At 66.1% G+C, this 57,262-nt stretch carries 50 protein-coding genes and 2 pseudogenes (2 of these 52 only partly in view); 22 read left to right on the forward strand and 30 right to left on the reverse strand.

From position 1 onward, the window contains the following. On the forward strand, positions 1-345 hold the final stretch of the coding sequence (locus CXY78_RS11275) for an NAD(P)/FAD-dependent oxidoreductase (protein WP_104089385.1). It extends 1,122 nt beyond the left edge of the window; the window shows 345 of its 1,467 coding nt (coding positions 1,123-1,467); its start codon lies beyond the left edge, outside the window; it ends in the stop codon at positions 343-345. A 9-nt stretch (positions 346-354) separates the two neighbouring features. Next, positions 355-714: pseudogene (locus CXY78_RS11280) on the forward strand (Fe-S oxidoreductase). A gap of 67 nt (positions 715-781) precedes the next feature. Here the strand turns inward: CXY78_RS11280 and CXY78_RS11285 are convergent. Continuing rightward, on the reverse strand, positions 782-2,272 hold the full coding sequence (locus CXY78_RS11285; RefSeq protein WP_092340588.1) for a catalase: 1,491 nt from the start codon (positions 2,270-2,272) through the stop codon (positions 782-784). 46 nt (positions 2,273-2,318) lie between these two features. Continuing rightward, positions 2,319-2,801: a Fur family transcriptional regulator gene (locus tag CXY78_RS11290; RefSeq protein ID WP_104089387.1), complete on the reverse strand. Its 483-nt coding sequence runs from the start codon at positions 2,799-2,801 to the stop codon at positions 2,319-2,321. Between the two features lie 96 nt (positions 2,802-2,897). Here CXY78_RS11290 and CXY78_RS11295 point away from each other — a divergent pair, with 96 nt between their 5' ends. Beyond that, the gene (locus CXY78_RS11295) at positions 2,898-4,955 is read left to right on the forward strand and encodes an MMPL family transporter (RefSeq protein ID WP_104089388.1); all 2,058 of its coding nucleotides are present in this window, start codon (positions 2,898-2,900) and stop codon (positions 4,953-4,955) included. 15 nt (positions 4,956-4,970) lie between these two features. On the opposite strand, the gene CXY78_RS11300 is transcribed toward CXY78_RS11295, so the two are convergent. Next, positions 4,971-6,401, reverse strand: a complete 1,431-nt coding sequence (locus CXY78_RS11300) for an amidase (protein ID WP_104089390.1) — start codon at positions 6,399-6,401, stop codon at positions 4,971-4,973. A gap of 77 nt (positions 6,402-6,478) precedes the next feature. Between CXY78_RS11300 and CXY78_RS11305 the strand changes: the two genes are divergently transcribed. Continuing rightward, complete coding sequence (locus CXY78_RS11305; RefSeq protein ID WP_104089391.1) at positions 6,479-7,297, forward strand: SDR family oxidoreductase; 819 nt, start codon at positions 6,479-6,481, stop codon at positions 7,295-7,297. An 18-nt stretch (positions 7,298-7,315) separates the two neighbouring features. Here the strand turns inward: CXY78_RS11305 and CXY78_RS11310 are convergent, their stop codons facing one another. The 8 genes from CXY78_RS11310 to CXY78_RS11345 all read right to left on the reverse strand — a co-directional run bounded on the left by CXY78_RS11310 (position 7,316) and on the right by CXY78_RS11345 (position 14,382). Next, entirely contained in the window at positions 7,316-7,894 is a 579-nt protein-coding gene (locus tag CXY78_RS11310) for a GNAT family N-acetyltransferase (RefSeq protein ID WP_199181920.1), read from the reverse strand. Then, entirely contained in the window at positions 7,887-8,609 is a 723-nt protein-coding gene (locus CXY78_RS11315; protein WP_104089393.1) for a uracil-DNA glycosylase, read from the reverse strand. Before CXY78_RS11315 ends, CXY78_RS11310 begins: the two co-directional genes overlap by 8 nt. A gap of 71 nt (positions 8,610-8,680) precedes the next feature. After that, complete coding sequence (locus tag CXY78_RS11320) at positions 8,681-9,388, reverse strand: Type 1 glutamine amidotransferase-like domain-containing protein (RefSeq protein ID WP_092340582.1); 708 nt, start codon at positions 9,386-9,388, stop codon at positions 8,681-8,683. Beyond that, complete coding sequence (locus tag CXY78_RS11325; RefSeq protein WP_092340581.1) at positions 9,385-9,948, reverse strand: phosphoribosyltransferase; 564 nt, start codon at positions 9,946-9,948, stop codon at positions 9,385-9,387. The genes CXY78_RS11320 and CXY78_RS11325 overlap by 4 nt, the downstream gene beginning before the upstream one ends. A 93-nt stretch (positions 9,949-10,041) precedes the next feature. Beyond that, positions 10,042-11,181, reverse strand: coding sequence for a bifunctional 2-methylcitrate synthase/citrate synthase (locus CXY78_RS11330; protein ID WP_104089395.1), 1,140 nt, complete (start codon positions 11,179-11,181; stop codon positions 10,042-10,044). Between the two features lie 9 nt (positions 11,182-11,190). Further along, on the reverse strand, positions 11,191-12,120 hold the full coding sequence (gene prpB / locus CXY78_RS11335; protein WP_104089396.1) for a methylisocitrate lyase: 930 nt from the start codon (positions 12,118-12,120) through the stop codon (positions 11,191-11,193). Continuing rightward, entirely contained in the window at positions 12,120-13,655 is a 1,536-nt protein-coding gene (locus CXY78_RS11340) for an MmgE/PrpD family protein (protein WP_104089397.1), read from the reverse strand. The genes prpB and CXY78_RS11340 overlap by 1 nt, the downstream gene beginning before the upstream one ends. A gap of 31 nt (positions 13,656-13,686) precedes the next feature. After that, positions 13,687-14,382: a GntR family transcriptional regulator gene (locus CXY78_RS11345; RefSeq protein WP_092340577.1), complete on the reverse strand. Its 696-nt coding sequence runs from the start codon at positions 14,380-14,382 to the stop codon at positions 13,687-13,689. A 106-nt stretch (positions 14,383-14,488) separates the two neighbouring features. Here CXY78_RS11345 and CXY78_RS11350 point away from each other — a divergent pair, with 106 nt between their 5' ends. From CXY78_RS11350 to CXY78_RS11360, 3 genes are all read left to right on the forward strand, one after another. After that, on the forward strand, positions 14,489-16,408 hold the full coding sequence (locus tag CXY78_RS11350) for an AMP-binding protein (protein ID WP_104089398.1): 1,920 nt from the start codon (positions 14,489-14,491) through the stop codon (positions 16,406-16,408). An 88-nt stretch (positions 16,409-16,496) separates the two neighbouring features. Further along, the gene (locus tag CXY78_RS11355; protein WP_092340576.1) at positions 16,497-16,844 is read left to right on the forward strand and encodes a DUF485 domain-containing protein; all 348 of its coding nucleotides are present in this window, start codon (positions 16,497-16,499) and stop codon (positions 16,842-16,844) included. Then, the gene (locus CXY78_RS11360; protein WP_092340575.1) at positions 16,841-18,457 is read left to right on the forward strand and encodes a cation acetate symporter; all 1,617 of its coding nucleotides are present in this window, start codon (positions 16,841-16,843) and stop codon (positions 18,455-18,457) included. Before CXY78_RS11355 ends, CXY78_RS11360 begins: the two co-directional genes overlap by 4 nt. Positions 18,458-18,670: 213 nt before the next feature. Here the strand turns inward: CXY78_RS11360 and CXY78_RS11365 are convergent, their stop codons facing one another. Then, entirely contained in the window at positions 18,671-19,453 is a 783-nt protein-coding gene (locus CXY78_RS11365) for an SDR family NAD(P)-dependent oxidoreductase (protein ID WP_199182615.1), read from the reverse strand. 29 nt (positions 19,454-19,482) lie between these two features. Here CXY78_RS11365 and CXY78_RS11370 point away from each other — a divergent pair, with 29 nt between their 5' ends. From CXY78_RS11370 to CXY78_RS11395, 6 genes are all read left to right on the forward strand, one after another. Then, complete coding sequence (locus CXY78_RS11370) at positions 19,483-20,580, forward strand: acyltransferase family protein (RefSeq protein ID WP_233206162.1); 1,098 nt, start codon at positions 19,483-19,485, stop codon at positions 20,578-20,580. A gap of 113 nt (positions 20,581-20,693) precedes the next feature. Beyond that, positions 20,694-22,025, forward strand: a complete 1,332-nt coding sequence (locus CXY78_RS11375; protein WP_092340572.1) for a bifunctional o-acetylhomoserine/o-acetylserine sulfhydrylase — start codon at positions 20,694-20,696, stop codon at positions 22,023-22,025. A gap of 75 nt (positions 22,026-22,100) precedes the next feature. After that, the gene (locus CXY78_RS11380; RefSeq protein ID WP_092340571.1) at positions 22,101-23,303 is read left to right on the forward strand and encodes a homoserine O-acetyltransferase; all 1,203 of its coding nucleotides are present in this window, start codon (positions 22,101-22,103) and stop codon (positions 23,301-23,303) included. 72 nt (positions 23,304-23,375) lie between these two features. Next, positions 23,376-24,545 carry a sensor histidine kinase gene (locus CXY78_RS11385; protein WP_092340570.1) on the forward strand — a complete coding sequence of 390 codons (1,170 nt, stop codon included), beginning with the start codon at positions 23,376-23,378 and terminating at the stop codon, positions 24,543-24,545. Beyond that, positions 24,542-25,879 (forward strand): hypothetical protein, encoded by a 1,338-nt coding sequence (locus CXY78_RS11390; RefSeq protein WP_092340569.1) that lies wholly within the window; start codon positions 24,542-24,544, stop codon positions 25,877-25,879. The genes CXY78_RS11385 and CXY78_RS11390 overlap by 4 nt, the downstream gene beginning before the upstream one ends. A 45-nt stretch (positions 25,880-25,924) precedes the next feature. Beyond that, on the forward strand, positions 25,925-26,581 hold the full coding sequence (locus CXY78_RS11395; RefSeq protein WP_092111590.1) for a response regulator transcription factor: 657 nt from the start codon (positions 25,925-25,927) through the stop codon (positions 26,579-26,581). 76 nt (positions 26,582-26,657) lie between these two features. On the opposite strand, the gene CXY78_RS11400 is transcribed toward CXY78_RS11395, so the two are convergent. After that, entirely contained in the window at positions 26,658-27,935 is a 1,278-nt protein-coding gene (locus CXY78_RS11400) for an MFS transporter (RefSeq protein ID WP_092340568.1), read from the reverse strand. Between the two features lie 206 nt (positions 27,936-28,141). Continuing rightward, positions 28,142-28,420: a helix-turn-helix domain-containing protein gene (locus CXY78_RS11405; protein ID WP_092340567.1), complete on the reverse strand. Its 279-nt coding sequence runs from the start codon at positions 28,418-28,420 to the stop codon at positions 28,142-28,144. A 140-nt stretch (positions 28,421-28,560) separates the two neighbouring features. Between CXY78_RS11405 and CXY78_RS11410 the strand changes: the two genes are divergently transcribed. Next, complete coding sequence (locus CXY78_RS11410; RefSeq protein WP_233206163.1) at positions 28,561-29,352, forward strand: sodium-dependent bicarbonate transport family permease; 792 nt, start codon at positions 28,561-28,563, stop codon at positions 29,350-29,352. Here the strand turns inward: CXY78_RS11410 and CXY78_RS21690 are convergent. Then, positions 29,290-29,700: pseudogene (locus tag CXY78_RS21690) on the reverse strand (universal stress protein); the annotation flags it as partial. The gene CXY78_RS11410 and the pseudogene CXY78_RS21690 sit on opposite strands and share 63 nt — an antisense overlap. Positions 29,701-29,906: 206 nt before the next feature. Between CXY78_RS21690 and CXY78_RS11420 the strand changes: the two are divergent. Beyond that, the gene (locus tag CXY78_RS11420; RefSeq protein ID WP_369827302.1) at positions 29,907-30,254 is read left to right on the forward strand and encodes a hypothetical protein; all 348 of its coding nucleotides are present in this window, start codon (positions 29,907-29,909) and stop codon (positions 30,252-30,254) included. A gap of 38 nt (positions 30,255-30,292) precedes the next feature. On the opposite strand, the gene CXY78_RS11425 is transcribed toward CXY78_RS11420, so the two are convergent. The 7 genes from CXY78_RS11425 to CXY78_RS11455 form a co-directional block, all read right to left on the reverse strand. Then, positions 30,293-30,607 (reverse strand): thiamine-binding protein, encoded by a 315-nt coding sequence (locus tag CXY78_RS11425; RefSeq protein WP_092340565.1) that lies wholly within the window; start codon positions 30,605-30,607, stop codon positions 30,293-30,295. 9 nt (positions 30,608-30,616) lie between these two features. After that, complete coding sequence (locus tag CXY78_RS11430) at positions 30,617-33,451, reverse strand: cation-transporting P-type ATPase (RefSeq protein ID WP_233206164.1); 2,835 nt, start codon at positions 33,449-33,451, stop codon at positions 30,617-30,619. 193 nt (positions 33,452-33,644) lie between these two features. After that, complete coding sequence (locus CXY78_RS11435; RefSeq protein ID WP_233206165.1) at positions 33,645-34,877, reverse strand: glycosyltransferase 87 family protein; 1,233 nt, start codon at positions 34,875-34,877, stop codon at positions 33,645-33,647. Positions 34,878-35,111: 234 nt separating this feature from the next. Further along, a complete protein-coding gene (locus CXY78_RS11440) occupies positions 35,112-36,374 on the reverse strand; it encodes an NAD(P)H-hydrate dehydratase (RefSeq protein WP_233206166.1) in 1,263 nt (420 codons plus the stop codon). 94 nt (positions 36,375-36,468) lie between these two features. Continuing rightward, positions 36,469-37,545 carry a hemolysin family protein gene (locus CXY78_RS11445; protein ID WP_104089406.1) on the reverse strand — a complete coding sequence of 359 codons (1,077 nt, stop codon included), beginning with the start codon at positions 37,543-37,545 and terminating at the stop codon, positions 36,469-36,471. Further along, complete coding sequence (locus CXY78_RS11450; protein WP_092340769.1) at positions 37,542-38,879, reverse strand: hemolysin family protein; 1,338 nt, start codon at positions 38,877-38,879, stop codon at positions 37,542-37,544. The genes CXY78_RS11445 and CXY78_RS11450 overlap by 4 nt, the downstream gene beginning before the upstream one ends. 183 nt (positions 38,880-39,062) lie before the next feature. Then, the gene (locus tag CXY78_RS11455; protein WP_104089408.1) at positions 39,063-40,502 is read right to left on the reverse strand and encodes a GuaB1 family IMP dehydrogenase-related protein; all 1,440 of its coding nucleotides are present in this window, start codon (positions 40,500-40,502) and stop codon (positions 39,063-39,065) included. Positions 40,503-40,683: 181 nt separating this feature from the next. On the opposite strand from CXY78_RS11455, the gene CXY78_RS11460 reads away from it, so the two are divergent. Then, on the forward strand, positions 40,684-44,457 hold the full coding sequence (locus CXY78_RS11460) for a multifunctional oxoglutarate decarboxylase/oxoglutarate dehydrogenase thiamine pyrophosphate-binding subunit/dihydrolipoyllysine-residue succinyltransferase subunit (RefSeq protein ID WP_092340768.1): 3,774 nt from the start codon (positions 40,684-40,686) through the stop codon (positions 44,455-44,457). Positions 44,458-44,637: 180 nt separating this feature from the next. After that, a complete protein-coding gene (locus tag CXY78_RS11465; protein ID WP_104089409.1) occupies positions 44,638-45,423 on the forward strand; it encodes a VOC family protein in 786 nt (261 codons plus the stop codon). 19 nt (positions 45,424-45,442) lie between these two features. Here CXY78_RS11465 and CXY78_RS11470 read toward each other — a convergent pair whose 3' ends face one another. Both CXY78_RS11470 and CXY78_RS11475 read right to left on the reverse strand, forming a co-directional pair. Continuing rightward, complete coding sequence (locus CXY78_RS11470; RefSeq protein WP_092340559.1) at positions 45,443-45,685, reverse strand: zf-HC2 domain-containing protein; 243 nt, start codon at positions 45,683-45,685, stop codon at positions 45,443-45,445. Further along, complete coding sequence (locus CXY78_RS11475; RefSeq protein ID WP_104089411.1) at positions 45,682-46,362, reverse strand: sigma-70 family RNA polymerase sigma factor; 681 nt, start codon at positions 46,360-46,362, stop codon at positions 45,682-45,684. The genes CXY78_RS11470 and CXY78_RS11475 overlap by 4 nt, the downstream gene beginning before the upstream one ends. A gap of 105 nt (positions 46,363-46,467) precedes the next feature. On the opposite strand from CXY78_RS11475, the gene aroA reads away from it, so the two are divergent. Genes aroA through bcp form a run of 3 tightly spaced genes read left to right on the forward strand, consistent with a single transcriptional unit; the run spans position 46,468 to position 49,477 of the window. Continuing rightward, the gene (gene aroA / locus CXY78_RS11480; RefSeq protein WP_104089412.1) at positions 46,468-47,829 is read left to right on the forward strand and encodes a 3-phosphoshikimate 1-carboxyvinyltransferase; all 1,362 of its coding nucleotides are present in this window, start codon (positions 46,468-46,470) and stop codon (positions 47,827-47,829) included. Beyond that, on the forward strand, positions 47,830-48,972 hold the full coding sequence (gene rsgA, locus CXY78_RS11485; RefSeq protein ID WP_104089414.1) for a ribosome small subunit-dependent GTPase A: 1,143 nt from the start codon (positions 47,830-47,832) through the stop codon (positions 48,970-48,972). Positions 48,973-48,997: 25 nt separating this feature from the next. Beyond that, on the forward strand, positions 48,998-49,477 hold the full coding sequence (gene bcp / locus CXY78_RS11490) for a thioredoxin-dependent thiol peroxidase (protein ID WP_104089415.1): 480 nt from the start codon (positions 48,998-49,000) through the stop codon (positions 49,475-49,477). 41 nt (positions 49,478-49,518) lie between these two features. Here bcp and CXY78_RS11495 read toward each other — a convergent pair whose 3' ends face one another. Beyond that, a complete protein-coding gene (locus CXY78_RS11495) occupies positions 49,519-49,893 on the reverse strand; it encodes a hypothetical protein (RefSeq protein WP_198412709.1) in 375 nt (124 codons plus the stop codon). Between the two features lie 268 nt (positions 49,894-50,161). On the opposite strand from CXY78_RS11495, the gene CXY78_RS11500 reads away from it, so the two are divergent. Further along, the gene (locus tag CXY78_RS11500; protein ID WP_035837005.1) at positions 50,162-50,410 is read left to right on the forward strand and encodes a WhiB family transcriptional regulator; all 249 of its coding nucleotides are present in this window, start codon (positions 50,162-50,164) and stop codon (positions 50,408-50,410) included. 223 nt (positions 50,411-50,633) lie between these two features. On the opposite strand, the gene CXY78_RS11505 is transcribed toward CXY78_RS11500, so the two are convergent. The 4 genes from CXY78_RS11505 to CXY78_RS11520 form a co-directional block, all read right to left on the reverse strand. Continuing rightward, positions 50,634-52,127, reverse strand: a complete 1,494-nt coding sequence (locus CXY78_RS11505; RefSeq protein WP_092340553.1) for a sensor histidine kinase — start codon at positions 52,125-52,127, stop codon at positions 50,634-50,636. Positions 52,128-52,155: 28 nt separating this feature from the next. Continuing rightward, the gene (locus CXY78_RS11510; protein ID WP_104089417.1) at positions 52,156-53,418 is read right to left on the reverse strand and encodes a regulator; all 1,263 of its coding nucleotides are present in this window, start codon (positions 53,416-53,418) and stop codon (positions 52,156-52,158) included. Then, positions 53,418-54,053 carry a hypothetical protein gene (locus CXY78_RS11515; RefSeq protein WP_092340551.1) on the reverse strand — a complete coding sequence of 212 codons (636 nt, stop codon included), beginning with the start codon at positions 54,051-54,053 and terminating at the stop codon, positions 53,418-53,420. The genes CXY78_RS11510 and CXY78_RS11515 overlap by 1 nt, the downstream gene beginning before the upstream one ends. Before the next feature lie 88 nt (positions 54,054-54,141). Further along, positions 54,142-54,741 (reverse strand): hypothetical protein, encoded by a 600-nt coding sequence (locus tag CXY78_RS11520; protein ID WP_104089419.1) that lies wholly within the window; start codon positions 54,739-54,741, stop codon positions 54,142-54,144. Between the two features lie 132 nt (positions 54,742-54,873). Here CXY78_RS11520 and CXY78_RS11525 point away from each other — a divergent pair, with 132 nt between their 5' ends. Continuing rightward, positions 54,874-55,329: an Rv3235 family protein gene (locus tag CXY78_RS11525; RefSeq protein WP_104089420.1), complete on the forward strand. Its 456-nt coding sequence runs from the start codon at positions 54,874-54,876 to the stop codon at positions 55,327-55,329. A 93-nt stretch (positions 55,330-55,422) separates the two neighbouring features. On the opposite strand, the gene secA is transcribed toward CXY78_RS11525, so the two are convergent. Next, on the reverse strand, positions 55,423-57,262 hold the 3' portion of the coding sequence (gene secA, locus CXY78_RS11530) for a preprotein translocase subunit SecA (protein WP_104089422.1). The gene runs 968 nt beyond the window's last position; only the last 1,840 of its 2,808 coding nucleotides appear in the window; the start codon falls outside the window, past its right edge — the gene reads right to left on this strand; it ends in the stop codon at positions 55,423-55,425.

Genomic DNA, 57,262 nt, shown 5'->3' on the forward strand with positions numbered 1-57,262 from the left:
GTGGGACTGACCGCGGCATCCGCTGTGAAGGCGGGATATCGCATCCGCATCCTGGACTACGACCTGGCCAACCTGGGTGGCTCCGCGGTGCTCGCAGTCGGCTACATCGGCAAGGCCCGGGCCATCGTCGACCTCGACCGGGAGGTGCTGCTCGGCGTCACCTTCGTCGGGCAGGACGTCGCCGAACTGCTGCACTCGGCCACGGTCGCCATCGTTGGCGAGGTTCCGATCAACCGGCTGTGGCACGCGGTCCCGAGCTACCCCACTCTTAGCGAGGTGTGGCTGCGCCTGCTCGAGGCCTACGGTCGTCCCGGGTTCACCGAGAACGACGGGCGGAAGAATTAGGCTGAGCGGATGCGCCGCCTCCTCTTCGATTCACCGTTCAGCCGCGCCGGCTTCCTGTACGCAACCGCATTCGGGCTGGTCTGGGGCTCGATCTGGAGCACCGGGCGGGTCGAAAAACGGGCCGGACTGTTCGTGTTTCGCGGCATGCCGCCGTAGACCTTCGGACGCGGCGGCTCCTGTGTGGGCGGCTGCTACCTCACCAACCAGAACGTCACCGCGGCCGTGCTCGAGCACGAGGCCGTGCACAAACGCCAGTGGCAGCGCTTCGGCGTGGTCTTTCCTCTGCTCTACGCGGTCGCCGGGCGCAATCCGCTCACGAACCGCTTCGAGATCGAAGCCGGCCTGAAAAACGGCGGCTATATCCGCTAGCGCGAGCGGATGCACGAAACCTCCCGGCCTGCGAACAGGCCGGGCGGTTGTGATCAACCGAGACGTGCTACTTCGCGGCGACGTACTCCGCGTCAACGGCAGCGGCTTCGGCGAACACGGCGAGGTTCGCGCGCAGCTTGGCACCGAGGTCGGTGTCGACGCTAGTCCAGTACCAGATAGCGCGCTCGGTGACCTCTGGACGGGTCACACCGCTGATGGCACCGGTGATGGTGTCGAGGAACCGGGCCTTGGCGGCGTCGTCGTAGATCTCGCGGTACAGCGTTCCGGCCTGGCCGAAGTCGCTGTCTTCACTGCGCAGGGTCGCGGCGGCGCGCAGCAGCGTACCGTCCCCCTCCCAGGCACCCTCGCCGGCAGCAGCCGGGTCGGCGACGGGGCCGCCGAGGGAGTTGGGCGCGTAGTTCGGCTGGTCGGCTGAGTTGAAGTGGTGACGCTGCGCGCCGTCCTGCGAGTAGTTGTTCACCGGGCTCGTGGGAGCGTTGATGGGCAGCTGCGCGTAGTTGGTGCCCACGCGGTAGCGCTGAGCGTCGGGGTAGGAGAAGATGCGCGCCATGAGCATCTTGTCGGGGCTCGCCGCGATTCCGGGAACGAGGTTGGCCGGAGAGAACGCCGCCTGCTCGATCTCGGCGAAGAAGTTCGCCGGGTTGCGGTTGAGGGTGTGGGTGCCCACCGGGATCAGCGGGAAGTCGGCGTGCGGCCAGACCTTGGTCACGTCGAACGGGTTGAACCGGTAGGTGTTGCCCTGCTCGTACGGCATGACCTGCACGGACACGTTCCAGGACGGGAAGTTGCCGGCGGCGATGGCGTCGGAGAGGTCGCGACGGTAGTAGTCGGCATCCGCTCCGGCGATGAGCTCAGCCTCAGAGCCTTCCATCTCCACGTTGCCCTGGTTGGATTCGAAGTGGTACTTCACCCAGAAGCGCTCGCCGGCCGCGTTGATCCACTGGTAGGTGTGCGAACCGAAGCCGGGCATCTCACGCCAGGAGCGCGGCAAGCCGCGGTCGCCCATGAGGTAGGTGACCTGGTGTGCCGACTCCGGGGAGAGGGTCCAGAAGTCCCACTGCATGGTCGCGTCGCGGAGGCCCGTGCCCGGCAGACGCTTCTGCGAGTGGATGAAGTCGGGAAACTTGATGCCGTCGCGGATGAAGAACACCGGGGTGTTGTTTCCGACGATGTCGTAGTTACCCTCGCTCGTGTAGAACTTCACCGAAAAACCGCGAACATCGCGCCAGGTGTCTGGACTGCCCTGTTCGCCAGCGACGCTGGAGAAGCGCTGCAGGGTTTCGGTCTTCGTGCCCGGCTGGAACACGGCCGCGCGGGTGTACTGGGAGACGTCGCCGGTGACGACGAACTCGCCGTGCGCTCCGCCGCCCTTGGCGTGCACGATGCGCTCCGGAATGCGCTCGCGGTTGAACTGGGCGAGCTTCTCGACCAGGTAACGGTCGTGCAGGGCGGTAACGCCGTCGGCACCGACGGTGAGGGAGTGCGCGTCGCTGGCGACGGGCGTTCCCGTCTGGTCTGTTGTGGGCTTGATAGTCATGGTGCTCCTTGATTGTGAACAGCAACGCGAGGTTGTCGGGGGAAGTTTAGGGGGCCAAAGTGTCGGCCTGGCACCGTGCGCAGAGGCCCCAGTAGATGACCTCGGCGGCGCGCACGTCGAAACCGAGCGCATCCGCTGGAGTAAGGCAGGGAGAGTGGCCGACGGCGCAGTCCACGTCGTGCACCACGCTGCAGCGGGTGCAGACGATGTGGTGGTGGTTGTCGCCCACTCGGCGTTCGAACAGCGCGGGCGAACCGGCCGGTTCGATCTTGCGCACCAGCCCGGCGGCGGTGAACGAGGCGAGCACCCCGTAGACCGCCTGCAACGACGTGCCCGGCAGGTCGGAATGTACCGCGCCGAAGAGGGCGTCGGCGTTGGAGTGCGGCTTGTCGGTAAGGGCGCGCAGCACCGCCAGCCGCGGCGCGGTCACCTTGAGACCGGCAGAACGGATGCTGTCGGCCAGCGCGGCGGCGTCGGCTGCGGCCAGGCGAAGCCCCGCGTCATCGTGGCTGGCATCGGTCAAAGGCATACTTCGACCCTAGCAGTTGTTTTGATTAATTCAAAACAATCTTGGAGCCTCGTTTACCTAGCTAGGATAGCGATTATCGAGGTTCTGGGAGGAACTGTGCTCGCCATCTCACGCTTCATCACCGGCAAACGCACCGCCTGGGCGGTTCTACTCGGTACCATCATTGCCGTCGGACTGTTGTTCGCCCTGCTTCCGGCTAATGAATCCGCAGATTTTTCGGCCGCCGGGTTGCCGGAAAGCAGCCAGGCCGCGCAGGTCACCAAGCTCCTCGCCGAGTTTCCCTCGGCCGATCAGACCGCGGCGATCGTGGTCTGGAGCCGCGACGGTGCCGCACTAACGCCGGCCGACAAGACCGCGATCACCGCCGCCGCCGAGGAACTCGGTGCCGCGTCGATCGCCCCCCGGGCAGCGACTCCCCAGTTCAGCAAGGACGGCCAGGCCGCCCTGAGCGTGATGCCACTTCAGGCCGCGACGGCAACGGCCGATGTCGAGAAGACGGCCACTGACATTCGTTCGACGGCGTCGGCCGGAATGCCCAGCGGTCTGAACGCCTATGTCACCGGGCCGGTCGGTTTTCAGGCGGACATCACCAATGCCTTCGCCGGAGCTGATTTTCGCCTGCTGCTGGTGACCGTGGTCGTCGTGGCTGTGCTGCTGATCGTGACGTACCGCAGCCCGGTGCTCTGGATCGTGCCGCTCGTCGTGGTCGGCCTGGCCGACGGCCTGGCCGGCAAGGTGGTCGGGGCGCTGGCCGAGCCGCTCGGTTTCGCCCTCGACGCGTCGATCTCGGGCATCCTGTCGGTGCTGGTCTTCGGCGCGGGCACCAACTACGCCCTGTTGCTCGTGGCCCGCTACCGCGAGGAATTGCTGCACACCGAGAACCGCAACCAGGCGATGCGCACCGCCGTGACGAGCGCCGGCCCGGCGATCGCGGCGAGCGGCGGAACGGTCGCGCTGAGCCTGGCCACCCTGGTGTTCGCCGAACTGGCTGGTAACCGGGCGCTCGGCATCGCCTGCGCCATCGGCGTGATCATCGCCATCCTGTTCGCCCTGCTCGTGCTGCCGGCCGCCCTCGTAGTGTGCGGGCGCGGGCTGTTCTGGCCGTTCATTCCGCGGGTGCAAGCAGGGGCCGCCGCCCCGCGCACCGGCTTCTGGACCAGGCTCGGCCGAGGCGTGTCGAAGCATCCGGTGATCATCACGGTCGTGTCCGTGCTCGCGATCGGGTCGCTCGCGTTCGGGCTGAACGGCGCCGCCGTCGGGCTGAGCCAGACCGATCAGTTGCTCGGCGACCCGGAGTCGGTCGTTGCACAGGACATCGTGGATGCGTCTTTTTCGGCTGGGCTGACCAGCCAGACCGTTGTGCTGGCGCCGGATGCGGCATCCGCCGACGCCGTAGCGGTCGCACTGAAAACCCCTGGCGTCTCCTCGGCCGTGGCTGGCGAGAACGCCGGCGGCCTCACCCGCATCGATGTCACGCTTGACAGCGAGCCGGGCAGCGACCAAACCTTCACGGCCATCGCCGCGCTGCGCACCGAGTTAGCGGATGCCCCGGCCGCGGTGTCGCAATCGCTGGTCGGTGGCAGCGATGCCACGGCCCTCGACACGAAAACCACGGCCGAACGCGACCAGGACCTGATTCTGCCACTGATCCTCGGCATCGTCTTTCTGATTCTGGCGCTGCTGCTGCGCTCACTCGTGGCACCGGTGCTGCTCATCGCGACCGTGCTCGGCACCTTCTTCGCCAGCCTCGGCGCCTCGAACCTGATTTTTCAGAACCTGCTCGGTTTCAAGGCCTTCGACACCAACGTCGTACTGTTCGCGTTCCTGTTCTTGGTGGCACTCGGTGTGGACTACAACATCTTTCTGACCACCAGGGCCCGCGAAGAGGCCAAACGCTACGGCACGCGCGAGGGCATGGTGCGGGCGCTCTCGTCGACCGGCGCGGTGATCACGAGCGCCGGAATTCTGATCGCGGCGGTGTTCGCCGTGCTCGGGGTGCTTCCCGTGGTGGCCCTCACCCAGATCGGTGTGATCGTCTGCATCGGGGTGCTGCTGGACACCCTCGTCGTGCGCACCGTGCTCGTGCCGGCGCTGGTGTTTCTGGTCGATGACCGGTTCTGGTGGCCGTCGCGGCCGGTGTCCACCCGACAGTAGCCCCGGCTGCCAGGGTTACGCCGGCTCGGGCGGCACCCGATCCTGCCAGCGGATGCGCCGCTCCAGCTGCGCGCCGAGCGCGAGCAGCGTGGCCTCGCCGCCCGGCCTGCCGATGAGCTGCACGCCCATCGGCAGGCCGTCGTCGGTCTGGTGCACCGGCAGCACGATGGCCGGCAACCCGCTCACGTTGATCATCGAGGTAAACGGCGTGTACTGCACCTGCTGGGCGAAGTTGGCCTCGGCGTCGTCGGCGTCGTACCAGCCGACCGGTCGCGGCGTCAGGGCCATGGCCGGGGTCAGCACGGCATCGAATTTGGACAACTGGTGAATGAACGACCGCTCAAACGCGGTCAGTGCGGCGAGCGCCTCGGCCAGGTCGCGGGCACCGAGCGCGCGGCCGCGGGCCAGCAGCCACTGGGTCAGCGGTTCGAGCAGGGCGATCTCGGCCTCGGTTTCAGCCGGGATACCGGCAGCTCCGGCCTGCCAGATGGTGCGGAACGCCGGCACGTAGCTGGCGTCGGGCTTCAAAGCGGTCTCTTCGAGCCCGTGGTGCAGGGCGGCGAACCCTGCGACGGCCAGGTCGAGGGCGGCTTGCGCTTCGGGGGCGATCGCTATGGAGTAGTCGTTATCCCAGGCCGAGGTGGTCATGACGCCGAGCTGAAACCGGCCTTCGCCGCGCACCGCCGCCGCGAGCAGCGGCGTTTCATCGCCGGGGGCGCGCAGGGCGTAGTGGTGGTCGGGGTGACCGTCTCGGGGAGCGATCATGGCGTCGAGCAGCAGCGCGGCATCCGCTACGGTGCGGGCGAGCGGGCCGCCGACCGGGAGGCCGCCGAGCTTGTCGATGCCGGAGGCGGCGGGCACGCGCCCGCGGCTCGGCTTGAGCCCGACCAGTCCGCAGGCGGCAGCGGGAATGCGAATGGACCCGCCGCCGTCGGAGCCGGGCGCGAACGGCAGCAGCCGGGCTGCGACCGCGACGGCGGCGCCGCCGCTGGATCCGCCGGCACCGAGCGCGAGGTTCCACGGGGTGCGCGCGGGCGGCGCTGCGAGGCTTTCGGTGTAGGAGGCCAGGCCGAATTCGGGGGTGTTGGTCTTGCCGAGGCTGACCCCGCCGGCGTCGTCGAGCGCCTGAACGAGGTCGTCGGACTGGTCGGGTACGTAGCCATCGAACAGGCGCGACCCGAACCCCGCGTGTACCCCGGCGCGCAGGTACAGGTCTTTATCGGCGAATGGGAGACCCCAGAGCGGGGCGGTGCGGGGCATCCGTTCTTCGACGAACCGGGCCCTGGCACGAGCGGCATCCGCGGTGACGGTGACGAAAGCGCCGAGCGCCGGGTTGAATTTGTCGATGCGCCCGAGGTAATGCTCGGTGAGTTCGCTCGGGCTGATTTCGCGGCTCTGCAGGGCCTGCCATTGTTCCAGGGCGGTCAATTCGTGTGGATCAGCCATGTGCCGAGCTTAGTTCGACCGGGACCGGCGGGCAGCCAACACTGGTTATGCACGCGCAGGAAGGCTAGCCTCAAGCCATGGCCAGCGCTTTGTACAACCCCATCGGTACCGCCGCGCTTATCACCGGAGCGTCGAGTGGACTCGGGGTCGGATACGCCCACAAGCTCGCCGAGCGCGGCGCGGATCTCGTTCTCGTCGCCCGCCGTCAGGCCCGCCTCGAAGCCCTCGCGGTCGACCTGGCCGAGAAATACGGCACGGTCTCCACCGTGATTCCGCTCGATCTCACCGAAGCGGATGCCGTCACCGAGCTGGTGCGCGACCTGCGCGAGCGTTCGATCACCATTGGCACGCTCGTGAACAATGCGGGCTTCGCGACCTTCGGCACCGTGCTCGACTCCGACGAGAAGCGGGAACGTGAGCAGGTGGCCCTCAACGTGCACGCCCTGACCGCGCTGACCCACGCTTTTCTGCCCGACCTGGTCGAGACGGCCTCGCTGAATCCGCACACCGCGGCGCTGGTGAATCTGGCCAGCACGGCGGCGTTCCAGCCGGTGCCGCGCATGGCGGTCTACGGAGCGACCAAGGCGTATGTGCTCAGTTACACCGAGGCGGTCAGCTACGAGACCAGGGCCAGCGGCCTCAAGGTGACCGCGATCTGCCCCGGCCCGGCCGACACCGAGTTCTTCGAGGTCGCCCAGACCAGCGGCGGCAAGAAGGGGACGCCGCTCACCGTAGAGGAAGTCATGCGCGCCTCTTTCTCTGCGCTCGACCGCTCGGTGACGCCATCCGTTGTGCTGGTCGGAACGCGCAACGCCGTGCTCGCGCGGGTCGCGAGCATCTACCCCCGCCGCGCGGTGCTCAACGCGGTGGGCCGCCTGAACACCCCCCGCCTCTGACAGGTCGCGAGAGAGGGGCTACTTCAGGCTCTTCTGCAGCAGAATCGTGCCGAGCCAGCGCTCGAACTTGAAGCCGACCTTGCCCATGCGGCCGATCTCCTCGAAGCCGAAGTCGCGGTGCAGCTTGATCGAGGCATCCGCTCCCTGGTCGGCGATGACGGCGATGATCTCTTTCAGGCCGGCCGCCTTGGAGCGTTTGATCAGCTCGCCGAGCAGCTCGCGCCCGAGACCCTTGCCCGTCGATGCGGCGCCGAGGTAGATCGAGTTCTCCACCGTGAAGCGGTAGGCCTTCTTCTGCTTCCACGGGCTGACCAGGGCATACCCGAGAATCTGGCCGGCCGGCGAGACCGCGACGATGAACGGCATGCCCTGCTTGTTCAGGTAGTAGAACTTGTCGCGCCACTCGGCGAGCGTCATCGCATCCTCGTCGAAGGTGACGGTGCTGTTGGCCACGTAGTAGTTGTAGATCTCGCGAATGTGCGGCAGATCGGTCGCCCGCACCTCGCGCATCTCGTATTCGAACGGTGCCTCGGCGGCAACTTCCGGCCGCAGGTGGCGGGGCAGCCGACGACGAGGCTCGTATTCTTCCTCAAGCACCGGGCACTCCCCTTTCTGGTTGGTTCCAGATTACCGGAAGCTCCCAGGCAACCGGAGCCGCCCCCTGCTCGGTGAGCAACCGGTTGGCCGCGCTGAACGGGCGCGAGCCGAAGAATCCTCGCCGGGCTGACAGCGGGCTCGGGTGCGCCGATTCGAGCACGGGTGTGTCGCCGAGCAGGGACGTGAGCGCTGCGGCATCCTTGCCCCACAAAATCGCCACGAGCGGATGTCGCCGCCCCACCAGGGCGCGAATAGCTTGGTCGGTCACGGTTTCCCAGCCGTGCCGCCGATGCGAACCGGCAGCGCCGGCCCGCACGCTGAGCACTCGGTTGAGCAGCAGCACGCCCTGGTTCGACCAGGCGGAGAGGTCGCCGTGCTCGGGGCGCGGCAGGCCCAGGTCGGTGCCGAGTTCGGTGTAGACGTTGCCGAGGCTGCGCGGAACGGGCCGCACGTCGGCATTGACGGCGAAGGCCAGACCGATTGGATGTCCCGGAGTGGGGTACGGATCCTGCCCGACGATGAGCACCCGCACGGCGTCGAACGGCTGCCGGAACGCACGCAGCAGGTGCTCCGGCGCTGGTAACACCTCGTGGCCGGCGGCCCGTTCGCTCGTCAAAAACTCGGAAACCCGAGCCAGGTCATCGGCCACGGGCGCGAGTGCTCGCGCCCACCCCGGGTCGATCTCACCGCTGGCCGCAAGGGCGTCGAGGTTCACGAGCGCACTGCGCAGCGGCGCGTGCGCGGAAGCGGGCGTATCCGCTGAATTACCGCCATCAGGTGGGCAGATCAGGCACCGATGGTGCTCACGAGCACGCCGCCATCGGCCTGGCTGACGTTCCAGACACTGCCGGCTCCGAGCACGCGGAGGGCCCCCTCGCCGACCACGAGCACGGTGTTCTCGTCGATGGCGAGGCCGCCGTCGATGAGGCCGGCCTCGGTCGCGGCGATCAGGCGGGACAGGCTGCCGGACTGGGCGGCGTGCACGTCCACCGTCACGTCGAGCAGTCCGATGCCCTGGGCGAGGGTGATCTCGTCGAGGCCCTCCGACACGTCCTGGGGCGTGACCTCGACGCCGCCGATGCGCCAGCCACCGATCAGGGCGCGTTCGGCGGCGATCATGGCGCCGGCCGAGAAACCGAGGTAGGGCACGCCGGCCGAAACCTGGCGGCGAATCTCCCCAGCGATCGGCAGCAGTGCGGCGAGATAGTCGGGGGTCACGCCGCCGCCGATGATGATACCGTCGACCGCGGACACGGAGGTGAGGGCCGCGACGTCGCCGGGGGCGAGCACGGTCAGTCGAGCCTCGGCGGTAAGCCCGAGAGCAGCGGCCAGTTCTTCGGCGTGGGCTGAGCCCGGGCCGACGGTGATGATCGCCACGATCGGTTCGTCGCGGTCGGCTGTGAAAGCCTGAGCCGTGACCTCGGACAGGAACGTCGCGAAGACCGGAAAGTCGCTCTCGGCGTCTCCCCCGCCGCCGACCAGGTGCACGCTCATGCGGGCACCCCATCCGTCAGGTCGGCGAGCGCTTCGGGCGCAATATCCTCGGGCGCACCCGGCACCGGCGGCAGCGCCGACCAGGGGAACACGATCCACCTGTCGGTTTCGCGCCAGGTGAAGTCGGGCACGTGCACGGTGCGCGGCTTGGTGTAGAGCGTCGCGGTGCGCACCTCCATGGCGGTCTCGCCAAGCAGGCGCATGACGAGCGCGAGGGTGTGGCCGGAGTCGGAGACGTCGTCGACCAGCAGCACCCTCTTGCCGGCCAGGGCCGGTGCGTCGAGCATCGGCGCCGACAGCACCGGCTCGGGCAGGCGCTCGTCGACGCCGGTGTAGAACTCCACGTTGATGCTGCCGCAGTTCTTGGTGCCGAGCGCGTAGGAGATGGCACCGGCCAGCAGCAGGCCGCCGCGGGCGATGGCGATCACGACATCCGGGTGAAAACTGCTCTCCCGCACTCGGGTCGCCAACTCGCGCGACGCTTCAGCGAAGTCGGTCCACTGCAGAATTTCGCGGTCAATAGCGGGCGAAGTGGGCACGGCCTCGGCATCAAGTGTCATTCATCAATGCTAGCTAGATCCCGACCCGTTACGCACACAGCGGATGTCGCGCTGCCAGCTGGCAGCGCGACATCCGCTCTGAAAAGAACAGCGCTACGGCACCTGCCGCTGATTGACGCCGTTATAGGCCGACAGCGGACGAATGAGCGCGTTGCTCTTCTTCTGCTCCATAATGTGCGCGGTCCACCCGGTGATGCGCGCCGCCACGAAGATCGGTGTGAAGGTGAGGGTGTCGAACCCCATCAGGTGGTACGCCGGGCCCGAGGGGTAGTCAAGGTTCGGCAGAATCGCCTTGCGGTTCGTCATCGCCGTCTCGAGGGCTTCGTACAATTCGAGCAGTTCCGGCTTCTGGTAATGCTCCACGAGGGTGACGAGCGAGGCCCGCATCGTCGGCACGCGCGAGTCGCCGCTCTTGTAGACGCGGTGCCCGAAGCCCATGATCTTGCGCTTCTCAGCGAGCGCCTTCTCCAGCCACGGTTCGGCCCGCGCCGCCGATCCGGCTTCGAGACCGATCTCGGCGAACGTATGCATGACGGCCTCGTTCGCGCCGCCGTGCAGTGCACCCTTAAGAGCCCCGACCGCCCCGGTCACGGCCGAGTACAGGTCGGACAGGGTGGACGTGATGACCCGAGCGGTGAAGGTCGACGCGTTGAAGGAGTGCTCGGCGTAGAGGATCATCGACACGTCGAAGGCGTTGACCACGACGAGTTCCGGCACCTCGCCGAAGGCCATGTGCAGAAAGTTTGCCGAGTAGCCGAGGTCGTCGCGCGGCTCGACCAGGCCCTGTCCGTGCCGGCGACGCTGGTCGTAGGAGACAATCGCGGGCAGCTGGGCGAACAGACGAATTGATTTGTCGAGGTCGGATTGGGCCGACGGATTCTCGGCATCCGGATCGCTCGCACCGATGACGCTCACCGCGGTGCGCACGACATCCATCGGGTGCGCGGTCAGCGGCAGCTCGTCGATGATTTGCTTGACCACCGGGCTCATGTGCCGCAGCGAACGTTCGAGTGCCTCGAAGTCGGCGAGCTGTTGGTCTGTGGGCAGTTCGCCGTGCCAGAGCAGGTAGGCGACCTCTTCGAAGCTCTTCTTCGCCGCGAGTTCCTGCACCGGGTAGCCCCGGTAGAGCAGCGAGTTGGTCTCCGGGTTGACCTTGGAGACCGCGGTCGTGTCGACGACGACGCCGGTCAGTCCCTTATAGATGTGTGGTTCGACAGTTTGGGTGTCAGACATTGTGCTCCTTTAGGCCTGCGTCGAACTGGGCGTCGAAATGTGCGGGTTCAACGTGAAATCGAAGATACCCGAATCGAACTGACTGTACGACGCATAATCGAGCAACTCGTACAGCTCCGCGCGGTGCTGCATTTCCGGCAGCATCGTGGTGAGCGAGCCGGTCTCTTCGATCGCGTCGAGTCCGCGGGCGGCCGACCCCATGGCCAGGCGCAGCAGCGACACCGGAAAGATCACCAGGTTCATGCCCACGTTTTCGAGCTGCTGCACGGTGTACAGCTCGCCCTTGCCGAACTCGGTCATGTTCGCGAGGATCGGCACCGACACCGCAGCGCGAATCGTTTCAAACTCGGCCAGGCTGCCCATCGCTTCGGGAAAGATCGCGTCGGCCCCGGCATCCTGCAGCTGTTTGGCGCGCGTGACGGCCGCGTCCAGCCCGTCGACGGCACGGATGTCCGTGCGCGCCATCACGAGAAAGTTCGGGTCCCGCCGCGCGTCGACCGCTGCGCGGATGCGTTTGATCGCGGTGTCGGCATCCACGACCTGCTTGCCGTCGAGGTGACCGCAGCGTTTCGGGTTGATCTGGTCCTCGATGTGCATGCCGGCCAGGCCGGCGTCTTCGAGGGTCTGGATGGTACGGGCCACGTTCATCGGTTCGCCGAACCCGGTGTCGGCGTCGACGATCGCCGGCAGATCGGTCATGCGGGCGATCTGCTGCGACCGGCTGGCCACCTCGGTGAGGGTGGTCAGGCCGATGTCGGGTAGGCCGAGGTCAGCCGAGAGCACGGCGCCCGAAATGTAGACGCCCTCGAACCCCTTCTGCTGAATGAGCTTGGCAGACAGGGGGTTGAACGCGCCGGGGTAGCGCAAAATCTTGCCGCTTTTTAGGCCCTGGCGCAGGGCAATCCGCTTGTCGGCGGCGGTCGTGCCGGCGTACAGCATTAGAAGATTCCGTTCGGCGTGGCGACCCCGGAGAGCAGTCCGGGCTTGGCCACGATGGTCAGGCCCCCGAGGTCGGCAGCACCAAGCTCGGGCAGGCGCTGGGCCAGCGCGAGGAAGCGTTCGATCTCGGACACCTCCATCACCGGCGCGGCCAGGGTGCGGAACTTGTTGATGTACTCCGCGCGGGCAAACGGGCGAGCGCCAAGTGGATGCGCGTCGGCGACGGCGATCTCGTCGACCAGGCGGGTTCCATTGGCCAGTTCGATCTCCACGCGCCCGCCGAAGGCCTTCTCGGCCGGGTCGAGGGAGTGGTAGCGACGCGTCCACTCCGCATCTTCGGTCGTGGTGACGGTGTTCCAGAGGGCGATGGTGTCGGGTCGACCCGCGCGCTCGGGGCTGTAGGAATCGACGTGGTTCCAGGTGCCGTCCTGCAGCGCCACCGTGAAGATGTACGGAATGGAGTGGTCGAGGGTTTCGCGGCTGGCGGTGGGGTCATACTTCTGCGGGTCGTTGGCGCCGGAGCCGATCACGAAGTGAGTGTGGTGGCTGGTGTGGATCACGACGCTCTTGATCGCACCGGCCACGAGCAGCTCGGGGTGCTCGTTGTGCAGCTTGCGAGCGAGATCGATCCAGGCCTGCGCCTGATACTCGGCCGAGTGCTCCTTGGTATAGCTGTCCAGGATCGCGCGCTTGATGCTTCCGGGTTTGGGCAGCGATACGTCGTAGGAGCCCTCCGGTCCGTCGAGAAGCCAGGCGATGACGCCGTCTTCGCCCTCGTAGATGGGCGTTGGGCTGGTCTCGCCGCGCAGGGCCCGGTCAACGGCCTCGACGGCCATCTTGCCGGCGAATGCCGGGGCGTGCGCCTTCCAGCTGGAGATCTCGCCCTTCCGTGACTGGCGGGTTGCGGTCGTGGTGTGCAGCGCCTGGCCGACGGCCTGGAAGATGATCTCCTTGTCGAGGCCGAGCAGGGTGCCGATGCCGGCGGCCACGGACGGGCCGAGGTGGGCAACGTGGTCGATCTTGTGGGCGTGCAGGCTGATCGACTTCACCAGGTCGATCTGAATCTCGTAGCCGGTGGCGATGCCGCGAATCAGGTCGCCGCCGGTCAGGCCGCGAGAGGCGGCGAGGTGCTGGGCGACGGCGGTGATCGGGGGGATGTTATCACCCGGGTGCGAGTACTCTGCGGCCAGGAACGTGTCGTGATAGTCGAGTTCACGCACGGCGACGCCGTTCGCCCAGGCTGCCCATTCGGGGGACACCCGGCGAGCCGGCGCGAGGCCGAACACGGTCGCGCCGTCGCCACCGTTGGAACGCGGGTGCGAGAGTGCCTGCGAGCGAGCGGCGATCACTGGACGACGGGTCAGGCTGGCCGCGGCAACGGAGGCGTTGTCGATGACGCGGTTGATGACCATCTCGGTCACTTCCTCGGAGACCAGAGCGGGGTCGGCGGCGACCTCGGCGATCTTCCAGGCCAGCTGGTCCTCGCGGGCCAGATTCTCGTCGCTCTTGTGAACTCGAACGTGGTGCAGTTGCACGGTGGATCCCTTCGTTAGTCGGCCGGAGTCGTTAATCGACAAGAGCCGGATTGACACCAGTTGCCGAGTCCTCGTCGATCGTCGCGAGGACGCTCAAGAGGCTTTGGTGAAGATGAATATGGGTGGCATGGGCTGCCAGCGACGGGTCGCCGGCGATGATGGCGTCGATAATCAGCAGGTGCTCGGACGCTGCGGCACGAAGCCGCATCGGATTTCTCCGGGCCAGCCGACGGATACGGGCCAAGTGGGTGCGTACGGCGCGCAGGGCGCCGACGAGAAAGGGGTTTTCAACGGCCGCGTCGACGGCATCTTCGAGTTCGTCGATCAGCACGTAGTAGCGGTGCACACCGATATCGCCCTGGTCCAGCAGCTCCGGCGCCGTCACAAACGCGTCGCGCAGCTTCAGGAACGGTGCGGGTTCACGCCGAGTCGCGGCCAGGCGGATCGCCTGCACCTCGAGCGCCTGGCGCAGTTCGTACAGTTCGGAGATGCTGTCGACGGAGATGTCGGTCACTTCGAAACCGCGGCCGCGACGGCCGACAACGAGACCGTCGGCGATCAACCGGGCGACCGCTTCGCGCAGCGGGGTGCGGGAGACGCCGATGCGCTCGGCTTGTTCTACTTCGAGCAGGGCAGCGCCGGGGGCGAGGAGGCCGTTGAGAATCTCCCCGCGCAGCTGACGGTAGGCCCGCTCGCTAGCTCGAAGCGGTACGTCTAACCCCAACATTGCGGTTTCTGTATACACAATAGCGATCCTATTCCACATAGCTGGGTTATATGCAATACTTCAACCACTCTTTGTATACAGAGGCACTTCGATGGAGAAGGTAGACATGAACGGCGAATCAGGTGGGGGCTACCGGGAGGCCTGGCGACGCAGCATTTCGTCGCCGGAGGACTTCTGGCTTGAAGCCGCCGAGGGTATCGACTGGATCACGCAGCCGACACGTGCACTCGCCGTCAACGGCAAAGCTACCGGAAGGTGGTTTCCCGGGGGAATGCTCAACACGAGCTACAACGCCCTCGATCGGCACGTTCTGGCTGGCCGGGGCGCCCACACGGCACTCATCTACGACTCCGCCATGACCGGCACCCGGGTTCAGCTGAGCTACCTCGAGCTGCTCGGCCGCGTCGCCAGATTCGCCGGCGTGCTCCGCGCCAACGGCGTCGGCACCGGAGACCGCGTCATCATCTACCTGCCGATGATCCCCGAGGCCGTCGTCGCCATGCTCGCCTGCGCGCGCATCGGGGCTGTGCACTCGGTCGTGTTCGGAGGTTTCGCCGCGACCGAACTGGCCGTACGCATTGATGACGCCCGCCCGAGTGTCATCGTCACGGCATCCGGCGGTCTGGAACCCGGCCGCGGGGTGGAATATCTGCCGCTGGTCGAGAAAGCGCTCGCCCTCAGCCAGGGCTCGGTGCACACGGTGATCGTACGCAACCGGGACAGCATTCCCGGGTCGGCCGCCGACTACCAGAAAGCGGATGCCGTCTGGCTCGACTGGGCCGACGAAGAGGCCACGGCGGCACCGGCCGACCCGGTGGCCCTGCGCTCCGACGACCCGCTGTACATCCTCTATACCTCCGGCACGACCGGCAAGCCCAAGGGCATCATCCGCGACAACGGCGGCCACGCCGTCGCCCTGAACTGGTCGATGCGCAATGTCTACAACGTAGGCCCCGGCGACGTCTACTGGGCTGCGTCCGATGTCGGCTGGGTGGTCGGGCACTCCTACATCGTCTACGCACCGCTACTGGCGGGCGCGACCACGGTCATCTACGAGGGCAAACCGATCGGAACGCCCGACGCCGGTGCGTTCTGGCGCGTCGTCGACGAGCACAAGGTGAAGGTGCTGTTCACCGCGCCGACCGCCATTCGGGCCATCCGCCGCGTCGATCCCGACCTGCTCGAGCTGAAGAATCACGACGTGTCCAGCCTGACCAGCCTGTTCCTGGCCGGCGAGCGCCTCGACCCCGAAACCTTCCACTGGGCCAATAACGGGCTGCACTGCCCGGTGGTCGACCACTGGTGGCAGACCGAAACCGGCTGGCCGATCTGCGCCAACCTGCTCGGCATCGAGGAGTTGCCCACGAAGCCGGGTTCGGCCACCGTTCCGGTTCCCGGGTATGACATCGCCATTCTGGACTCCAAGGGCAAGCCGATCGAAAAGATCGGCAAGGACGGCAACATCGCCATCCGCCTTCCGCTGCCACCCGGGACCCTGCTCGGGGTCTGGGGCAGTGAGGAACGATTCGAAAGTTCCTACCTCACCGCTTTTCCGGGTTACTACGCCACCGGTGACTCCGGTCATTTCGACGCGGACGGCTACCTGTTCGTGATGGGCCGCACCGACGACGTCATCAACGTGGCCGGGCACCGACTGTCGACCGGCTCTCTCGAAGAGGTTCTCACGCTGCACCCGGCCGTCGCCGAGTGCGCCGTGCTCGGCGTGCACGACCCGCTCAAGGGTCAGCGTGCCGCTGGATTCGTTACCCTCAAAGCCGGCAGTACGGTGCAACACGACGTACTCGCCGCAGAACTCGTCGCCCTCGTCCGGGAGCATGTCGGCCCGGTCGCAGCGTTTCGCGACGTCACCATACTCGACCGACTGCCCAAAACGCGGTCGGGCAAGATTCTTCGCAAAACCATTCGGCAAATCGTCGATGGTGAAGAATATTCCGTTCCCCCCACCATCGAAGACCCCACCGTTCTTGACGATCTGAAACGAGCGTTGTCAGCATCCGTTTCCTAACCCGGTCACGACCACTCCCCACCCCCACCGCGCACCCACACTTTTTCCGCAAAACCCAAATTTTCCGTCCCTGAGGCAAGGAGGCCCCATGAGTGAAGCAGTGAAAGACGCCCCACCGAAGTCCCGTATCGACTACGAGGCGTTTGAGAAGACCCCCCGTTTTCTCGAGTTGAAGCGCACCCGCAACAAGTTCGTCGTACCAATGGCCATCTTCTTCTTCGTCTGGTACATCGCCTACGTTCTCGCAGCGGCCTACCTGCACGACTTCATGGCCACGCCGGTCTTCGGCAGCATCAACATCGGTCTGCTCCTCGGCCTCGGCCAGTTCGTCACGACCTTCGCCATCACCATGACGTACGTGACCTTCGCCAACCGCAAGATCGACCCCCGCACCGAAGAACTTCGCCTTGAACTCGAGCGGATGGAACAGCGATGAACGCACTGCACTTACTGGCCACCGCGGTCAAACCGGTTGAGAACAACCCGGTCCTGAACATCTCGATTTTCCTGGCCTTCGTGGCGGTGACCCTGATCATCGTCATCCGCTCCGGCCGCAACAACAAGACGGCGGCTGATTACTACACGGGTGGCCGCTCGTTCACCGGACCGCAGAACGGGTTCGCCATCGCCGGCGATTACCTGTCGGCGGCATCGTTCCTGGGCATCGTCGGCGCAATTGCCGTCAGCGGCTACGACGGATTCATGTACTCGATCGGATTCCTCGTCGCCTGGCTCGTGGCCCTGCTGCTGGTTGCGGAGCTCATGCGCAACACCGGCAAGTTCACCATGGCCGACGTGCTCTCCTTCCGGTTGAACCAGGGCCCCGTGCGCGTGGCAGCGGCGACGACTACCCTGGCCGTCTGCTTCTTCTACCTGCTCGCCCAGATGGCGGGAGCCGGCGGACTCGTGTCGCTGCTTCTCGGCATCAACGACAAGCTCGGCCAATCCATCGTGGTCACCGTCGTCGGCGCGCTCATGATCGTCTACGTACTGGTCGGCGGCATGAAGGGCACCACCTGGGTGCAGATCGTCAAGGCGTTCCTGCTCATCATCGGTGCGTTCGCCATGACCATCTGGGTGCTGGCGATCAACGGCTTCAGCCTGTCGAACCTGCTCGACAGCGCCGTCGCAATCTCCGCCTCGGGCGCCGACATTCTGGCTCCGGGGTTGAAGTACGGCGCCAACCCGCTGGACTTCATCTCCCTGGCTCTGGCCCTCGTTCTTGGAACCGCCGGCCTGCCGCACGTGCTCATGCGCTTTTACACGGTTCCGACCGCGAAGGAAGCTCGTCGCTCGGTGGTCTGGGCCATCTGGCTCATCGGCGCGTTCTACATCTTCACGCTGGTGCTCGGCTTCGGTGCCGCGTCTCTCGTTGGTGCTGACACCGTTCTCGCCGCTCCCGGTGGAGTGAACTCGGCAGCCCCGCTGCTCGCGCTCGCTCTCGGTGGTCCGCTGCTGCTCGGCTTCATCTCGGCCATCGCGTTCGCGACGATCCTGGCCGTTGTGGCCGGCATCACCATCACGGCTGCAACCAGCTTCGCGCACGACATCTACGGCTCCGTCATCAAGAAGGGCAAGGGAAACCCCGACGACGAGGTCAAGGTCGCTCGTCGCACCGTGATCGTGATCGGCATCCTGGCCATCGCCGGTGGTATCGGCGTGCAGGGGCAGAACATTGCCTTCCTGGTGGCCCTGGCCTTCGCCGTCGCGGCGAGCGCCAACCTGCCGACCATCCTCTACTCCCTGTTCTGGCGTGGCTTCACCACCCGGGGCGCGGTCTGGAGCATGTACGGCGGACTCGCCTCGGCCGTGCTGCTGATCATCTTCTCGCCGGTGTTCTCCGGTACGGAGACCTCCATGTTCGGTGCTGACGTGAACTTCGCGATCTTCCCACTGAGCAACCCCGGCATCGTCTCGATCCCGCTCGGATTCTTCCTGGGCTGGCTCGGATCGGTCACCAGCACGGTGAAGGAGAGCCCGAAGCTCGCCGCCGAGATGTCGGTGCGTTCGCTCACCGGGCATGGCGCCGAGAAGGCTGTCGAGCACTAACCCCCGCAGTGCAACGAACGGGCCGGCCAGGATGCACATCCTGTCCGGCCCGTTTGCTGTGCCCCGCGGGAGGCGGAACTCCCGCGCACTGGCTCAGGTCCAGCGCGGCGCGTCGCGCGGGAGTTGTGGCCAGGCCAGAACTCTCTCTCGCTCCGGGCGCGAATTGGCGCTGGTCCCGCGCAGCCGGGCCGCGCCGGAACCCGCGGCCCCCGGTTAGTCCTCGCGCACCTTTAGGGGGCCGCGGGCGACGCGGGTCGACGATGCCTGGGCGACCGGCTTGATCACGATCAGGTCGAGGTTCACGTGCGCGGGGCGCTCAACGCTCGACACGATCGTCTCGGCGATGTCCTCCGCCGAGAGCGGATCGGGAACGTTCTCGTAGGCCGCGAAGGCCTTGTCGGCGTCGCCGTCGAAGCGAACCAGGCCGAACTCATCCGTTCTGACCATGCCCGGCGCGATCTCGATCACCCGAATCGGCTCCCCCGACAGTTCGAGGCGCAGCACCTCGGTCATGGCGTGCGCGGCGAACTTCGCCGCGTTGTAGCCGCCACCGCCGAGGTAAGCCACGTGCCCGGCAATCGAGGTGACGTTCACGATATCGGCCGATCCGGCCCCGGAGGCCATACCGGCGCGCAGCAGCGGCAGAATGGCCGTGGCGACCCGCTTGACGGCGAGCACGTTGATCTCGAACATCCAGGCCCAGTCTTCGATGCTTCCGGCCTCGACCGAGTCAAGACCCTTGGCGCCGCCGGCATTGTTGACGAGGGCGTGCACCGGGCCGCTGGCGGCGAGGTAGTCGCGCAAGGCGTCGACATCCGCCTGCACCGTGAGGTCGGCGGTGAAGACATCCGCTCCGGTTTCGGCCTGCAGCGCTTTGAGACGGTCGGCCCGCCGCGCGACCCCCACCACGTTCCAACCATGCTCCCGGAACAGGCGTGCCGTCGCCGCTCCAATTCCTGAACTTGCTCCGGTCACAACCACTCGTCGAATACTCATTTCTCCATTGTGGCGGGAGAATGGTGTCAATGAGCGCACTGGACACCACCACTCCACCACAGAAGCGTCGCGTACCCCTCTGGGACAACGCGCGCTGGATGGCCGTCACCCTCGTGCTGATCGGCCACGCGATTCTCAAACTCATCGGCGAAGCCGATGTCGCCTACACGCTGTATCTGTTCATCTACGCCTTCCACGTGCCGGTTTTCGTGGCCGTGAGCGGCTACTTCGCCAAGTCGGGACCGCCAAACGCACGGCAGATGCACCGGCTGCTCACCGACATCGTCTTTCCGTACCTCATCTTCGAGACGATCTGGACGGTGCTGCGCTGGATCCTCGGCGGCAAATTCGTGCTGGATTACTCCACAGCGAGCTGGACGCTGTGGTTTCTGCTCGCCCTGGTGATGTGGCGGATTGTCCTGCCGTACCTCGTGTTCCTGCGCTATCCCCTCATCATCAGCATTATTATCTCGATCGGGGTCGGCTACCTGCCGAATATAGACGGTACGTTCGCCCTGTCCCGCACCCTCGGGCTGCTGCCGTTCTTTGTTTTCGGCTGGAAACTGCGCCAGCGACTGCTGACCGACACCTGGCTCGAGCTCCGCAACGGCCTGGTCTGGCGCTGGCGGGCCGGCGCGATCGGGCTGTTCGCCCTGCTCTACCTGGTGATCGCGTTCAATATCGACGCCCTCCGCACCCTGCAGGTGCGCCGATTCCTGCTCTATGACGAGGGGTACGCGACGTTTGACTATTCCGCGTGGTGGGCCGGCGGCATCCGTTTGGCCGTCATGCTGCTCGCGTTTGCGCTCATCGTGGCATTCCTCATGCTGATTCCGCGGCGCACGACCTGGTTCACCGAGCTGGGCGCGGCGACAATGTACATCTACCTGCTGCACACCTTCGTGCTCTACCCGCTACGGGAGACGGGTGTGCTCGACGGTCCACAGCCCGCGTGGGTATTGCCGGGCATGATCGTGCTGAGCGTGATTACCTCCATCGTGCTGTCGCTGCCCGTCGTTCGACGGCTGGTTCAGCCCCTGGTCCAGCCGAAAGTCCGGTGGCTGTTCCGGGAGACGGCGACGACGCCGACCGGCACGATCGTGTTGCCGCATGAGGATCGCACGTAAGCGCTCGCACAACATGACGTTGTGTTTCGCCGGCTCTTGCACGGCCATTCGGGCATCTTTAGGCTCGGGGCCAGAGCGCTGGAGAGTCCGCGCTGAATGACGCGGAGGCTATCGTGACCGACAATTCTTCATCGTGGAAGTTTGAGACCAAGCAGGTTCATTCAGGCGCGCGTCCCGACCCGGTTACGAACGCGCGAGCCACCCCGATCTACCAGACCACGTCGTACGTGTTCAACAGTGCGGAGCACGCGCAGAATCTGTTCGCGCTGGCCGAGTTCGGCAACATCTACACTCGCATCCAGAACCCCACGCAGGCCGTCGTCGAGGAGCGCGTCGCGGCGCTCGAGGGCGGTACCGCGGCGCTGCTGCTGTCTTCCGGCCAGTCGGCATCCACTTTTGCGGTGTTGAACATTGCGCAGGCCGGTGACCACATCGTGTCGTCGAGCTCGATCTACGGCGGAACCTACAACCTGTTCAAGTACACCCTGGCCAAGCTCGGCATCGAGGTCACCTTCGTCGAAGACCAGGATGACGCGGCCGAATGGCAGCGCGCGGTGCGCCCGAACACCAAGCTGTTCTTCGCCGAGACCATCGGCAACCCGCGCATCAACGTTCTTGACATTTCCCTGGTAGCGGATGTCGCCCACGCCGCCGGTATTCCGCTGATCGTCGATAACACTATCGCCACCCCGTATCTGATTCGCCCGTTCGAGCACGGCGCCGACATCATCGTGCACTCGGCCACGAAGTTTCTCGGCGGCCACGGCACCATCATCGGCGGCGTGCTGGTCGACGGCGGCAAGTTCGAGTGGTCGAAGAACGTCGAGAAGTTCCCAGGCCTGACCGAACCCGACCCGTCGTACCACGGCGCCAGCTACACCACCGCGGTCGGCGACGGCATCGCCTACGTCATCAAGGCGCGTGTGCAGCTGCTGCGCGACCTCGGCAGCGCTATCGCCCCGGCGAGCGCCTGGCAGCTCATCCAGGGCATTGAGACCCTCAGCCTGCGCATCGAACGCCACGTGCAGAACGCGCAGGACATCGCCGAGTGGCTCGACAACCACGACGACATCGCCTCGGTGAACTACGCCGGACTGCCGTCGAGCCCCTGGTATGCCAACGCCAACAAGTACGCCCCGCTCGGCGTCGGTGCTGTGCTCTCGTTCGAACTCAAGGGCGGTGTCTCGGCCGGCCGCGCCCTGGTCGACAACCTGAGCCTGTTCAGCCACCTCGCCAACATCGGTGATGTACGCTCCCTGGTGATCCACCCGGCGTCGACCACGCACGCCCAGCTCACCCCGGAGCAGCAGCTCACCGCCGGCGTCACCCCCGGCCTGGTGCGCCTCTCGGTGGGTATCGAGAACGTCGTCGACCTCAAGGCCGACCTCGAGGCCGGTCTGGCCGCCGCCCGCGCCGTCGTCAAGCGCGACCGCGCCGACGCCTAAACCAAATCGGCCCAGCCCGGGCGTACGACGTAACATGCGCCCGGGCGGTTCATTCGACCGACAGAATGGACCTGTATGGAATGGCAATCGTCAGCAGACACGGTCCCGTCGAGCTTCATTACCGAAGCCCAGGCGCGCTCGGTACTCGGCAAGCCTCCGGCGACCGGAGCCTGGCGTGACGGCGACCCAGTGGGCCACCGCCAGTTTCAAAACCTCGGCCCGCTCAGCTTCGAGGCCGGCGGCAGCCTTCCGGCAGCCCGCCTCGCTTACGAAACCTGGGGAACCCTGAACCCGGCCGCCGACAACGCCGTACTCGTGCTGCACGCCCTCACCGGTGACAGCCACGTGGTCGGCGCTCCCGGACCCGGCCAGGAGACCGGCGGCTGGTGGGACGGTATCGTCGGCCCCGGACTGGCCATCGACACCGACCGGTGGTTCGTCGTGGCGCCGAACATGCTCGGCGGCTGCCAGGGCAGCACCGGGCCGGCCTCGCTCGCACCCGACGCGCTGGAGTGGGGCATCCGCTTTCCCTATCTCACCATTCGCGATCAGGTCAGCGCCCAGCGCGTGTTCAGCGACCGGCTCGGCATCGAACGCTGGGCGGCCGTCATCGGCGGTTCCATGGGCGGCATGCACGCCCTCGAATGGGCGATCGAGACCCCCGCCCGGGTCGAACGCCTGATCATTCTGGCGGCGCCGCCCGTCACGACCGCCGACCAGATCGCCCTCAACTCGGTGCAGATCGAGGCCATCCGCACCGACCCGGCCTTTCGAGCCGGCGACTACTACGACGAAGCGGATGGCGACGGCCCGACCCGCGGGCTGGCCCTGGCCCGCAGAATGGCCCTGCTCAACTACCGAAGCCCGGCCGAGCTGAACGCCCGCTTCGACCGGGGCTGGCAGAGCGGCATCAGTCCGCTCGGCGCCAACGGCCGCTTCGCCGTTGAGTCGTACCTCGACTTTCACGGCAACAAATTCACCCGACGCTTCGACGCCAACAGCTACATCGTGCTGGTCGAAGCCATGAACTCCCACGATGTCGGTCGCGGTCGCGGCGGCGTCGCGACCGCCCTGGGCCGGATCAGCGCCCGCTCGGTCGTCGTCGGAATCGACAGCGACCGTCTCTTTCCGGTGGATGGCCAGCGCACCATCGCCGCGCATCTGACCAACAATATTGATGGACCCACCGCGGTCGTGCTGGAATCCGGCTATGGTCACGATGGTTTCCTCATTGAGAACGAGGCAATCGGCGCCCAGATTCGACGGGTGCTGCACTAGGGCGAACCCGCGCGCGTGTCGCCCGGTATGGTGCTGATAGAACACGTTCATTTCCAAACCGGACAGGCCCCCATGCAACGCATCCTCAAGGAGCGCGACCGCCTCCTGCGCAGAGCGGTGCAGGCAGCCGGGCTCGTGGGTACGGCCACGACGCTGGCCTGCCTGCTGGTGCCGGGCGGGCTGGAGGCCGACGCACGCCTCTGGTGTCTCGTGCTCGTGCTGTTTCTGGCCGTTGGACAATACTTGCTCGGCAGCACCGGGGCGCTGCGCTGGGCCGTTCTGACCGTGCTCAGCGGAGAAGCGATCATATTCATCGTGGGCTTCGCCAGCCATCCGGGTGTTCCCCTGAACCTGATCGAGGAGAGCGTCATCGGCATGGTTTCCACCGCGCCGATGTGCGCGGTCGCGGCCGTGCTGCTGACCAGCCCCCGCCGGATACTGCTGCTCGTGGCGAGTTTCGCAGTCACCATCGCGAGTGTGGCCGTCGTGACCGTCGATGCGCCCGACCGCACGGTGCTGCTGGCGCTGACCGTGAGCATGTGGCTGGCGTTCACGCTCGCTGCCTGGTGGATCGCGCAGAGCGTGCCCCGGGTGATGCACCGCATCGCCGCGATCGGCCGCGCCCACCGGGCCGAGCGGTACGCGAGCGAGCTGGAAGCGCAACGCCGTCAGGACGCCCGTCTGCTGCACGACACGGTGCTCGCCACCCTCACCCTGCTGGCCCACTCCGGCGTGGGGGTGAGCCCGATCGCCCTGCAGAAGCAGGCCGGTGATGACGCACGACTCCTACGCCAGCTGCGCCTCGGCGGCCTGCCGACGCCCCGTCGCTCCGGGGTCTACAGCCTGGAACCGGCGTCGGTGCTCTCCCTCGGCGATACCCTCGACGCCGTGCGCCAACGCTTTGAACGCATGGGCCTCACCGTCAACTGGCACGGCAGCGGGCAGGTGCAGCTATCCAGCAACGTACTCGATTCCTTTCTGCTGGCCCTGTCCGAATGCCTCGAAAACGTGCGCCGTCACTCCGGTGTCGACCACGCCGACGTGACCATAACAGATGACGCCCGCACTGTTCGCGCGATGGTCACCGATACCGGGGTCGGCTTCGACCTCGGCCAGGTGGGAACGGAGCGCCTCGGTGTGGCCGAATCGGTGATTGCCCGGCTTCGGGATGTCGGCGGCAACGCCCGCCTGTTCTCCTCGCCCGGCGCCGGAACCACGGTTGTGCTGGAGGTTCCCAAGTGAGCCAGTTTAGCGACACCGCGCCCATCGCCACCCACCCGCGGGCCCGCGGTGTGGGTTCGCGTCTGCTCGGCGGATCATCCGAACGCAGCTGGCCACCGGCATCCGCCGCGCATCGCACCCGCGCCGACCTGTTGCCGCTGCGGTTTCCCCGCACGATTCTGCGCGGTGACGGCCGCATCACCGTCTTTCGGTCGGACCAGAACGGTTTGGGTGCCCGTCACCTCGGTATCGGCATGAGCATCAGCGGGGCCTTCATCGCGGTGTTCCTGCTCGCGCGCCTGATCATTGAGTGGGACCCGGCGCACATTCCGGTGCTGAGCATTCTGGCCTGGGTCATTCTGCTGGCCACCGCGGTGGCCGTTCACCTCGCGGTACACAAACTGGCCTCCCTCCTGCCGCTCTGGTTGTTCCTGGCGGCCCTGGGCGCCTGTGCGGTCGTGGTGGCGCTCGATCTGGCCGGATCCTCGGGCGCGACCGGCGCGGGAAACTTTTCGACCGCGGCACCCGCCGTCGGCGCTTTTCTACTGTCGATCGTGACCCTACGCGAGACCGGCGAAATCACCATGGCCACCGTGGCCCTCGGTCTGGCGATGAGCGCGGCGACACTGTTCGAAACGCGCGCCGACCTGCTCACCCTCGGCCCCGACATCCTCTCCATTGCCCTCGCTGTCGCACCACCGCTGGTCGGTGCGAGCATCGTGCAGGCGTTCCGGCGCATGGTGCAGCGCGAACTCGACCTCGTTCTGGTGCAGAGCACGGTCTCCCAGCCACGATTCGCGGTCGGGATGCTCGCCTCCGAGCAGCTGGCCCGGCTCGACCTCGACGCCGAGACCCTGCTCGACGATGTTGCCCAGGGCCGCACCGCACTGCCACTGACGCCGTCGACGGCGACCACGGCGGCCTCCCTGGCTACCCAACTGCGCTTGCACCTGATCGAGGGGCGCACCGAAACCTGGCTGCACCACGCCATCACCGAGAGCGAATTTCTCGGTCCGGTCGTCGCGCTCAGCGATCCGGCCGGTCTGGCCGGACTGCTCTCCCCGCCGCAACGCGATGGGCTGCTGCTGACAATTTGGCTGCTGATCGGGGATACGGCCAGGTCGGGGACATCCGTTTCGCTGCGCCTTGGACCGATTGCCCCCACACATGGGGCGGGTCCGCACCGCAAGGTGCGTTTCCCCATCGAATTGACTACAACGGGGGTCGCCCGGCGGCGTGTCGATCCCGAAACCTGGCAGGCGATTCGTGCGGTTGGCCCGCATGTGGACTCAAATCGGGCCGGGAGCCTGCGGGTAGACATCGAGTGCAGTGTCGACAATCCAGCGGATGCCTAGTATTGGGGATTTAGGCGATAGGGTGCAACCAGTAGGAGGCAGAAAATGACGACAACAGACCGTCCCATCCGTTTAGCCCTGGTCGATGACCACAGGATGCTCCTGGGTGCCCTCACCGAGTGGATCCGCAGCGCCGCTGATGACATCGAGATGGTAGCGGCGGTGACCACCTGGCCCGAGCTGCTGACGCATCCCGAGTTTCCGGTGGATGTCGTGCTGCTCGACCTCGATCTCAAGGACAACATTCCGGTGTCGCTGAAGATCTCCACACTCAAGACGACCGGTGTGAAGACGGTACTCATGAGCACCTATTCCGAACCGGCACTGGTGCGCGAAGCCCTCGCGGCAGGCGCGCTCGGCTACCTCGTGAAGAGCGAGGAAGCCAGCATGATCGTCGACGCCATTCGCGCCGCCTACAATGGCAAGTCGTACATCTCGGCCGAGCTCGACTACGCGCTCAACTCCACCGAGAACGTCGAAGGTCCCCGCCTCAGCGCCCAGGAACGCCGGGTCATGGCGCTCTACGGTGCCGGCGAGCCGGTCAAGGCCGTCGCCTACCAGCTCGGCATCTCCGAGGAGACCGCCAAGAGCTACCTCAAACGCATTCGCGAAAAGTACCGCCTCGCCGGATACGACGTGGGAACCAAGGTCGCGCTGCGCAAGCGTGCCATCCACGACGGCATCCTGCTGCAGACCGACTGATTGTTCGTCTGAACTTGACCGGCCTTCTCGATGAGGGCCGGTCAGTGTCGTTTAAGGCGGGCACGGTCAGACGGCGTCAGTGCTCGCGCACGACCGGGATCAGCTGCGTCCCGTAGGGCACATGGTGGCCGCGCCGACGACGCCGACGGTCGATGCTGAAGGTGAGCAGGGTCAGCAGCACGCCGAGCCCGCTCAGCCCCACGCCGATCCACACCGGGGCGAGATAGCCGAGCCCCGCCGCGATGGCCACACCGCCGAGGGCCGCGCCGAGCGCGTTGCCTACGTTGAGCGAGGAGTGGTTGAGCGCCGCGGCGAGCGACTGGCTCTCGTGCGCGACGTCCATCAGCCGGGCCTGAATGGTCGGTGACAAAGCGGATGCTGCCGCCCCCACCAGGAACATGCCCACCAGCAGCCCGGCCAGGACCTGCGCCGACAGGCCGAGCGTGACGAGCGCGATGATGAGCACGCCGAACGAGATGTACATGGTGCGGCGCACGCTCCAATCGGCCAGCGCTCCCCCGGCGAAGTTGCCGACCGTCATGCCGAGACCGACGACCACCAGAATGAGCGGCACCGCCGCGGCTTTCAGCCCGGTGATCAGGGTCACCAGCGGGGCGACGTAGGTGTACACGGCGAACAGCCCGCCGAAGCCGATCGCACCGATCGACAGGGTGATCCACACCTGCAGTTTGCCAAACGCCTGAAGTTCGGCCCGCATGGTGGCTTTCGGGTTGCCGTTCTGGAACGGTACGAACACGGCGACGGCCGCGAAGGTGAGCGCGAAAATGGCGGCGACGACGAGGTAGGCGACGCGCCATCCGCTCATCTGGCCGATCCAGGTGATGGTCGGCACCCCGATCACGTTGGAGATGGTGAGGCCGCTGAGCACGATCGCGATGCCGCGGGCCCGCTTGCCCGGGCCCATCAGGTGGGCGGCGACGAGCGAGGCGATGCCAAAGTAGGCGCCGTGCGGCAGTCCGGCCACAAAGCGTGCCGCGAGTACGGTCTCAAAGGTCGGCAGTAGAGCCGAGGCGATGGTTCCGAGGGTGAATGCGGTGAGCAGCGCGAGCAGCAACTGCTTGCGCGGCCAGCGCGCGGCGGCCGCAGCGATCGTGGGCGCACCGACGACGACTCCGAGGGCGTAGGCCGAGATGAGCCAGCCGGCCTGCGCGTTGGCGGCATCCGGTGCGTTGGCGTACAGGCCGGGCAGCAGGTCGGCGGCGAGGTTTGGCAGCAGACCCATGGCGACGAATTCGGTCGCGCCGATGCCGAATCCGCCCAGGGCCAGGGCTAACAGGGCAAGACGAATACGGGTCGACGACAGCTGCGTCGACCCGTCAGGAGTGAGGGGCATGCGTCAAGCCTAAGCCCCATGGCGCTCTCGTGGCCCGTCTGCCCGCCGCACATCATCTGCGCGACCAGCGTGTCGCGGTGTGAGCAGCGTCACCATTTGAGTTATCGCAAATTAGTGGGTCGGCGTAGCTTCGGTCGGTGAACTCACGAGTGCAGCGATGCGGGCAACGGCGACTGGCAGGGTCGACCGCGGTGGCTACTCACGATCTATGGATCCAATCCAAGCGCTCCAAGAAGCTCACCAATTTTGTGGTGTCGTTCTAGGGGATGCCGAAGAGGAAGCTCGGGGTAGAGCTGATAGCTGTTGCGCCGTCCGTCGCGGTGACGCGTGAGATAGCCATCTGCGACGAGTTCGGCGATGATGCGTTGGGCGGCGCGTTCGGTGATTCCCACTTCTACTGCGATATCGCGCAATCGCATCCCGGGGTCTTGAGAAACGCAGAGCAGCACGTGTGCGTGATTAGTAAGAAAGGTCCAGGCGGCCATCGTCTGATCATAGACGACACACGCTCCGCAATACACGCTAGTGTTAGCACGTTTTGCTCAGCGTGCATTGACGGGGTTGGTCACCATGGAGTCGCGCCGCTTCTTCGAACTTCGAGCAGAGTAAATCAGAGAGCCACAATGTGATCGATCCCATCATTCTTTTCTTTCTGCTCGGAGCAGTGGCCGGTCTTCTGCGTTCAGAGTTGCGTCTTCCGGCGGCGATGTACGAGTTTGTGAGCATCGTGCTGTTGCTGGCCATTGGCCTCAAAGGCGGCGTGGAACTCGCTAAGCAGCCCTTCGCCAACCTGTTGCCGCAGATGCTGGCCGTGGTGACCATGGGTTTTGGCCTCACCCTGCTCGCGTTCCCCGTGCTGCGCTATCTGGGCCGGTTCAAGCGAGCGGATGCGGCCTCTATCGCCGCCCATTACGGATCCGTGAGCGTGGGCACCTACGCCGTGGCCGTCGCCTACCTCGGCAGCCAGCAGATCTCGTTCGAAGAACACATGCCGCTGCTTCTGGACATGTTGGAAGTGCCCGCAATTCTGGTGGGAATTGTTCTTGCGCGAGGCATCTCGCGCAAGACGCGGTGGAAGTCGATCGCCCATGAAGTGTTTCTGAGGAAAGGCATCGTGCTGCTCCTGGCCGGACTCCTCATCGGCGGGGTAGCTGGCCCGGACGGGTTGTCGTCCATCGAAGCGCTGTTCGTGGATCTATTCAAGGGAATTCTCGCTCTTTTTCTGCTGGAGATGGGCTTGATTAAAATCTGGTGTCGGTCACGTTCACTCGTGTTCCACCTTGCGTCCCCGCTGCCGCACGACCAGGACGGGGCATGTCGCGTGCCGCACGCACTGCTCACTCACGGAACCGAGCAGCATCCCCGTGAGGCCGCCACGACCGCGAGATCCAACAACGAGAATACGAGCGTCTCGTGAGACGGCAATGAGGCTCTTCGCAGGGCTGGCATGAACCGCCCGGTAACTCACCACGACCGCGAGATGATTCTCGACGCTGGTCCGCGCGTCCCGCACCAGTTCATCGTGGACCGCTGAGAGGTACTCCTCGAACGAAGAGACATATCCGAACTCCCAACTTGATGGCCGCGGAGCTGTCGCGATGGACCACGCCCGCACAACAACGACGGGAACGTGCAACTGGTCGGCGAATTCAAGGGCCATGGCTAGTGCGTAATCGGCACAGTCTGAGCCATCGTGTCCGACCACGATGCTATTGCTCGGGGCTGGCACCAGTTCAACAGTGTCGATCGCGCCGTCAACGCTCATTGGTAGTTCTCCTTATCGGTAACGGGGGTGACAGCGACGCCGGCCCGCAGGCCGATGGGTGGCACCCAGTTGGCTTTGCTAGCGGCAAATCCTGTGAAATGACAGTTCTAAAATACGCCCTCAGATTACCGAATTATGCTTCATGTGTCTATCCTTGATGGAAGAACCCCGGATGCACTCGCTCACGACGACAGGCGATCTTCGGTATCACCGAGGAACCGTACATCGTCTTCACCGCCAACGCCTTCGCCCTGCTCGGGCTGCGTGCGCTTTTCTTTCTCGTCAAGGGACTCCTGGACGAGTTGGTGTACCTCTCCACCGGTCTGGCGCTCATCCTCGCTTTCATCGGCGTGAAACTCGTTCTGCACTGGGGACACGTTAGCGACGACCGCGTCCCGGAGATCAGCACCAACCTGAGTCTTGTCGTCATCGCTGTCGTCTTGACGGTGACCACAATCGCCAGCCTGATCAAGGTTCGTCTGGACCCGACCATACGCGCCCACGCCGGCTCGCTGACTGCCGATGATCCGCCCGACTCCGAACGGACAAGCTAACCGCCCAATCAGGACGTGAAGCCCGTGTGGCGGTTTGCTCAGTCGGATTTCCCTTGCCCTAACGCACTCTCGAGTCGCTGGAGCTTGCCGGTCAGCTCGCCCGTGTGTCCTGGGCGGATGTCGGCCTTCAGCACGAGGGAAACGCGCGGCCCGAAGGCTCCCACTGCCTCGGTCGCCGCCTTGATCACGGCAAAGACTTCGTCCCAGTCGCCCTCGATGGTGGTGAACATGGAATCGGTGTGGTTAGGCAGCCCGGAGTCGCGCACGATGCGCACGGCGGCGGCGACCGCGTCGTGCACCGACCCCTGCGAGTCGGCGGCGACGGACGGTGCAACGGAAAAGGCTACAAGCATTGTGACTCCTTAGATGTGATGGTCTGAGCTGGGATTGCGCGCACTGCTACTCGGGGCCGGACCGCGCCGATGGCGGACCTGCGACCGCACCAGGAACTTACCGATTTCATCGACCCAGAGCGCGGAAGACCCCACCAGCACGGCCAGGCCCCAGTGGGATGCAGTGAGTTCTGTGGTGTCGAAGAGCCCCTGCAGAACCTGGAGCTGCACCACACAGATCTGCAGGATGATCACGGCCGCCAGGGCGACCCAGATGCTCCGGTTCGTCAAGGTCTGGATCGAGAATACGGAGTGCGTGTCCGAACGCACGTTAAGCAGATTGAACACCTGGTAAAACACGAACGTGGTAAACGCCAGGGTGCTGGCGAATGCCGCATCATCGGCCCTGTCCGGGAACACGACCGGCGCAAGGGTCAGGACGGCGATGGTGCCAGCGGCCATGACGATCCCCAACCCGAGGATTCGGACGAGCCGACCTCGGGTCAGCAGCCGTTCATTGGCCGGGCGAGGCTGTTCCAACATCGTGCCCGGTTCTGCCGCATCCACGCCGAGGGCGAGCGCGGGCGGGCCGTCCATGATGATATTGACCCAGAGGATCTGCAGGGCGGTGAACGGCGCACCGCCGGCCAGCCCGGTGATGCCCGCGATCAAAAAGATGAGCACGAACCCCCACGCTGTGGTGAGCTGGAATCTCACGAACTTCAGGATGTTGGCATAGATGCCGCGGCCTTCTCTGACCGCCGCCACGATGGTGGCGAAGTTGTCATCGGTGATGATCATATTCGCTGCGCCTTTTGACACATCCGTCCCGGTGATGCCCATTGCGATACCGATGTCGGCCTGCTTCAGGGCCGGGGCATCGTTGACACCGTCCCCGGTCATCGCCACGATATTGCCCCCCTGCTGCAGAGCCTTGACCATTCGAATCTTGTGTGCCGGGGTGACCCGCGCCAACACGCCGTAACCGGCAGCACGTCGGCCAAGCTCGCCGTCGTCCAGTTCGTCCAGGTCCGGACCGGACGCGGCGTCGCCGGGAATGCCCAAATTCTTGGCGATGGCCGAAGCCGTGATCAGGTGATCACCCGTGATCATGTGGACTTGGATGCCAGCTCTCCGCGCCACGGCGATGGCCTCGGCAGCCTCGGCACGGGCAGGATCGACAATTCCCACGATTGCGTAGATCGTCAAACCGGTGACCATGGCTTGCAACGATTTCTCGTCGTCTGGGAGAACGGCGTCAAGCCGCCGCCCGGCGATCATGAGTGTGCGCAGGCCCTCCCCGGCCAGTTTCTGGACGGCAGCGTGGATCCGTCGGCGATGTTCCTCGGTGATCGGCCGGATTCCTTGCGCGGTGAGTACCGAATCGGCCAGCTGCATCAGCGCGACCGGGGCCCCCTTTGCCAGACACTGGTCGACGGTCAGCGGCGCGGACGGGTTCGAGTTGGGCGTTGTCGACGCCAGACGGTGGAAGGTGGCCATGTATTTGTACTCAGAATCGAACGGGACCTCCGCCACGCGCGGGTGAGCTTGCCGGGCTGCTTCAACATCGAGACCGCCCTTTTCGGCCAACACGAGCAACGCACCTTCCGTCGGATCTCCCACCAGCCTGCCGTCACGGATGACGGCATCGTTGCACAGCGCCATCGCCAGTAACGCCTCGGTCAGGTCGGGCACCGGCAGGTCCTCCGGGGTCAAAATTTTTCCGTCCGTCGCATAGCCCTCGCCGGTAACCAGAAAATCGTGTCCGTGAATGTGTAGGCGGTGTGCCGTCATCTCGTTCATGGTCAGCGTGCCGGTCTTGTCCGTGGCGATATGGGTGACGCTGCCCAGGGTTTCCACCGCCGAGAGCTGCTTGAGAATGGCCCCACGGCCCGCTAGCCGAGCGGCTCCCATCGCCAGAGTGAAGGCGACGACCGCCGTGAGTCCCTCTGGAATTGTCGCCACGGCCAGCGACACCGCGGTGATCAGCAGGTCGGACCACGACTGCCCACGGATGAGACCCAGCACAAAGACAACGGATACCACGAGCAGGGCCACCACGGTCAGCATCTGTGCCAACTGGTCGATCCTCTTTTGGAGGGGGGTACGTTCGCCCTTCACCTCGCTGAGCAAAGCCGCAATTGCACCGACCTCTGTGCGCATACCGGTAGCGGTGACGACCATGGTGGCCCGGCCACGGGTGACCTCGGTGTTCATGAAGACCATGTTGTCGCGGTCGCCAGGCGGCAGGCTCGCAGTCGTGAGTGCACGCGTCGTCTTGCCGACGGGTTCGGATTCTCCGGTCAGTGTGGCCTCGGCCACCTGCAACCGCGATTCTTCAACGATGCGGCCGTCGGCCGGAATGGAGTCCCCGGCGTCGAGCAGAACAATATCTCCGGGCACCAGTGCGGACCGAGGAACCTCCAGCTCGGTGCCGTTACGGCGAACCACCGCCGTTCCCGCAGACATAGTTCGCAACGCCTGGAGGCTGTTTTCGGCCCGTCGTTCCTGCAGATAATTCAATGCCGTGTTCAGGATGATCACCGCGAGGATAACGACAGGCGTCTCCCATTCGCGTGAGACGACGGCGCTCACCACCGCGGCGATCACCAGCACGAGCGTCATTTTCTCCGCCAATAAACGGATGATTTTGCGCCAGGCCGGTACCCTTCTGGGCTCGGCCAGGACATTGGGTCCGTACTCTTCCTGTCGCGCCTCAACCGAGCCGTCCTGCAGACCGGCACCGGGATCAACGTCCAACATCGTGGCGACGACCGTGGCAGAGAGGGTATGCCACGCCACGGGCTTCACTGCGGGCTCAGCACTGACACCAACGGCCGGTGACGGGCGGGATCGAGAACTCACAAGAATGCTCCTGAATACCGGTGGAGGTCGATAGCAGCACTGCGGGTGCGCCATTGAGATCAGCAGCCCCGCAAGCCACCACGACCGTGGAATCCAACAACGAGTATACGAGCGTCTCGTCAGAGGTCTATGAGGCTCCTCGCCTGATCGACGCCTGATCCGGCTTCGAGGGGTGCACCTGGAGTCGGGGTGGTTAGCCAGGCCGGATTCGCGCGGGCCTCGGCCGGTAGAGCGCCCCGATCGCCCAGCCGAGCAGCACGAACTCTAGCAGGTTGCGCAGGGTCAACACGAGCACCATAAGCGGGTTGGCCACGAGCAGCCAGTCATACAGGTAGGGGTAGACGACCTGGGTGAGGGCGGCGAGCGCGAGCCCGAGCAGCGCCGGTGTACGCCAGGCCCGGCCGCTCTGCGCGAGTCCCAGAATGATCGGTGCGGCCAGCCAGCTGATGAACTGCGGCGACCCCACCTTGTTGAACGCGATCAGGGTCACCGTCAGCGCGAGCGTCAGCGGCGGCAGCACCGCGAGCCATCCAGCGCCCATGCGTTGGGCGCGTACGCCGAGGAGCAGCACGGCAGCGGCAGCGACCGCCAGCAGCGGGGTCATCAGAACGCTCAGGGCGGTGGTGCCGGTGCCGGCGACCTGAAAGGTAAGAATCTGATGGTCGTAGTAGACGAAACTGCCCGGCACGCCGAGCGCGGCCTGCCAGAGCCAGGGCACGGCGACGGGCGATTCGATCTGGATCCCCCGGCCGGCCTGCTCCGCCACGAAACTCAGCACGTGAATTCCGCTGCCGCGGGCAAGGCTGAGCGCCGCGGCCACGGCGACGACCGCCGCGGTGACGGCGGCGGCGACCCCGAGCATCCGCCAGCGTTGTTTCGACGCCACGAACAGGGCGGCGAGCACGGCGACCGGCCAGATCTTGATCCAGGTCGCGATCGTGAGCAGGGCCGTGCCCCAGAACGGGCGCCGGCGCAGCCAGAGCAGGGCCACGATGACGAGGGGCACCGTGATCGCGTCGATGCGCACGAGCGCGATGGGGCCAAGCAGCGCCAGAAAGAGCAGCCACCACCAGGCCGCGCTGCGGTGTTCGCGCACGAGCACGACGAACGCCCCCGCGTTCAGCGCCGTCACCAGCGCGAACCAGGTGGCGAGGTAGGCCGGGCCGCCGAACGCGAACGCGGCGAAGATCGGCAGGAGGGCGAGCAGCGGGTAGACGAAGTTTTCGGTGATTCCCACGATGCTGCCGGCGGCCGCGTTCTCGGCCCAGCCGCGGTAGACCACCTCGACGTCACCGAGCGGATACCCCGGCCCGAACACGGCCAGAAGAATCAGCAGCAGGTGCACGAGAGCGAAGGCCGACCACAGTGCGGCGAGGGGATGCCGCCGGGGTCGCTGACCGCTACCGGTCTCGTCGTGAATTCGCACGCTTTACTTTCGCACAGCCGGCCGTCGTGCGGGACCAGCCGGCGCATCCGTCATATTTCGTCGAATTGGCGGTCAGTCGGCCTAAAAGGTCGCTGCGACGCTCGACGCCCTGCGGTCCGACTGCAGGTTAGCGGTTCAAGCCGAACAGCGGTTGGCCAGGGCGGCCACACCCCAGTGCCGCACCCGGGACTTTCTCGCCCGCATTCCGCCTTAGCGACTGAGGCTGCGGGTCGCCTAGCGCGCGCCGGGGTCGGCCCAGTGATCGAGCAGCGCGGCGACGGCACGCGGCACGGCATCGGCGATGTCGAGGGCTGCAATCGGGCCGCCGGCGGAGGCGAGCATCGCCGCTTCGGCGTGCAGGAGCGCGGCGGTGGCGGCGAGCGGGGCGAGGGAGGCGGCATCAGTTTCGAGCTGGTCGGAGTGGGTGGCCAGGAGCGCACCGAGAATGCCGCCGAGCACATCGCCGGAGCCGGCCGTAGCCAGCCAGGCCGGCCCGGTCGACACGGTCAGGCGGGCGCCCGACGGCGACGCTACGTGGGTGACGGCACCCTTGAGCAGCACCGTCACGTCGAACAGGCGCGCGGCGCGAATGGCCCACTCCCCCGGGTTGGCGGCGATCTGGGAGGCCGAACCGGGCTTGGCCTCGTGCGCGAGCATGGCGGCCAGCTCCCCAGCGTGCGGGGTGATCACGGTCGGACCGATCGCCCGGGAGACCAGATCGAGGGCGCCGGCGTCGAGAACGGTGGGCAGGCCCTCCGCAAGGGCTTCCGTCAGGGCTGTGGTGACGGCATCCGTTCTGGTGCTGGCGTTGATACCGGAGCCGAGCAGCCAGGCCTGCACCCGACCGGGCACGGTCACGATCTCGGGGCGGCGCTGCAGCACGAGGGTGGCGGCGCGGCGCGGCCCGAGGTAGCGCACCATGCCAAGGCCGGTGCGCACGGCCGCGTCGACGCCGAGCACCGCGGCGCCCGGGTAGTCCTTGGAGCCGGTGCGCACGCCGAGGACGCCGCGCGAATACTTGTCGTCGCCGGCCTGGGGCCGGTAGACCCAGTCGCGGGCCTGTTCGGCCTCCCATTCAAGCCAGCCGCGCGGTTTCACCATGCCTCCACGATAGGTCGTTTTCGGTCTGCTCGCGGGCCCACCGCCCGGTCGTCCGCTCGTTCGCCCCGGCACGGGCGATGGCGAGTCAGTCGCTGATCGTGGAGCTCTGCGAGCCCTCCCGCTCCCGGCTTCGCTGCGGCCGAAGGCGACGGTCTGCGACACGCAGATGATGTTGCCCTCGGTGTCCTTGAACCAGGCCGCGCGATCCGCGCTGGTCGTGGCGATGCCGTTCTCGGTTTCGTACACCACGATAGCGGCGCCCTTCGGGGTGCGGTAGAGCAACCCTTCCACGCGTTCCTCATCGGGTTCCATGCCGAGCACGTCTCTGTAGAAGCGCCGGGCACGCGCCAGATCGCGCGCGGGAAGCACCGAGTAGGTTTCCAATTGGTTTAACACGAGCTTTCCCTTTCTGCACTTTCGTAGGTGAATGTGCATTTTTCAGGGAACATTTACGCCCGCGTCGACGTCTGGGCGGTCAGAAGCTGCGGGGCTAGTCGCGACGCGTGGCGTCCTGCACTTCGCCGACCAGCTCCTCGATGATGTCCTCCAGAAAGAGCACCCCGGTGGTCTCGCCCTCGGCGGTGAAGGACCGCGCGAGGTGCGCGCCCGAACGCCGCATGGTGGCGAGGGCGTCTTCAAGGTCGGTGTCTTCGAAGATCGAGATCAGGGCACGGATGCGCTTGGCCGGGATCCTTCCCGCGTAACTGTCTGGCACGGCCAGCGTTGCGGCATCGGCCGAAGCCGCGGCAACATCGAGGTCGAGCACGTCCTTCAAGTGCACGTAGCCGGTGAGATAGCCCTCAGTATCGGCGAGCACGTAGCGGGAGAATCCGTGGCGCGTCACGGCCTTCTCGACGTCGGCCGGCGTGGCCGATTCCGGCAAGCTAACCAGCTTGCCGAGAGAGACCGCCACATCGCGCACCTTGAGGTTGGTGAACTCGAACGCGGCGCTGAGCGCTCCGGTTCCATCGCTCAGCACGCCCTCGCGGGTGGACTGGGTGACGATCGTGGCAACCTCGTCGAGGGTGTACGCGCTCGTCGCCTCGTTCTTCGGCTGCACTCCGAACAGACGCAACACACCGTTGGCACAGGCGTTGAGTGTCACGATCAGGGGCTTGAATACCCGGGCCACGAACACCAGCGGCGGCGCGAGCAGCAGCACGGCGCGGTCCGGCACCGAGAAGGACAGGTTCTTCGGCACCATCTCACCGAACACGACGTGCAGGTAGGAGACCAGCAGCAGGGCAACGACGAACGCGATGGTGCCGATTGCGCCGTCCGGCAGACCGGTCAGGCCCAGCGGCACCTCGAGCAGATGGTGGATCGCGGGTTCGGACACGTTCAAAATGAGCAGCGAGCACACGGTGATGCCCAGCTGCGAGGTTGCGAGCATCAGTGTCGCGTGTTCCATCGCCCACAGCGCGGTCTTCGCGCTGCGCTTGCCGGCTTCGGCGAGCGGTTCGATCTGCGAGCGGCGGGCCGAGATGACGGCGAATTCCGCCCCGACGAAGAAGGCATTGGCTGCGAGGAGCACGACCAACCAGGCAAGTCCGGCCCCGTCGCTCATTTGTCGCTCACCTTCTTTCGATCGGATTTGGTGTCAACGGCCAATGCGGGTTCCGGCACAGCCTCCGGCGTGAAGCGTAGCCGGTCGATGCGGCGCCCCTCCAGTCGCTCAACGGTGAGGAAGCCGCCGTTGACCGGAACCCGATCACCGATCACCGGCAGCCGGCCCAGCTCGCTCATGACGAAACCGGCGACGGTCTCGTACGGGCCCTGCTCCGGCACGACGACGTTCGTGCGTTCGAGCAGTTCGTCTGGCCGGAGCATGCCGGGAAAGGTCAGGGAATCGGGCGAGCGCACCACGCCGGCGCGAGCCCGGTCGTGCTCGTCGGCCACCTCGCCGACCAGTTCCTCGACTAGGTCTTCGAGGGTGACGACACCGGCTGTTCCGCCGTACTCGTCGACAACGATCGCCATCTGGTAGCTGCGGCCTCGGAGTTCGCTGAGCAGGTCGTCGAGCTTCATGGTCTCCGGCACGCGAACCGGGTCGGTCTGCAGGGCCGACACCGGGACATCCGCTCGCCGGGCGCGCGGCACGGCTACCGCCTGCTTGACGTGCACGATGCCCACGACGTCGTCGACGCTTTCGTCGACGACCGGAAACCGCGAGTAACCGGTGGAGCGGGCGAGGTCGATGACGGCCTGCGCCGAATCGGTGCGGTGGATGCTCGCCACCCGCGGCCGCGGCGACATAACGTCGGAGGCATCGTGTCCGGAGAACAGCAGCGTGCGGTGCAGCAGGGTCGCGGTGTCCTTTTCGAGCAGTCCGGCGCTGGCCGAGCGGCGCACCAGCGAGGAGAGTTCCTCGGCGGTGCGGGCGCCGGAGAGTTCTTCCTTGGGTTCAATGCCGATGGCGCGCAGCAGACCGTTGGCGCTGTTGTTCAGCACCAGCACGGCCGGTTTGAACACTGTCGTGAATACGGTCTGGAACGGGATCACCAGGCGCGCGGTCTGGATGGGCAGGGCGAGCGCGAAGTTCTTGGGAACCAACTCGCCGATGACCATCGACACCAGGGTCGCGGTGACAATGGCGATCGTGGTGCCGAACAGCGGAACCACATCGCCGGGAAGCCCGATCGTGATGAGCGGGGCGCGCAGCAGCGACGACAGGGCCGGCTCGATGGTGTACCCGGTGAGCAGGGTGGTGAGGGTGATCCCCAGTTGCGCGCTCGAGAGGTGCGTCGAGGTGATTTTCAGCGCGGAGATGGTCAGTGCGAGGCGGGTCTCCCCGCGACCCTGTCGCGCTTCGAGGTCGGCGCGGTCGAGATTCACCAGGGCGAACTCACTGGCGACGAAAAGGCCCGTTCCGACGGTGAGGATGAGGCCGAACCCGAGCATGATCAGCTCAGACACAGGCAACACCGCCAGCTCCTAGCGGCGAGGGTTTATGAGAAGACGGTTCAGCGGTGGGAGGGTCATCCATTATTCATCCGAGTATACCGGGCGCATCTGACACTCGCCCGGCGACCAGCGGATGCTGCCCCCGCGAAATACCGGCGCCCCAACAGCGCGATCGCAGCCCTACCAGGAAACGGGAAGCGCCTTGCCCTCTTCGTAGCCGGCCGCCGACTGAATGCCCACGAGAGCCTTCTCGTGAAATTCGGCCACGGTGGTAGCCCCGGCGTAGGTGAACGAGGAGCGCACGCCCGAAGTAATCATGTCGAGCAGGTCCTCGATCGACGGCCGCAGCGGATCAAGGTAAATCTTCGAGCTCGAGATTCCCTCGGCGAACAGGGTCTTGCGGGCGAGGTCGTACGCGTCGAGGCGTTCGAACCGGGCCTGTACGGCCTTGGTCGAGGCCATTCCCCAGCTTTCCTTGTAGAGCGCGCCATGGGCATCCGTATTGAGTGTGCCTGGCGCTTCGGCGGTTCCGGCGAACCAGGAACCGATCATGACGGATGCCGCGCCGGCGGCGAGTGCCAGCGCCACGTCCCGCGGGTAGCGCACCCCACCGTCGGCCCAGACGTGAGCGCCGAGTTCGCGGGCGGCGGTGGCCGTTTCGAGCACGGCCGAGAACTGGGGCCGACCGACGGCCGTCATCATGCGGGTGGTGCACATGGCGCCGGGGCCAACACCGACCTTGACGATGGTGGCGCCGGCGCAGACCAGGTCGCGCACGGCGTCCTTGGTCACGACGTTGCCGGCTACGATCGGCAGTCCGAGGTTCAGGTCGGCGACGATGCCGAGCGCGCGCAGCATGCCGTCCTGGTGGCCGTGGGCGGTGTCGATCACCAGAATGTCGACGCCGGCCGCGGCGAGCGCGCGGGCTTTCGCCGCGACGTCACCGTTGATCCCGATCGCCGCAGCCACCTTGAGCCGTCCGTGGCCATCGAGGGTGCTCTGGTAGAGCGTGGAGCGCAGCGCGCTCTTGCGACTGAGGGTTCCGACCACGACGCCGTGGTGCAGTACCGGGGCGAAGTCGATGTCGGCCTCGGTCATCAGGTCGAACGCGCGACGCGGCCCGTCGACGTCATCGGCGTCGAGCGCGGTTAGTTCACCGTGCAGCAGATCGCCCAGGCGAGCGTCGGGCAGTGCGGTGGCCAGTCGGCTGGCGGCGATGCAGCCGAGGTAGTCACCGGTACCGGAGTGGATCACGATTCCCTGCCCGGGAACGGCCGGAACCTGCCGCAACGCCCGCTCGACGGTGTCGTCGGGCGCGAACACGAACGGCGTGTCGAAACGAACCGATTGGTCTTTTACCCAGCGGATGGCCGCATCCAGGTCCTGCAGGTGCATGTCCTGCGGCAGCACCCCGAGCCCGCCACGCCGCGCCAGAGAGGCCGCCAGACGCGGCCCGGTGACCGAGTTCATATTGGCCGAGACGATAGGTATCGTGGCGCCTGTGCCGTCATCCGGGGCTAGCGAGACATCTAAACGGCTGGTGACGGCCGATTGGCCGGGCACCAGGAACACGTCAGAGTAGGTCAAATCGTGGCTGGGCGTCGTTCCATAGAACTGCATACCAAGAACGCTAGCCGCTCAGTGGGGTGTTTATGGCCCGGCGGGATGGGATTAGGCTAGATGGGCAGACTGACCTGGCGGTCGACATCGTCAGCGACAGACTCACTGAAAACGCAGATTGACCCGGCGATTGACCCGCCGAGGGCATCCAAATTCAAAGCAGAGAGTGGGCGATCCCACGGTGTCAGGCCAGGTAACCGGTGGAGCTTCTGACGAGACAACGTCAGGCGAATTCGGAGCAAACGAGTGGCTCGTTGACGAATTGTACGAACGATATTTGATCGACAAGCAGTCGGTGGATGAATCGTGGTGGCCGGTGCTCGAGAGCTACCACCAAACCGCGAACGCTCCGGCGGCAGCGCAGTCGGCGGCGCCGGCAGCATCCGCTCCCCCGGCCACACCGGCACCGGTCGCACCCGTTGCAGCGGCGCCCGCTGCAACGCCGACCGCAGCCCCCGTACCCGTCACCGAGAACCAGCCGACGGCCCGCACCACCTCGAGTGCGCCCAAGCCGGCCCCGGTTCCCGCCGACGCTCCCGTGACCAGCCCGCAGGCCGTCGTCGTCGACGACTCGGAGCCGGTCAAGCAGGACAAGGTCGTTCCGCTGCGCGGCATGGCGAAGTCGCTCGCGACCAACATGGTCACCAGCCTCACCGTGCCGACCGCCACGAGCGTGCGTACCATTCCGGCCAAGCTGCTCATCGACAACCGCATCGTCATGAACAACCACATGAAGCGAGCTCGCGGCGGCAAGGTCTCCTTCACCCACCTGATCGGTTGGGCGCTGATTCGCGCGCTCAAGATGTTCCCCAGCCAGAACGTCTACTACAACGAGGTCGACGGCAAGCCCTCCGTCGTCGCCCCCGCCCACGTCGGCATGGGGCTGGCCATCGACATGCCCAAGCCCGACGGCACCCGCGCCCTGCTGGTTCCGGCCATCAAGCGCGCTGACACGATGACGTTCGGCGAGTACCTCGCCGCCTACGAAGACCTCGTCACGCGCGCACGCCAGAACAAGCTCACCGCCGACGACTTCGCCGGCGCGACCCTGTCGCTGACCAACCCGGGCGGCATCGGCACCGTGCACTCGGTGCCCCGCCTCATGAAGGGCCAGGGCTGCATCATCGGCGCCGGCGCCCTCGACTACCCGGCCGAGTTCCAGGGTTCGAGTGTGAAGACGCTCACCGGCCTGGCCATCTCCAAGACCATCACCCTGACCAGCACCTACGACCACCGCGTCATCCAGGGTGCCGGTTCGGGCGAGTTCCTCAAGATCGTGCACGAGCTGCTCATCGGCCAGCACAACTTCTACGAAGAGATCTTCTCGGCCCTGCGCATCCCGTACGACCCGATCCACTGGGCACCGGACATCAGCGTCGACCTCGCCAGCGCCGTCGACAAGACCGCACGCGTGCAGGAACTGATCAACTCGTTCCGCGTGCGCGGCCACCTGATGGCCGACATCGACCCGCTCGAGTACTCGCAGCGCAGTCACCCCGACCTCGACATCGCCACCCACGGCCTCACTTTCTGGGACCTCGACCGGTCCTTCGTGACCGGCGGTTTCGGATCCCAGCGCCAGATGCTGCTGCGCGACATCCTCGGTGTGCTCCGCGACTCCTACTGTCGCACCACGGGCATCGAGTACATGCACATTCAGGACCCGGCCCAGCGCAAGTGGGTGCAGGAGAAGATCGAGAAGTCCTACGTCAAGCCCACACACCACGAGCAGATGCGCATTCTCGCCAAGCTCAACGAGGCCGAAGCCTTCGAGACGTTCCTGCAGACCAAGTACGTCGGTCAGAAGCGGTTCAGCCTCGAGGGCGGCGAGTGCACCATTCCGCTGCTCGACACCATTTTGCAGGGCGCCGCAGAGCAGGGCCTCGACGAGGTCGCGATCGGCATGGCCCACCGTGGCCGCCTGAACGTGCTCACCAACATCGCCGGCAAGACCTACGGTGAGATCTTCCGCGAGTTCGAGGGCACGCAGGATCCGCGCACCGTGCACGGTTCCGGTGACGTGAAGTACCACCTCGGCACCATGGGAACCTTCCGCGGTGAAGACGGCGCCGAGATTCCGGTGTCGCTCGCCGCGAACCCCTCGCACCTCGAGGCCGGCGACGGCGTGCTCGAGGGCATCGTGCGGGCCAAGCAGGACCGCAAGCCGATCGGCACCTTCTCCACCCTACCCATCCTCATTCACGGCGACGCCGCGATGGCGGGCCAGGGCGTTGTGCTCGAAACCCTGCAGATGAGCCAGCTGCGCGGCTACCGCACCGGCGGCACCGTGCACATCGTGGTCAACAACCAGCTCGGTTTCACGACCCTGCCGCAGGATGCCCGCACCAGCGTCTACGCGACCGACGTCGCCAAGACCATCCAGGCGCCGATCTTTCACGTCAACGGGGATGACCCGGAGGCCGTGGTTCGGGCCGGCGAGCTCGCGTTCGCCTACCGCCAGGAGTTCAAGAAGGATGTCGTCGTCGACCTCATCTGCTACCGCCGTCGTGGCCACAACGAGGGCGACGATCCCTCGATGACCCAGCCGCTGATGTACAACCTGGTCGAAGCCAAGCGCAGCGTGCGCAAGCTCTACACCGAAGCGCTTGTCGGCCGTGGTGACATTACAGAGGAAGAATACGAAGCCGCCCACCGCGACTTCCAGGACCGCCTCGAGCGCGCCTTCATGGAGACGCACGCCGCGCAGACCGCTTCGATTCCGATCATCACCCCGGAAATGGCCGCCACAGCCAAGGCCGACGCCGACGCACAGGCCCGCGAGGACGCTGCCGGCGAGCCGGAAACGACCGGTGTTCCCGAAAGCGTCATCCAGCTCATTGGCGACGCGTTCAACAACAAGCCGGCCGGTTTCACCGTGCACAACAAGCTGCAGCAGCTTCTGCAGAAGCGCCTCGACATGAGCCGCAACGGCAACATCGATTGGAGCTTCGGCGAACTGCTCGCTCTCGGCTCACTGCTGGTCGAGGGCACCCCGGTGCGCTTCGCCGGACAGGATGCCCGACGCGGCACGTTCGTGCAGCGTCACGCCGTTCTGCACGACCGGGTGAACGGCCAGGAATGGCTGCCGCTGGCCAACCTCAAGGACAACCAGGCCCGGTTCTGGATCTACGACTCGCTGCTGAGCGAATACGCCGCCATGGGCTTCGAGTACGGCTACTCGGTGGAACGCGCCGACGCCCTCGTGCTCTGGGAGGCGCAGTTCGGTGACTTCGCCAACGGCGCGCAGACCATCATCGACCAGTTCGTCTCCTCCGCCGAGCAGAAGTGGGGCCAGCGGTCATCCGTTGTGCTGCTGCTTCCGCACGGTTACGAGGGTCAGGGCCCCGACCACTCGTCGGCCCGGATCGAGCGGTTCCTGCAGCTGTGTGCCGAAGAGAACATGACCGTGGCGCGCCCGTCGACGCCCGCATCGTACTTCCACCTGCTGCGCCGCCAGGCGTACATGCGCCCGCGCCGCCCGCTGATCGTGTTCACGCCCAAGTCGATGCTGCGCCTGCGTGGAGCGACCAGCGCCGTGGCCGAGCTCACCAGCGGCAAGTTCGAGACGGTCATCGACGATGCCCGCATCCAGGACAAGAACGCCGTGAAGCGCGTCTTGTTCATGGCCGGCAAGATCTACTACGACCTGCTGAACGAACTCGAGAAGAACCCGAACCCCGAGATCGCCCTCGTGCGCGTCGAGCAGTACTACCCGCTGCCCGCCGTTGAACTGAAGAGCGTGGCCGCCCAGTACCCGAACGCCGAACTCGCCTGGGTGCAGGACGAGCCGGAGAACCAGGGAGCCTGGCCGTTCTTCTACCTCGAGACCAACAAGCTCGGCCCGCGCGCCATGCGGCTGTTCTCCCGCCCCGCGTCGGCCTCGCCGGCTGCCGGGTCGGCCAAGCGTCACGCGATCGAGCAGGCCAAGCTGCAGCGCGACGCCCTGACGCTGTAACGGTCACAGCAACTTAGGTAGCAATGGAGGGTGACGTTGTCACCCTCCATTGCTGTCTGCGCGGCTGTCTGTGGTCGCAGATGGCAGCATCCGCTTGCCGCGTTCGAGCGGATGCGGGTCGGCTGGCGTTGCGATTGTCCGCCGACGGTTCTAGGCTCGCAGGCAACCCGAGGAGAGATCATGCCCCTTCGCACCGAAAACCGGCTCGGGGAGCCGTGCTGGATCGACCTTGTGACGCGCGACCCGGCCAAGTCGATTGCGTTCTACGCCGCGCTGCTCGACTGGCGGGCTGTCGAGACCGGCGCTGGGAGCGGCCGGTACACGATGTTCTTTCACGGCGATGCCGCCATCGCCGGTTTGACCGCCCAGGACCCCTCGAGCGGCAACCGGGATTTCTGGACCACGTACCTCGCGACCGACAGCGTCGACGAAACGGTTCGGGCCGCGCGGGCTGCGGGAGCTGCCGTGCTCGCCCCGCCGCAGACGGTCGGTGACCAGGGACGCCTGGCGGTGCTGACCGACCCGGCCGGCGCGGCCGTCGGAGTCTGGGAGGCCGCCGGCCACCGGGGCTTCGGTGCCGACAATGAGATTGGAACGCCGGTCTGGCACGAGCTGATCACCCGCGATTTCACGGCCGCGATCGCCTTCCACGAGGAGGTTTTCGGCTGGACGCCGATTCCGCTCAGCGACACAACCGACTTTCGGTACAGCACCTTCGGCCACGACGAATCGATGACCGGCGGGGTGTACGACGCCGACGCCATGCTGCCCCCGGGAGTACCGTCGAACTGGCAGGTCTATCTCGGCGTCGCCGATGTGCGGGCATCCGCGGCACGGGCGACGGAGCTCGGTGGCGCCGTGCTGCGGGAGCCGTGGGATTCCGACTTCGGAACCTTCGCCCAGATAGCGGATGCGACAGGTGCCGTCTTCCTGCTCGGGCAGGTGGAACCGTCACCGCGTGCCTGAGACGCGCGCCTCAGGTGCTCTAGTGCGAGGCCTGCAGCGCGCGGAGCTTCAGCAGAACCTGGTCGCGCAGGTCTTCCGGCGCGGTCTCCTTGCAGGCGCGCTGCATGACCTCGGTCAGCGTGCGCCCAACCAGGTGCTCGCTGCTGCAGTCGGTGCAACTCGCGAGGTGCTCCCGAATATCGGCCGCATCATTCTTGCGAAGTTCGTTGTGCAGGTATTCCTCGAGTTCGGCCTTGGCCTTCTCGCAACCACAATCGGTCATTTGTCTGCGCTCCTGGATGTCTTCTGGCCCTGGCCCATGCCCAGCCCGCGCTCAACCGCATAGCCGGCCAAGAGCTCGCGCAGGAGTCGCCGGCCACGGTGCAGGCGGCTCATTACGGTGCCAATGGGGGTTTTCATGATTTCGGCGATCTCCTGGTAGGAGAACCCTTCGACGTCGGCGAAGTACACGGCGAGTCGGAAGTCTTCGGGAATGGACTGCAGGGCGTCTTTGACAGCGCTGTCCGGCAGGTGGTCGATGGCCTCGGCCTCGGCCGAACGCCCCGACATGGCGGTGGTCGATTCGGCGCCGCCGAGCTGCCAGTCTTCAAGCTCGTCGATGGTGCCCTGGTAGGGCTCGCGCTGCTTCTTGCGGTATTGGTTGATGAAGGTGTTGGTGAGAATGCGGTACAACCACGCCTTGAGGTTGGTGCCCTGCTCGTACTGCGCGAACGCGGCGAACGCCTTCACGAAGGTTTCCTGCACGAGGTCCTGCGCATCGGAGGGGTTGCGGGTCATGCGCATGGCCGCCGCGTACAACTGGTCGAGAAAAGGCAACGCCTGCTCTTCGAACAGTCCGCGGGTCTGCTCGCGCAGTTCGGCCTTGGTCGGGGCAAGGGTTGTGAGTTCTGGGTCGCTGCTGGAAAGGTCTTCCGCGGAAACGGGCGTGTCTGAAGTCATCACGCGCAATTCTAAGCTGTTACTCACAGCCAGGGGTCGTTCCAACAACATTGACACCGTTACGGATCTCCCTCAGATTGTTATCACCGACTATTCTGATAACCGATGTTGATCTCGAGATATTCCAAGCCGGAGTTCGATCCGTACGGCGATAATTCGCCGACCGAAGAGGATGCCTGGTGGCCCGCGCCGACCACGGACGCACCGCTGCAGGCGGTGCTGGCCCTGCCGGGCTCGAAGTCGCTGACCAACCGGGAGCTGGTCGCATCCGCTCTGGCCAGCGAACCGTCCCTGCTGCGTTCGCCACTGCACTCACGGGACAGCGACCTCATGGTCAACGCGCTGCGTCAGCTCGGCGCCACCATTGAGGCTGTTCCCGGCACCGGCGTCTTCGGCACGGACCTGCGTGTGACCCCGCCGTCCGAGCTGCTCGGCTCGACCACGATCGACTGCGGGCTGGCCGGCACGGTGATGCGTTTCCTGCCGCCGCTGGCCGCCCTCGCCCTCGGCCCGACCACATTCGACGGGGATGCCGGTGCACGCCGCCGCCCGATGGGCCCCATCATCGGCGCGTTGCGCGACCTCGGCGGCGATATCAACGACGATGGCAAGCGCGCCCTGCCGTTCACCGTGCACGGCCGTGGAGCGGTCACCGGCGGCGCGGTGACCATCGATGCTGGCAGCTCCAGCCAGTTCGTCTCCGGGCTGCTGCTGGCCGGCGCCCGGTTCGACCAGGGGCTGCACCTGACTCACTCGGGCGAACGACTGCCCAGCCTGCCGCACATCGAGATGACCATCGAGGTGCTGCGCGCCCGCGGAGTCGACGTGGCCACTCCTGCCGTCGGCGAGTGGATCATCCCGCCCGGGCCGATCGCGGGCCGCACGGTCGACGTCGAACCCGATCTCTCCAACGCCGCGCCGTTCCTCTGCGCCGCGCTTGTGGCCGGCGGCAGCGTCACGATCACCGGCTGGCCGGCCGAGACCACCCAGGTCGGCGCCGACCTCGAACAGCTGCTTCCCCTATTCGGTGCGAGCGTCACCCGCACCGGCGACCGCCTCACCGTCACCGGCGGCGAGCGTATTGTCGGCGTCGAGCTCGATCTGTCCACCGGCGGTGAACTCGCCTGCACCCTCGTGGCCCTGGCAGCCCTCGCCGAGTCGCCCAGCACGATCACCGGCATCGGGCACATTCGCAACCACGAGACCGACCGCCTCACTGCGCTGGCCACGGAGATCAACCGGCTCGGCGGAAAGGTCACCGAGCTGCCCGACGGCCTCACGATTGAGCCCGCTCCCCTGCACGGCGGCCAGTGGCTCAGCTACGACGACCACCGCATGGCCACCGCCGGAGCGCTGATCGGCCTGCGCATTGAGGGCGTCGACGTCGAGAACATCGGCACGACCGCCAAGACCCTCCCCCAGTTTCCCGAGCTGTGGCACGCGATGCTCACCGAAGCGGCGCTGTAGATGGCAGTGGAGCCGCCCGCCGGCGACCCCACCTGGGATGACGATCGTGGCCGGCCTGACGACTTGGCCGATTCCGGCGAGCTCGCTGGCGACCCCGGCGACACCTGGTGGGCTTCCGCCGACGACGACGAGCCCGAATTCGACGAGTCGAGCGTGCGCGTGCGTCCCGGCCGCAAGGGCTCTAAACCGCGCTCCAAGACCCGCCCGAGCCACGAGAACGCCTTGACCGGACGCATCCTCTCTGTCGATCGCGGACGCTACACGGTCATGCTCGACGAGAACCTGCCCACCGAGCGGCGCATCACGACCGCCAGGGCCAGCGAGCTGCGCAAGAACGCCGTCATCAACGGCGACCGGGTCGACATCGTCGGCGACACCACCGGTGCCGAGGGCAGCCTGGCCCGCATCGTGCGCATCGTGCCGCGGGACACCCTGCTGCGGCGCAGCGCCGACGACACCGACGCCGTCGAGCGTGTGATCGTGGCCAACGCCGACCAGATGCTGATCGTGGTCGCTGCGGCCAACCCGGAGCCGCGCATCCGCTTGGTGGATCGCTATCTGGTCGCGGCCTACGACGCCGGCGTGAAGCCCATCCTGTGTATCACCAAGACCGACCTCGCCGACCCGTCAGCCTTTCTGGCCAACTTCGCCGGACTCGACCTGCCGGTGTTCCAAAGCGGCGAGGGCGGCATGCCGATCGAGGAGATCTCGGCGGCGCTGGTCGGCCACGACACCGTCTTCGTCGGACACTCCGGCGTGGGCAAGTCCACCCTGGTGAACGCGCTCGTTCCCGGCACCAACCGGGCCATCGGCGTCGTCAACACCGTCACCGGTCGCGGCCGCCACACGTCGTCGTCGACCGTGTCGCTGCGCCTACAAACGGATGCCGGCCGCGGGTGGGTTATCGACACCCCCGGCGTGCGGTCCTTTGGCCTGGGCCATATCAACACCGACAACATTTTGAAGGCGTTCACCGACCTTGCCACCATCGCCGAGCGTTGCCCGCGCGGCTGCACGCACCTACCCGGGTCGCCGGATTGCGCCATCATCGAAGCCGTTGAAGCTGGCGAGCTCGGCGACACCGGCCGGGTGCGCCTGGATTCCCTGCAACGCCTGCTCGCCACCTTCGCCCCCGCCCGCTGAGATACGACATCGATACGATGGAGGCATGACGGATTCAGCACGCCTTGCAGTCGGCGACACAGCCCCCCAGTTCACCCTGACCGACCAGGACGGGGCATCCGTTTCGCTGGCGGACTTCGCCGGCAGCAAGATCGTCGTGTATTTTTATCCGGCCGCCATGACCCCCGGCTGCACCACCCAGGCCTGCGACTTTCGCGATAACCTCGGGTCGCTCAAATCAGCCGGCTACCAGGTGCTCGGCCTGTCGAAGGATGCTCCGGCCAAGCTCAAGAAGTTTCAGGAGCACGACGCGGTGAATTTTCCGCTGCTAAGTGACACCGACCTTGAGGTTCACCGCGCCTACGGTGCCTGGGGAGAGAAGAACCTCTACGGCAAGCTCGTGACCGGCGTGCTGCGGTCTACCTTCGTGCTCGATGAGGCCGGAATCATCACCCACGCTCTGTACAACGTCAAGGCCACCGGCCACGTCGCGAGCCTGCGCAAGAAGCTCGGCATCGACGCCTGATCTGGTCGTCACGGCCCGAGGCTGCTGCAGCTTGAGCGGCGTCAGTCGGCTTCGGGCTCGGGTTCGTGACTGGTGGCGGCGACCACACGCGGATTGAAAACCAGCACGAGCACGACGATCGAGGGGGCCAGCAGCGCCCAGCCGACGTCGGGTCGGGCGTAGATGCCCTGAAAACAGCCGATAGCGATCATGACCTGCACGAGCTGCCAGGTCACGGCGGCGCCGCGAATCCACGGACGGCGGCGGAGCGCCCCGACGGTGATCGCGCTGACCCATACGGCAGCGACCACGGTGAGGGCTAACAGGGCCAGCGAGGCTCCGACGGAGTTCGGGGTGGCGATGAGCAGTTCGAGCACCCACCAGGCGCTGAAGGCCCACAGGGCGAGTGCTTCCACGGCGAGGAGCGCGATCAGCACCCCCAACATTGGGGCGCGTCGAAGTGCCCGGAGGTTAATCCAGGCTGGGCGCCCTGCACCAGAGCCGCTGTTCACAGCGAAAAGCCATACAAAACTATTGATTTGATACCTCTATTATGGGACGATATTTGAGGCCCGGTTGACGCTCACAGGGACGTGAGCTGTTTCAACGCGGTTATCGCGCAGATCCCACTTTCCTGCAACCGGCTATCACCCCTGCAACTCTGGCCAATCGGCCGTGCACCCATGTAATAAAAGGAGCATCCCTATGGACTGGCGCGATAAAGCTGCCTGCCTCACCGCTGACCCGGAACTTTTCTTTCCGGTCGGCAACACTGGACCCGCTGTGGACCAGATCGAGAAGGCAAAGTCGGTGTGCGCCCGATGCAACGTCACCGAGGTGTGCCTTCAGTACGCACTCGAGACCGGCCAGGACTCGGGAGTCTGGGGCGGCCTGAGCGAAGACGAGCGCCGCGCACTCAAGCGTCGCGCCGCACGCGCCCGCCGCGCTTCCTAGCGAGCCAGCACAACTACAGAACGCGAGCCTGCGGCCATCCGGTACTCCCGGAAGGCCGAGGGCTCGCTTTTTTGTGCCCGGCGAGCCGTCGCGCGCCGCGCCCCGGTGCATCCGCTCGCCGGGCCCACCTTATGAACATGGGCCCAGTTTATAAACTGGGCCCATGGACGGGGCCTGGGCCCCGTCCCGAAATCCGCGCAGAAATCCGCGCAGCAGGAGGAAGCTAGCCCTCCTGCATGAAGCGCAGGGGGATCTCGATCGTGACCTCGGTGCCGCTGCCCATCATGGTGTGCCAGTCGATGGTGCCGCCCAGCTCGCCCTGAATGAGGGTGCGCACGATCTGCGTGCCGAGCCCGGAGCCGACCTTGCCCTCCGGAAGCCCGGCACCGGTGTCGCGCACCATCACCGTGAGGGTCTCGTCGCTGCGCTGCGCCTCAATCGAGACCTCGCCCTCCCGCCCGGCGAGGCCGTGCTCGACCGCGTTCGTGACGAGTTCGGTGAGCACGAGCGCGAGCGGCGTCGCGTACGCGCTCGGCAGGGTTCCGAAGCTGCCGAACGACTTCGGGTGCACCGTGGTGTTGTGAGCGGATGCCACCTCCACCGTCAACAGCAGCACCCGTTCAAAGACGGCGTCGAAGTCGACGATCTGGCTGAGCCCCTCCGACAGGGTGTCGTGCACCACGGCGATGGCCGCAACCCGCCGCATCGCCTGGGTCAGCGCCTCGCGTGCCCGGTCGGATTGGGTACGCCGGGCCTGAATGCGCAGCAGCGAGGCCACGGTCTGCAGGTTGTTCTTCACCCGGTGGTGGATCTCCCGGATGGTGGCATCCTTGGTGATGAGCTCACGTTCCTGGTGCCGCAGCTCGGTCACGTCCCTGGACAAAATGATCGCGCCGATGCGTTCGCCCCGGTTGCGAATGGGAATGGCTCGGAGCGACACGGTGACCCCGCGCGCCTCGATGTCGGTGCGCCAGGGCGCCCGCCCGGTCACGACGAGCGGCAGGGACTCGTCGACCACGGCGGTGCCGGTGAGCAGGCTCGTAGTGACCTCGGCGAGCGACTCTCCCTCGAGTTCCTCCGCGAAACCCATCCGGTTGAATGCGGAGAGCGCGTTCGGGCTGGCAAAGGTGGTGAGGCCGTCGACATCGAGTCGGAGCAGGCCGTCCGACGCGCGCGGCGCGCCACGGCGCGGCCCGGTCGGGGCACCGAGGTCGGGAAAATCGCCAGAGGCGATCATGGCGAACAGGTCGTTCGCGCAGTCGTTGAAGGTGAGCTCCTGACGGCTCGGCGTGCGCGCTTCACTCAGGTTGGTGTGGCGGGTGAGCACCGCAACCGGAGCAGCGGTCACTTCAGCACCGGTCGTGCTCAGCCGGCGCAACACCGGGATGGCCCGCACCCGGGTGGGAGTCTCCTCGTACCAGTCCGGAGCGTCGCGGTCGACGATCTTCGCCGTCTCAAAGGCTTCGGTGACCTGGTTGCGCCACTCCGCTTTGATGTGCTGGCCGACGAAGTCCCGGTAGAACAGCGTGGCGGCACTCGACGGGCGCGCGTGTGCGACCGCGACGAAACTCTCAGACGTTGTCGGAACCCACACGACAATATCCGCGAAGGCGAGGTCGGCCAGCAGCTGGCCATCCGCGACCAGCATGTGGAGCCAGTCCACATCTTCCGCGCTGCTGCGGCCCTGGGCAAGTACGAGATCACTGAGCGTCGACACTCTCCATAGCCTAGGTGTATCCGGCGGATTACTTGGCCGGGGCGGCCTTACTGCCGCGCCACCTGACCCGCCGCGGCATCCGTTCTGATTCCCTGGCTGGAACCACGATGAGGTCCTCCAGTACAAACCGACGGATGCTCGCTCGAGCTGACGACTTCGGGCTCGCGTCTCGCAGGCTGCGGCCGGTCAAGACCGCAGCGTCGAGGGCGCCCTGATCGTGCGGCACCAGAATGGGCGATTCGATGCCGCCAAAGCGCAGCAGCATTGCCGCGACCTGCCCGCGCGGATTCAGCCCGACCGCGCTCGCCCGCACCTGGTTCATCACGACGCTGACCGTGCTGCTGCCGATCACCTCGGTGAGGTCACTCCAAGCGCGCAGAAACCGGGCCATCCCGACCGGGTCGGCCAGACCACAGGCCACGACGTGGTCGGCCACCCGCAGGGCCGTGACGGTGGCCGCGTTGCGCCGGGGTGCCAACATGTCGCTGGTCAGCTCTTCATCGCTTTCCAGACTGAACCCGGTGTCCAGCACGACGTAGTCCACCCAGTGCCGCAAGGCGTCGATGGTGCGGGTGACCCGTTCGGTCGACAGTTCCGGCCAGCGCGACGGTCGGCCGAGGCCGGTGAGCACCCAGAAGGCACCCTTGGGCGAGTTGTAGCGTTGCGCGATACGTTCAAGCTCTGATTGGTTCAAACTGTCGCTGCCGGCCAAACGACAGGCAGCGGCAAAGCCGGGCGCTTCGTCGAGCATGCCCAGGCTCGGAGCGATCGAGGCGCTGTAGGTATCGACGTCGGCCAACACGACGGTGTGACCGGCCGCTGCGATTTCGGCCGCGATGTTGATGGCCAGTGTCGTGCGCCCTGGCGCGCCGGCCGGGCCCCACACCGCGATCACCGAGCCGGTATTGAGTGCGCCGCCGGTGAAGTGCCGCTCCCCCACCCGCAACGGAACGACAACCCCCGACACCAGCAAATCTTCAATCTCCGACCAATCGCAGGGTATCGCGACAGTTTCGTAGAGGCCCAGGGTGCCGGCGTGCCGCCGCTCCAATTCCGTCGCGGTCAGGGCGACAACGCGAATGCCGCGCTCGTCGCAGGCGGCGATCAACTGGCCGGTCAGGGATTCCCGGCGACCACTGACGACCACGACGTGGGGTTGCCCATGGGACAGCGTCTCAAGGAACTCCCGGGCGGTATCCACGCGAGTGACCACGCTGTGCCCACAATCAATGATGTCGGCCAGCATGCGCTGCTCGGTCGCTCGGTCGAGCACGAGCGCGAGCCGGGCCATCAGGGCACCACCGGGGTGTTCACGGGAACGATCGCGAGGGCATCGCCGTTCATGATGGCCTCCAGCACCGCGCCCACGTTGGCCTTCGGCACGAGCATTTCCACGGATTGCCCACTGGAGGCGGCAATGATGCCGGTCGGTTCGACGATCCGCACGACGACAGCCTGCCCCACGAGAATCGTCGGCGGCGCGTACTCACTCGGCCCGGTCGCCCGCGCCGACCAGATGTCGACGACCGAACCGGCCGCGATCGAGGCGGCCAGTCGACCGGGAACGTCGACGACGACACTGGTCACATCGCTCCCCGACGATTCCCCGACCGCTGACCGGGCCACCAGTTCACCGGTCAGGATCGTCTGCGTGACGAGCAGCCCACCCTTCAAGCCGGTCGACGGAACCAGATACAGGTCGGCCGCGCCGCCGAGCTGCACCCGAGTTTCAACGAGGTCGGCCGCCCTCAGCTGGTCACCGACGGTCAGTGTGTGCCGTGCGGTATAGACCGCCGTAGTGCGATCAGTGCCAGCGACAATCGCGCCGACCCCCGCTATCGAAGCAGCGACCAGCACCAGCCCGATGATGAATCGGGGGTCAACCCAGAAGCGGCGGCGCGTGCGTGTGGGACGGGGTGTTTTCATCCGTTACCTCGCTTCTCTGAATCGATTCCGATGGTGCATTGGCCCTATCGTGCCCGACTTCGCTAAGTCGTGAAAAAGTTATCCACAACTAGCAGAGCCGAATAACGTGAATCTGCCAGAACGGCACGAGACGGTAGTGCAGAATCTCCGGCGCGCGGCGCAGCGTTCCGAGCGGATGCACCGCCAGATCGAGATGGTCACGCGCCACCCGGTCGATGGTTCCGGCCAGGACACCACCGCGGGTGTCGAGTTCCACGAAGCGCCGCCGCCGGCACAGGTCCCGCAGCACAAAGGGAAAACCGACGCGTTCGATGAGCTTTCCGGTGGATTCTGACTCGACCGCGAGCGAGACCAGGCTCTGCTCCGCGCTGAGCACTACCCCGGCGACGGCCGAGAGCGGGATCACGCACTGAGCCCGCCCATTGGCGGTGCCGGGCAGGTCCGCCGCGAGCCAGTCCCGGCCCAGCGTCGTCGGTCGAACCGAGAGGGTCTCGCCGGACACCAGCACGATTCGCAGTTGCAGTGTGCCTCCGGGGCCGGCCGATCGCACCACGTTACTCAACCGGGTGCGCAGGGAGAGCTTTTCCAACCGCGTACGTTCCTCCTGCAGGCGCAGGTCAGTGGCCTCGGCGTGCAGCTCGCGTTCGAGTTGCCCTTCGAGGTCGTCAAACAGATCATCCCAGCGCACACGTTGAAAGTAGCCGACGCTGAGCGTTCTCGCTCGGGTTGTGCACAGGCTCTTTAAGCGCTCGACAGTGCAGCGATCAAGCTGCTTAGGTTTTGCGCCACAAGAGTTGCACGTTCGATATCAGGAGGAAGAATGACGTCATCTGGTTCCGGGTCTGCCCGTCTGCAGGTCAACCCGTTGGCGCCCCGCGTCGACCAGCGCGCAGTCAGCCCGCGCGGTGCCGGCCCGAGACCAATCGGGCCAGCGCACGGGCACGAAACAGAACAGCTCCTGCGCGCCCTCGCACTGCGGGCCATCGAGGTCATCGCCGGAGCCAGAGACCTCGAGCAGCTCGCGCGATGGGTCACCGACGACGTCTACGCCCATCTTCACATCCGTGTGACGATCGCCTCTCGTGCCAGAGCCATCACGGGAATCGTCGCGGAGCGGCCGAGACTGTGGATCGATCAGGTCAAAACCTGGCCGACCGAGACCGGCGGTTTCAACGCGGTGATCGTGGTGTACGACAAACGCCGCGCGCACGTCGTCTCCTTGCAGCTGGAAGCCCTGGACCAGCGCTGGAGAGCTACTGTACTCGTCGTCCTGTGAGGCCAGGACCGCCCGGCCAGCAGACGGATGCCCCACCCACGCACATCGCCGCGCGCCGCCGGACGGGCGCACGTCGATGTGCTGGCGTGGGGTCTAGCTGTTCTTCTTACCCTGCGATCGGCGTTCGGCCCGGTTCACCGGGGCTGCACCCTCGGTTTTCTGCCCGAACGCTCCGCGCTGAGGAGGGCCAGCTGCTTCGGCCGGTTCGTCGTCGCTGGCCCCGACGGTGGCCGAGCGCCGGGCCCGGTCAGTGGCTGCCTGCTGAATCTGGCCGCGCTGGTTGCGCACCTCGACTCCGCCTGAGTCACTCGGTGCGGTGTAGCTGAGCTTCTCCTCGGGAGCGTCGGCCGGTGTGAGTCCCTTGGCAGCGACGACCGGCCCGGCGACAGCACCGGCCCCAGCAGTCACCTCAACGTCGAGGTTGAACAGGAACCCGACGGTCTCCTCGCGAATCTGACCCATCATCTGCTGGAACATGGCGAAACCTTCGCGCTGGTATTCCACCAGCGGGTCGCGCTGAGCCATGGCGCGCAGTCCGATACCGTCTTTCAGGTAGTCCATCTCGTAGAGGTGGTCCCGCCAGCGACGGTCGATCACCGAGAGAACGACACGGCGCTCCAGTTCGCGCATGGCCGGGGCTCCGAGGCTCACTTCCCGGCGCGAATAGGCCAGCTTGGCATCAGAGAGAATCTCCCGGCGCATGAAGTCGCGGTTGATCTTGCCCTTGTCGCCGGCCTCGGAGACGACCTCATCGATGGTCAGTCCCACCGGGTAGAGCGTTTTGAGCTCGGTCCACATTGCATCGAAGTCCCAGTCGTCACCGTTGCCGTCGCCGGCGTGCACATCGAGCACCTCGTCGATGACGTTGGTGAGGAAGGTCTGGGTGCGTTCGTGCAGGTCGTCACCCTCGAGGATGTGCCTGCGGTCTCCGTAGATGGCCTCGCGCTGACGGTTGAGAACGTCGTCGTACTTGAGCACGTTCTTGCGGATCTCGGCGTTGCGACCCTCGACCTGGGACTGGGCACTGCGGATGGCGCGGCTGACCACCTTGGATTCGATCGCCATGTCGTCTGGCACGCCCTGGCGGCCCATGAGGGCCTCGGCGGCACCGGCGTTGAACAGGCGCATGAGGTCGTCGGTGAGCGAGAGGTAGAAGCGGCTCTCGCCCGGGTCTCCCTGACGTCCGCTGCGCCCGCGCAGCTGGTTGTCGATGCGGCGTGATTCGTGCCGTTCGGTACCGAGCACGTAAAGACCGCCGGCGGCGATCACCTTCTCGGCCTCTTCGGTGACGTTGGTCTTGACCGCGGTGAACACGTCGTCCCAGGCGAGTTCGTACTCGTCGGGGGTTTCGACCGGGCTGAGGCCCTTGGCGTTCATCTCGGCAACGGCGAGGAATTCGGCGTTGCCGCCGAGCATCACGTCGGTACCACGACCGGCCATGTTGGTGGCGACGGTCACCGAACCGAGTCGACCGGCCTGCGCGACGATCGCAGCTTCACGGGCGTGGTTCTTCGCGTTGAGCACCTCGTGACGCACGCCCTTCTTGGCGAGCAGGCGCGACAGGTACTCGCTTTTCTCAACGCTGGTCGTGCCGACCAGAACCGGCTGTCCCGCTTCGTGTCGTTCGACGATGTCCTCGACGACCTGACGAAACTTGGACTCTTCGTTCTTGTAGATCAGGTCGGACTGGTCGATGCGCTGCATCGGCTTGTTGGTGGGGATGGCCACCACGCCAAGCTTGTAGGTGCTCATGAACTCGGCGGCTTCGGTCTCGGCCGTTCCGGTCATTCCGGAGATCTTCGAGTACAGGCGGAAGTAGTTCTGCAGGGTGACCGTGGCCAGGGTCTGGTTCTCGGCCTTGACCGCGACCCCCTCCTTGGCCTCGATCGCCTGGTGGATGCCTTCGTTGTAGCGGCGGCCCATGAGGATACGG

This window comes from Cryobacterium sp. N19, assembly GCF_002929595.1.
Lineage (GTDB): Bacteria > Actinomycetota > Actinomycetes > Actinomycetales > Microbacteriaceae > Cryobacterium > Cryobacterium flavum.

Bases quoted from the DNA above. Each gene is read 5' to 3' on its own strand.
- CXY78_RS11405 (WP_092340567.1), bottom strand. From the start codon at position 28,420: ATGGCCGCCTGGACCTTTCTTACTAATCACGCACACGTGCTGCTCTGC.
- CXY78_RS11305 (WP_104089391.1), top strand. From the start codon at position 6,479: ATGGCCAGCGCTTTGTACAACCCCATCGGTACCGCCGCGCTTATCACC.
- CXY78_RS11370 (WP_233206162.1), top strand. From the start codon at position 19,483: ATGAGCGCACTGGACACCACCACTCCACCACAGAAGCGTCGCGTACCC.
- CXY78_RS11475 (WP_104089411.1), bottom strand. From the start codon at position 46,362: ATGACTTCAGACACGCCCGTTTCCGCGGAAGACCTTTCCAGCAGCGAC.
- CXY78_RS11465 (WP_104089409.1), top strand. From the start codon at position 44,638: ATGCCCCTTCGCACCGAAAACCGGCTCGGGGAGCCGTGCTGGATCGAC.
- CXY78_RS11360 (WP_092340575.1), top strand. From the start codon at position 16,841: ATGAACGCACTGCACTTACTGGCCACCGCGGTCAAACCGGTTGAGAAC.
- CXY78_RS11380 (WP_092340571.1), top strand. From the start codon at position 22,101: ATGGAATGGCAATCGTCAGCAGACACGGTCCCGTCGAGCTTCATTACC.
- CXY78_RS11285 (WP_092340588.1), bottom strand. From the start codon at position 2,272: ATGACTATCAAGCCCACAACAGACCAGACGGGAACGCCCGTCGCCAGC.
- CXY78_RS11290 (WP_104089387.1), bottom strand. From the start codon at position 2,801: ATGCCTTTGACCGATGCCAGCCACGATGACGCGGGGCTTCGCCTGGCC.
- CXY78_RS11445 (WP_104089406.1), bottom strand. From the start codon at position 37,545: ATGAGCGACGGGGCCGGACTTGCCTGGTTGGTCGTGCTCCTCGCAGCC.
- CXY78_RS11325 (WP_092340581.1), bottom strand. From the start codon at position 9,948: ATGACACTTGATGCCGAGGCCGTGCCCACTTCGCCCGCTATTGACCGC.
- aroA (WP_104089412.1), top strand. From the start codon at position 46,468: ATGTTGATCTCGAGATATTCCAAGCCGGAGTTCGATCCGTACGGCGAT.
- prpB (WP_104089396.1), bottom strand. From the start codon at position 12,120: ATGCTGTACGCCGGCACGACCGCCGCCGACAAGCGGATTGCCCTGCGC.
- CXY78_RS11425 (WP_092340565.1), bottom strand. From the start codon at position 30,607: ATGCTTGTAGCCTTTTCCGTTGCACCGTCCGTCGCCGCCGACTCGCAG.
- CXY78_RS11510 (WP_104089417.1), bottom strand. From the start codon at position 53,418: ATGGCCCGGCTCGCGCTCGTGCTCGACCGAGCGACCGAGCAGCGCATG.
- CXY78_RS11515 (WP_092340551.1), bottom strand. From the start codon at position 54,053: ATGAAAACACCCCGTCCCACACGCACGCGCCGCCGCTTCTGGGTTGAC.
- CXY78_RS11350 (WP_104089398.1), top strand. From the start codon at position 14,489: ATGAACGGCGAATCAGGTGGGGGCTACCGGGAGGCCTGGCGACGCAGC.
- CXY78_RS11395 (WP_092111590.1), top strand. From the start codon at position 25,925: ATGACGACAACAGACCGTCCCATCCGTTTAGCCCTGGTCGATGACCAC.
- bcp (WP_104089415.1), top strand. From the start codon at position 48,998: ATGACGGATTCAGCACGCCTTGCAGTCGGCGACACAGCCCCCCAGTTC.
- rsgA (WP_104089414.1), top strand. From the start codon at position 47,830: ATGGCAGTGGAGCCGCCCGCCGGCGACCCCACCTGGGATGACGATCGT.
- CXY78_RS11300 (WP_104089390.1), bottom strand. From the start codon at position 6,401: ATGGCTGATCCACACGAATTGACCGCCCTGGAACAATGGCAGGCCCTG.
- CXY78_RS11355 (WP_092340576.1), top strand. From the start codon at position 16,497: ATGAGTGAAGCAGTGAAAGACGCCCCACCGAAGTCCCGTATCGACTAC.
- CXY78_RS11385 (WP_092340570.1), top strand. From the start codon at position 23,376: ATGCAACGCATCCTCAAGGAGCGCGACCGCCTCCTGCGCAGAGCGGTG.
- CXY78_RS11525 (WP_104089420.1), top strand. From the start codon at position 54,874: ATGACGTCATCTGGTTCCGGGTCTGCCCGTCTGCAGGTCAACCCGTTG.
- CXY78_RS11450 (WP_092340769.1), bottom strand. From the start codon at position 38,879: ATGCTCGGGTTCGGCCTCATCCTCACCGTCGGAACGGGCCTTTTCGTC.
- CXY78_RS11330 (WP_104089395.1), bottom strand. From the start codon at position 11,181: ATGTCTGACACCCAAACTGTCGAACCACACATCTATAAGGGACTGACC.
- CXY78_RS11470 (WP_092340559.1), bottom strand. From the start codon at position 45,685: ATGACCGATTGTGGTTGCGAGAAGGCCAAGGCCGAACTCGAGGAATAC.
- CXY78_RS11500 (WP_035837005.1), top strand. From the start codon at position 50,162: ATGGACTGGCGCGATAAAGCTGCCTGCCTCACCGCTGACCCGGAACTT.
- CXY78_RS11345 (WP_092340577.1), bottom strand. From the start codon at position 14,382: ATGTTGGGGTTAGACGTACCGCTTCGAGCTAGCGAGCGGGCCTACCGT.
- CXY78_RS11455 (WP_104089408.1), bottom strand. From the start codon at position 40,502: ATGCAGTTCTATGGAACGACGCCCAGCCACGATTTGACCTACTCTGAC.
- CXY78_RS11365 (WP_199182615.1), bottom strand. From the start codon at position 19,453: ATGAGTATTCGACGAGTGGTTGTGACCGGAGCAAGTTCAGGAATTGGA.
- CXY78_RS11400 (WP_092340568.1), bottom strand. From the start codon at position 27,935: ATGCCCCTCACTCCTGACGGGTCGACGCAGCTGTCGTCGACCCGTATT.
- CXY78_RS11320 (WP_092340582.1), bottom strand. From the start codon at position 9,388: ATGAGCGTGCACCTGGTCGGCGGCGGGGGAGACGCCGAGAGCGACTTT.